This window comes from Idiomarina aminovorans, from assembly GCF_023155095.1.
Taxonomy (GTDB): domain Bacteria; phylum Pseudomonadota; class Gammaproteobacteria; order Enterobacterales; family Alteromonadaceae; genus Idiomarina; species Idiomarina aminovorans.
The window spans coordinates 1-56725 of record NZ_JAKNDA010000004.1 but is presented as its reverse complement, the minus strand read 5'-3'; the positions used below and the strand labels follow the sequence as shown (position 1 = coordinate 56725).

Here is a 56725-nt window from a genome sequence, read left to right as displayed (position 1 = left end):
TCGAATCTAAATCTGCCTTGTTAGCGCCCATTTTCAGAGCAACGGCAAAGCCTTGCAGTATTTCATCCATGCCTTCGCCAATACCATGAATGCCGACTACTTTTTCTTCCTGACCGTGGCACACCAGCTTAAAGTAGCTCAATGCGCGATGCGGAGTAACGGCGTTGTACATGGCGGCGAAAGACGACTTGTAAACGCTGATGTTGTCTTCACCATATTTCAGTTTGGCGTCTTCTTCACTCAAACCAACGGTACCAATAGTGGGGTGGCTGAACACCACGGTCGGAATGTTTTCAAAATCCATGTGTGCGTTTGGCATGTCATTAAACAGGCGCTCAGACAGCTGGCGACCGGCTTTTATAGCAACCGGAGTTAGTGCCGCAGCACCGGTGTTATCACCAACAGCATAAATGCCTTGCACGTTGGTATTCTGAAACTTATCTACGTTAATAAAACCGTCATTGTCCAGTTCAACGCCTGTGCATTCTAAATTAATATTGTCGGTTGATGGCTCACGGCCTATCGCCCAAACCAAACACTCGACACCTTCCATTGACTGGCCGTTTTCGAAGTGCAGCGTTAGCGTGCTGTCATCCTGTTTAACCACTTCGCGGATGTTAGTGTATGTATGAAGCTCGGGACCGTCTTGTTTCATGCGTTCAAGCAAGCCGTCGGTTAAATCTTTGTCAAAGTTGCGCAGCGGGCGGTCACGACGAACCAGCAGGTGGGTGTCGGTGCCCAAAGCATGGAAAACTCCGGCAAGTTCAACTGCAATGTAACCCGCTCCAACAACCGCTGCTTTTTTAGGTTGTTCAGTAAGGGCAAAGAAACCGTCGGAATCGATACCGTGCTCAGCTCCCGGAACATCAGGGATAGTAGGACGTCCGCCGGTGGCAATGGTAATATGATCAGCGGTAATGTGTTCACCGTTTACTTCAACGGTACGTTGGTCCACGAATTTGGCAAAACCTTCAATAAATTCAACGCCATTACCCTGAAAACCGCGGTGGTAACCACCGTGAATGCGTTCAATGTAGGCTTCACGGTTTTTCACCATAGTCGCCCAGTCAAAGCCTTTTTGCTCCACGTCAAAACCGTACGATGGGGAATATTTAATGGCTTCAGCAATATGAGCGCCGTACCACATGACCTTCTTAGGGACACAACCCACATTTACGCAAGTGCCGCCAACATGCTTTGCTTCAATAACAGCGGCTTTTGCGCCACGAACGGCCGCGCGGTTGGCTGAGGCGATACCGCCACTGCCGGCACCTATCGCAAGATAGTCATAATGTCTGCTCATACTGCTTAACTCCTGTTAATTCAAAAACTGCGCTTATCTTGAATAAAAACCCCGCATCTTGCAAATAAAGACACGGGGTTGTCATGCTTTTTATACCGATAGCGGCAATCGAAAGATCAGTTCATCAGCTTGGTAATTAACGACCACCAGCGGCTAAATTGTCTTTCACGAACTCGGTCATCATGGTGCGCAGGTGCAAGGTTGTTCCTTCGCCTTCGTAAATACCATGAGTCCGGTTAGGGTAGGCAAAAAACTCAAATTGCTTACCGTGCTTAATGAGTTCGTTGACCAGGCGTTCGCTGCCCTGAAAATGAACATTGTCATCTCCGGTTCCGTGAATGAGCAACAAGTCACCTTGAAGGTTTTGTGCATGAGTAATGGCTGAGGTTTCTTTATAACGCTCGGCAGACTCCGGCAATAAACCCGAGTAACGCTCCTGATAAATGGTGTCGTACAGCGTTAAGTCAGGAACCGGCGCTAAGGCCATGCCCATATCGTAGCTGTCCGGGTAGCGGAACAGGGCGTTCAGGGTTTGTGAACCGCCGCCGCTGTGGCCCCATATGCCAACACGGTCTTCATCAATAAAGTCCCAGCGTTCCAGCATCTCTTGCAACGCGTCGTATTGATCGCGAACCGTCACAACACCCAGGTTCTTATAAATAGAACGGCGCCAGTCAAAACCCCGGGGCGATTTGGTACCACGGTTATCAATAGACGCGACAATGTAGCCCTGCTGGGTCAGCATGGTGTGCCATAAGTACAAAGAGCCGCCCCATTTATTCGCGACAGTCTGTCCCCAGGGTTCGCCGTAAACGTAGAATAAAATAGGGTACTCTTTGTTTGGGTCAAAGTCGGTTGGTTTCATAATGTAGCCGTCCAGCTCCAGCCCGTCGCGCGCTTCCACTCGGAAGAATTCCAGTGGCTGTTTCTCGATGCTTTCAACCGCTTGCTGTACGTCGTTATTATCCACTACAGTGCGAATAATCTTGTGATCCGGTAATGAGATCATCTTGGTAACGGGTGCTTGATTCACCGAGTGAAAAGTATGCTCTGCGTACTCAGCGTCCTGAGAAATGCTGTAACTGTGGGTACCATCCATGTCGTGGGTCAGGCGCTCTAAACGACCGCTACCGTCTAAGCTGGCGCGGAACAAATAGCGCTCCAGCGGCGTTTCGGGTGAGGCAATAAAATAGACCCAGCCGCTTTTCTCATTAACGCGCAGTACTTCAACAACGTCCCAGTTACCGCGAGTAATGGCTGTGGTTCTGCCCGTGTCGCGTTGCACACGGTAAATATGACGGTAACCGCTGCGCTCGCTTAGCCAGGTAAATTCACGGCCATTGTTAAGAAAGTGAATGTCGTCGACATACTCAGCCCAGGAGTCGGTACTTTCCCGTAACAGCTCCTGACTACGACCACTTTCAATGTTACTGATAAAGGCACGATTAATATGCTGCTTGCGGGTCAGTTGCTGAATGAGTAGTTGCTCGCTGTTGCCTGCCCAGTTCATACGTACTAAGTAATGCTGACGCGGGTCGCCCGGAATATCCATCCACTGGGTTTTACCGCCATTGGCAGACATAACACCAATGCGCATAGCGGCGTTGGTTTCACCCACTTTCGGATATGGAAACTTTTTTAGTGTCGGATACAGCTCGTCGGTATTATTGATCATGGTAAATACCGGCGTCCCTTCGGTGTCCAGCTGCCAGTAAGCAATGTGCTGGCCGTCCGGGCTCCAGCGGAAACCGTCGCGCAGGAAAAACTCTTCTTCATTTACCCAGTCAAAGGTGCCGTTCACAATGGTATCGTTACCGTCGCCGGTCAGTGCATTAATAGTAAAGCTGCTAAGATTCTGCACATAAATATTGTTTTGCATAACGTAGGCGACTTTGGTGCCTTGTGGGTTAAACTTGGCAAACTGAAGAGTTGACTCTGGCGCATTGCCGCCAAGCTTTCGCAGTTCGTTGTTGCTGCGGTTCAGTATCCAGTAATCGCCAAGCGTATGAGTACGCCACGAGCGTCTGGTATTGGTGAAAATGAGAACTTTGTCGCCGTCATCAGACCAGACATAGTCTGCGATATCCAAGGCTGCTTTTTCACCTTTTGGTGTCAGCTGCTCTGCACTGACTAACACGGTACGCTCGTTAGTTTCCGGGTGGTAACGAACAATATCGCGTCCATCGGTTGAGTCAGACTGTTCCAGAGTTGTGTAACCGGAACCATCTTCCAGCCAGCGAGTAGGAGCCGGGCGGTCGAGACTAAAAGTGTCGCTGGCAAAGATTTTTTCAGGAGTTAGATGGCTACTGCCGGTCACTTCAGCCAGCTTAGATTCATCGGCTGACTGCGTACCACCCAGGTTACTACAGGCGCTCAGGGTGATAATGGCCGTAGCTCCGGCAATTAGGCGCATAGAGCGAAAAGAGGTGTCAGACATTTTTTTACCTTTATTCTGATTTATTAATAATTCGATAATACCGTAAAAAACGCAGGAAACCACACAAGCGTGGTTGAAGACTAGCGCAAAGTCCCAATATACGTATAAAGCGTTTAGAAAAAATTGAGGTAATAATGAGTCAGAACCCGCTACTTGAACAAGGTCAACTGCCCGACTTTGAGCAAATCAAACCCGAGCATATTCAACCCGCTGTTGAGCAGAGCATAAAACAGGCGCGGCAAACCATTGATGACGTGCTGGCACGGGGGGATTTCAGCTGGAATGGCTTGATTGAACCGCTAACCGATGCGGATGAAAAGATCGAGCATGTCTGGGCACCGGTGTCGCATTTAAACTCGGTGGTCAGCACTGCAGAGCTGCGCGAAGCCCATGATAGCTGCTTGCCGTTATTGTCCGATTACGCGACCTATGTGGGGCAGCATAAAGGGTTGTTCGACGCCTATGAAGCATTGCGTAACAGTGACGAATTTGCAGAACTGACCGAAGCGCAGCAAAAATTAATTGACGACACCTTACGTGACTTTCGTTTGTCGGGGGTCGATTTACCCGAAGACAAAAAGAAACGTTACGCGGAAATTTCATCGCGGTTATCTGACTTATCCTCAACCTTCAGTAACAACTTACTGGATGCCACGCACGCCTGGACATGTCTTATCACCGATGAGAGTCGTTTAGCCGGGTTGCCGGACAGTATTAAAGAAGCCGCGAAAGAAACGGCGGCGGATCAGGAAAATGACGGTTGGTTGTTTACCCTGGATATTCCGAGTTATCTGCCGGTAATGCTGTACGCTGAGGACAGAGAGCTGCGTAAGGAAATGTACCAGGCCTTTGTTACCCGCGCGTCAGAAACGGGCCCTAATGGCGCCGAGTTCGATAACTCCGATGTGATGGATGAGACCTTGGCTTTGCGTCACGAAATGGCTCAGTTGTTAGGTTTTAAGGACTTTGCGGAAATGTCGCTGGCAACGAAAATGGCTGAATCACCGGAGCAGGTGTTAGGTTTTGTGCAGGACTTAGCCGATAAGTCCAAGCCGCAGGCAAAAGAAGAGTACGCCGAAATTGAAACCTTTGCCAAAGAGCAGGGGGTTAAAGAAATGGAAGCTTGGGACGTGCCCTACTTTAGTGAGCAACTAAAGCAGCAGCGTTACTCTATTTCTGATGAGCTGTTGCGACCTTATTTCCCTGAGCAGCAAGTGTTGAACGGCTTGTTCGAGGTGGTAAAACGCTTATTTGGCATGACCGTCAGCGAGCAAAAAGAGGTGAAAACCTGGCACGAAAATGTACGCTTTTTCCGTATTCATGACGCAGATGGCCACCTGCGCGGCAGCTTCTATTTAGATTTATACGCCCGCCAGGGTAAACGCGGCGGCGCCTGGATGGCAGACTTTGTCGGCCGCAGAGTTTATGCCGATGGTGAGTTGCAAAACCCGGTCGCCTTTTTGACCTGTAACTTCAGTAAGCCGGTGGGTGGAAAGCCAGCACTATTTACGCATGACGAAGTACTGACATTGTTCCATGAATTCGGTCACGGTTTGCATCACATGCTGACTCAGGTTGATACCGCCGGGCTTTCAGGCATTAATGGTGTTGAGTGGGATGCAGTTGAACTGCCAAGCCAGTTTTTAGAAAACTGGTGTTGGGAGCCGGAAGCCTTGGCACTCATTTCCGGTCACCACGAAACCGGTGAACCACTGCCCGAAGAGTTATTGGAAAAAATGCTGGCCGCGCGCAATTATCAGTCCGCCATGCAAATGATGCGGCAGTTAGAGTTCTCCTTATTTGATATGCGCATTCACCATGAGTTTGACCAGAACAAAGGCGCCCGCATTAGCGACATACTCAGTGAGGTTCGCGCTCAGACTTCGGTGCGTATTCCGCCGGAATACAATAGATTTCAGCACAGCTTTGGCCACATTTTTGCCGGCGGTTATGCGGCCGGTTACTACAGCTATAAGTGGGCTGAGGTGCTGTCATCAGATGCGTTTGCACGCTTTGAAGAAGAAGGTATTTTCAGCGCCGCAACCGGACGTGATTTCTTGCAAGTTATTCTGGAGCGTGGTGGCAGTCGTAAAGCGGCTGATTTGTTCCGGGAATTCCGGGGTCGCGAAGCAAGCGTGGAACCCTTGTTACGACATAGTGGTATCGAGGTGGCCTGACATTCATGTCAGGTTACGGTGGGGTGTCAGGCCGCGTTAGCCATTACCAGATTAACAAGACCAATTAAACCCAGCACCAACAGAATGGTCAGTATAACGCCAATGATGATATAGACTTTAGGACTTCCGTGCTGAAAGTCTCGTTGGCGGTTTTCTTCGGTCTGCACACCTAAAAAAGCGGCCAGAACGCTGACCACCATATTGAAAATACCAGGTTTAGATGCGCTGTTGTCAGATGAATCAGACATTAATCAGTGTACTCGTTTTGATAACGTTTTTTGTTGGTGTCGCTTGAGCTTGAAATTAATTCAATCAAGTCGAAAAAGTGGAATTGTACCGAACGGCTGTCACCGGTTAACCAGCTAAGCCAGGTAACTTGCTCGTCCGCTAACCGGCACTGAGCTGAATTATTGCTTTGCTCCGCTTCAGTCATGAGCTGCTGACATCTTTGCGTCGCATTTTGCTGAGTCACAAAAGAAGACGGACTCATCAAGGCAGATGCGGTGAACGCAGTGAAAGCCAGTGAAGTAATTATTGTCAGTAGTCGCATGAAGTCTCTCCAAATCTGGATTGACCAATTTATCAGCGATTTTGTGAAAATTCTAGTCATCAATGTGAATTTTTTTGTCCGGGGTTAACTGCTACAATAGCCGAATTAACAGACAGGTCAGGAAAACAGACAATGAAACCATTAATTGCTCCATCGATACTTTCTGCCGACTTTGCCCGTTTGGGTGAAGAGGTTGATGCAGTATTAATTGCCGGTGCCGACGTTGTACATTTTGATGTCATGGATAACCATTATGTGCCCAACCTGACTATTGGGCCCATGGTTTGTAAGGCGTTACGAGATTACGGCATAACCGCGCCGATAGATGTGCATTTAATGGTGAAACCGGTTGACCGGCTTATTCCTGACTTTGCCAAAGCGGGCGCGTCTATCATTACCTTCCACCCCGAAGCATCTGAGCATGTCAATCGTACCTTACAAATGATTCACGAGCATGGCTGTCAGGCCGGTTTAGTCTTAAACCCTGCAACACCTTTGCATTGCCTGGATTATTTAATGGATAAAGTGGATGTTATTTTATTGATGTCGGTTAATCCCGGGTTTGGGGGGCAGTCATTTATTCCATCCACACTGGATAAGCTAAAAGCTGTGCGGAAACTTATTAAAGACAGCGGTCGCGATATCCGCCTTGAAGTGGATGGTGGCGTTAAAGTTTCAAATATTGGTGAAATTGCAGAAGCGGGTGCGGACATGTTCGTGGCTGGTTCTGCCATTTTTAACGCGGATGATTACACCAGTGTCATCCAGACAATGCGCGATGAAATCGCCTTAGTAACAGGTTCTTAGAGGAAACAGGAATGTCGAAACCCATTGTATTAAGTGGTTGTCAGCCGTCGGGGCAGTTATCCATTGGTAATTATATTGGCGCATTACGTCAGTGGGTCAATATGCAGGATACTCATGACTGCAAATTTATGCTGGTTGATCAGCACGCTATTACGGTGCGTCAGGAACCTGAAAAATTGCAACAGGCGACGCTGGATGGTCTGGCCTTGTATTTGGCGTGTGGGTTGGACCCGCAAAAGAGCACGGTTTTTATTCAGTCTCATGTACCGGAGCATGCGCAACTGGCCTGGGTGCTTAACTGCTATACTCAGATGGGTGAATTGAACCGTATGACACAGTTTAAAGACAAGTCGCAACGTCATACCAATAACATTAATGCCGGTTTGTTTACCTACCCGGCTTTGATGGCAGCAGATATCCTGTTGTACCAGGCAAACGAAGTACCGGTGGGTGATGACCAGAAACAACATCTGGAAATGACTCGTAATGTGGCAGAACGTTTTAACAACCTTTACGGCAATATTTTTACGATTCCAGAGCCGATGATTCCGAAAGTGGGAGCGCGGGTTATGTCTTTGCAGGAGCCGACTAAGAAAATGTCAAAGTCGGACGATAATCCGAATAACTTTGTTGGTTTGCTGGAAGAACCGAAGAAAATTCTGAAAAAAATCAAAAAAGCCGTGACCGACTCAGATGAGCAGGCCCGAGTTTACTTTAACCCGGAAGAAAAGCCGGGTGTCTCAAATTTACTCAGTGTTATGTCTGCTGCCACCGGCAAGTCTATAGATGAACTGGTGCCAGAGTATGAAGATAAAATGTACGGGCATTTAAAAAAGGATGTGGCGGAATCGGTGGTGACCATGCTTGAACCCATTCAGCAGCGGTATCACGAAATGCGTAACGACCATGCTTTTTTGCAGCAAGTGATGAAACAAGGTGCTGATAAGGCGCGTGAGGCATCCGCAAAAACATTAGCGGATGTTTATAAAGCGGTGGGTTTTGTGCCTTATCCCAATAAATGATCGCCCTGATAGATAACTTTGACTCATTTACGCATAACCTGGCTCGCTACTTTCGGGAGCTGGGGCGAGATGTTAAAGTTTTTCGTAACAATGAGATTGCTGTTGAGGATATCCAGGCGTTAGCCCCCGAAGCCCTGGTGATATCTCCGGGTCCCTGTACTCCGGACGAATCAGGTGTTTCTCTGGCTGCAATTGAAAATTATGGGAATAAACTACCGGTGTTAGGCGTCTGTCTTGGGCATCAGGCTATGGCGCAGGTTTTCGGTGCTGAAATTGTCAGAGCAGAGAAAGTGATGCACGGGAAAACGTCCGTTATCCGGCACACAGGAGAAGGGCTTTTTCAGCGCTTAGATAACCCTCTGCAAGTTACCCGCTACCATTCGTTGGTGGTGTCGCCGGCCAGTTTGCCAGCAGATTTTATAATTGATGCTGATATGGTAACAGAGAAGGGCTTACGCGAAATTATGGCGATAAGACATCAAACCCTACCTTTATTTGGTGTGCAGTTTCATCCCGAGTCTGTGATGACGGCTCAGGGCCATAATCTATTGGCAAATTTTTTACGTTATATACGATAATCAGTAGGCAGTATTCACGAGGCTTATTTAAGATAATACGCCGCAGTTCAGAGAGTGCAGAGGTAATATGTTTCATTTTTTCGAGGGTACGACGGAAGGCGGTAGTAATGATCCAGCTCTGCGTTTAGAAAAACGTTTTATCAATTACTTGATAAGCTTCCCGTTTGCGCGCAAAGCTCGTTCAAAGGCGGACGGCACAGACCAAGAAGATAAAGAGCAACTGCGTGAATTGCTGGAAGTTGAGCGTCTGAACTATGAAGAACGCGACCGAAAAGTTCAGGCACAGCAACGTTATGCCGATCGTATTTCAGATGAGTTGCATGAAGAAATTTACCACCGGGCGTTGAAAACTATCGAGGATGGCGAATACATTCGCGAACGTTTAATTCCTTTGCCTGAGAACCTGCCGGAACTGCTTGATACCCTGAGTTTAAAAGCCGCTTCTATGCGTCGTGTTGAATCTGTCGTGCAGGGAATGGACTGGTTTCACAAGGGGCTAATTCGTACGGTAAACCAGCCGCCATTTATCGACAGAAATAAACAGGTAAAAATTGATAACTTACGTGTAGCTATGAGCTTTGTGGGTACAGAAAACCTGCGTTTATTGGCTCCTGCCTACATTATGCAAAACTGGCTGCCACCTGAAACGCAGCCTTTTACTTTGTTCCGTCGCAAGGTGTGGGAGCACTCTTTAGGTACCGCTATTGTTGCGCACAATATCGCCATCGAGCGCAAGCTACGCGATCCCGTATTGGCCTATACCATCGGGATGTTTCATGAGCTGGGTAAAATTGCACTCACGAAGCTTTATTTGCGGCTTTTTGATGAAGTCCAGCGCGAGTTTGCAATGGAAAGCGTTAATGATAATTCTCCCGAGCGGCACAATACAATTATTAAACTGGCTCCGGATGAGCGCTTTTTACGTGACTTGATGCTGGAAAAAGATAAAGAAGTGAGTTATCTGGTGGTTGAAGGCTGGGAGCTGGAACGTGTTCCGGTCAGTAAGCACTTACTGGCTTTTACGCAGAGTAAAGGTAAGGAATATGAGTCCGAGTATGCTGAGGTTTTGGCTCAGGCAAACGCTTATTGCGAGTTCAGAATGCTGAGAGAAGTCGGCTTGGCGACTCTGGAAGACAGTAAGCATTTACTCAAAAAGTATTTCATAAATGCTGAAACCCTTGCCCGATTGAACAACCTGAGTTTGAAACGTCCGTCCATTGTGGTGCCTGATTAGCGTTAGCACTCAAACTCTGTGTCTATTAATAAATGATCGAAAATTGTATTAATGTGGGCTTCTTCGTCGGTAAAACGTACGCCCACACTGATCATTCCGCGATCTTTACGCTGGTTCATAATTTGGCCTGAAAGAGTCAAAGGATCTTTTTGTGCACCAGAGCCAATGTTGATCTTAATGTTCATGTGAGTCACATTACCGGCTTCATTCGGGCTGGCTTTAAAGAGTATTCGGCAACCGGCAGACGAAATATCGACAATAACGCCGCTGGCTAATTTTTTCTTACTGTCTGACTGATTGCTGTCTGCGGTAACATCGACCGGAATATGAGTGCGCACTCGCTTTTGCGCGCGCAACGCCCGGTTTTCAACCTCTTGAGGGTATTCGAGGTATATTAACCTGAACGGGAAGTTGCTTACTGCGCGAATCTTGGTTTTAAATGCGATGCATTCGCCTGTTTCTCCCTCTAAAACTAACCGGACTATGACCGGGTTCCCCTCGAACAAAACGTCAGTATAACTACCCTCGGTGCGAGGATTAGGCTGCTTTAATAACAGGTATTTACCGGTTTCAAAGCCAACCAGTTGAAGTTTAGTGCGCACCTTTGTTGCGGATGCGAACTCAACATCGATCATATCGCCGGGGCGTAAGTAAGTTAACTTTAATTGGGGTTTAGACGGGGACTCCAGATCCGGGGTCTCTTTTTCCATAGAGTTCTCTATAGCCGGGCAATTATTGAATTAAGTTCAGGCTATGGTAAGCAAGCATAAAAAGCAACGCAATTTCATTTAGGAATTTTTTGAATAAGATATTAACCTTTCTTTTTTGCAAAAGTAATGACTAAAGATTCATGCTTTTTGGGTGCATTAGCATAACTATTCGCATCATCTGCAAGAAAAGCGGAACCCCCCGTTTTAAAGCATTTAGAAATGAATTGTCGCAGACAAAGTGAACAAAATTTGGCATAATAATGGACCAGTTTAACAGACAAATTTGTTGACACCTTTGTTAATTCGCTAAGGCGATAAGGACGAGAGTAATGACAGACAATAAGACAGTAAGCCGTGAAATGTTTAATGATGTAATGGTTCCCAATTATAACCCTGCATCAATGCTCCCCGTTAAAGGCGAAGGTGCCCGGGTATGGGATCAGGACGGTCGTGAATATGTTGACTTTGCGGGCGGTATTGCTGTGAACTGTCTGGGTCATTGCCACCCGGCTATGGTGTCTGCACTACAGGAACAAAGTCAAAAATTATGGCACTTAAGCAATGTGTTTACTAATGAGCCGGCTATTCGCCTGGCTGAGAAATTAACCGCAGCCACTTTTGCTGATCGAGTTTACTACGCTAACTCAGGTGCCGAAGCCAACGAAGCCGCATTAAAGCTGGCGCGTCGCTGGGCGATGGAAAAGCACGGCGAGCATAAGCAAAACATTATTGCCTTCACGAAAGGCTTCCATGGTCGTACTTTCTTTACCGTAACCGTGGGTGGTCAACCGGCTTATTCCGACGGTTTTGGTCCAAAACCCGGTGGTATTGAGCATGTGGACTACAACAACATTGACGCGCTAAAGGCACTAATTTCTGACGATACTTGCGCGGTAATGATGGAACCCTTGCAAGGTGAAGGTGGTGTAGTAAGTCCTGACGTTGAGTTTGTTAAAGCGGTACGTGAACTCTGTGACCAGAACAACGCGTTACTGATTTTTGATGAAGTACAAACGGGCTTTGGGCGTACCGGTAGCCTCTACGCTTATCAGCAGCTGGGCGTTATGCCGGATATTCTGACTTCAGCAAAAGCGTTAGGTGGTGGTTTCCCAATTGGCGCTATGCTTACAACCACTGAAATTGCTGAGCACCTTAAGCCAGGTACTCATGGCAGTACTTATGGTGGCAATCCGCTGGGCTGTGCGGTATCAGAAGCGGTGTTTGACATTGTGAATACCAAAGAAACTCTGGACGGTGTAAAAGCACGTGAGCAGTGGTTTAAAGAACAACTGACAGCCATTAACGAGAAGTACAACGTGTTTAGTGAAATTCGTGGTCAGGGATTATTGCTGGGCGCTGTAATGAATAAAGAATATGAAGGGCGCGCGCGTGAGTTCTTACTAGCCGGTCAGGAGCATGGTGTGATGGTGTTAATAGCCGGCGCGAATGTGGTGCGCTTTACGCCTTCATTGATTATCTCTGAAGAAGACGTGAAAGAAGGCCTGCAACGCTTTGAAAAAGCGGTTGCTCAGGTCGCTGGTCAATAACTGAGGCTGTTTTATGTTGCTAATCAGACCCATTAAGCCGTCAGATTACGAAGCGCTGTACCAATGTGCGATTGAATCCGGTCACGGTTTTACCTCGTTACCGGTTGATCAGTCGTTGCTTGAGCGTCGCATTAGTGCGGCGCAAAAAGCGTTCGCTAAAGACACCGTTGAAACACCGGGCGATGAAAGTTACCTGTTTGTGATGGAAGATACCGAAACAGGCACTATTGCCGGTGTTTGTGGTATTGAAGCTGCGGTGGGTTTGAATGAGGCCTTCTGGCATTACCGGCTGGGTAAAGTTGTGCATCATTCAGAAAAGCTTAATATCTATAATTCGCTGGAAACTCTGACTTTGTGTAACGACTACACAGGCGTTTCCGAGTTATGCACATTGTTTTTGCGTGAACCTTACCGGCACAATATGAATGGCCGAACCTTGTCACGTTTCCGTATGCTGTTCCTGGCGCAATTTAAACAGCGTTTCAGTGACTGGGTTATTGCGGAAATGCGCGGTGTTTCAGACGAAAATGGCGATTCGCCATTCTGGAACTGGCTGGAAGAACACTTTTTCTCTATGGATTTCCCTAAAGCCGATTACTTAAGTGGTATTGGTGACAAAGCGTTTATTTCAGAATTGATGCCACGCTTCCCCATTTATACCAAGCTGTTAAGTAAAGAAGCTCAGGCAGTTGTCGGAAAGGTGCACGATAATACGCGCCCGGCACTTAAGTTGCTGGAGTCGGAAGGTTTCCGCTTCCGCGGTTTCGTAGATATTTTTGACGCGGGACCAACGGTTGAAGCCGAAGTCTGTAACCTTAACAGTGTGCGCAATAGTCGTTTAGTGACGGTTGCTGTGCGTGAATCTTCGGCAGAGGAAGACGGTGTTCCGCACATTGTTTGCAACACACAGTTGAAAAACTTCCGCGCAACCAAATTATTATTGCCCGCAGGCACAAACGAGCTCATATTGACGACAGAACAAGCGCAAACAATGCATTTGGAAAATGGCGATGAAGCCCGCGTTGTTGCACTCTAAGCAGGAGTATAGGTATGACGAACAGTATTCAATTTATTAATGGTTGTTGGGAAGCTGGCGAAGGCCAGTTATTTAAATCAGTCGATCCGGCACGTGATGATGTGATCTGGAGTGGCGAAGCGGCTAGCGAAGCACAAGTCGAAAAAGCCGTATTAGCAGCAAGAGCAGCCTTTCCTGATTGGGCTGAGCATACTCTGGAAGAGCGCTTAGCTATCTGTAAAAAGTTCTCTGAGCTGTTGACAGAAAATAAAGAGCATTTAGCTCAGGTAATGGCGAAAGAAACCGGTAAACCTGTTTGGGAAACACGTACGGAAGTGGGCGCTATGATAGGCAAAGTTGCCATTTCAGAGCGTGCTTACCATGAGCGCACCGGTACCGTGGAAAACGAAATGCCAGGCGCAAAAGCGTTTATCCGTCACAAACCACATGGAGTTGTTGCGGTTTATGGTCCTTATAACTTCCCGGGTCATTTACCTAACGGCCATATTGTGCCCGCGCTAATCGCCGGTAACACCGTGGTATTTAAGCCCAGCGAGCTGACTCCGATGGTGGCACAGGAAACTATTAAACTGTGGGAACAAGCCGGTATTCCAGCGGGTGTTTTAAACCTGGTTCAGGGCGAAGTCGATACGGGTAAAGCGCTGTCGGCGCATCCACAAATTGATGGCCTGTACTTTACCGGTTCGTCTAATACCGGTCATTTGTTGCATAAGCAATTTGGCGGTCGTCCGGATAAAATTCTGGCACTGGAAATGGGTGGTAATAATCCGCTGTTGGTGAAAAATGTAGCGGATATCGACGCGGCGGTTCATAATATCGTTCAGTCAGCTTTTATTACTTCCGGACAGCGTTGTACCTGCGCCCGTCGTTTATTCATTGAAGACTCTGAGCAAGGCCGCGCCGTGCTGGAACGCTTAGTGGAAGTGACCGAGAACATCCTGGTTGACGACTATGAAGCTGATCCGCAACCGTTTATGGGTGCAATGATTTCTGCTAAAGCTGCGGCGGAAATGGTCGATGCACAGAATGAACTGCTGCATAAAGGCGCTAAGTCATTAGTGCGTATGAAGCAGGCCGATTCGAAGAAAGGCTTTGTCACCCCGGGTGTTGTTGATGTTACGGAGGTTGACGGGTTATCGGATGAGGAAGATTTCGGACCACTGTTAAAAGTGTATCGTTTTAAAGATATCGACGCGGCAATTAAAGAAGCGAACAATACCCGTTATGGCCTTTCAGCCGGAGTGTTGAGTGATGACGAGCAAACGTATCGTTACTTCTTTAAACACATTCGTGCGGGCATTGTTAACTGGAATAAGCCGACGACCGGTGCCAGCAGTGCAGCACCTTTTGGTGGTATTGGTGCCAGTGGTAATCACCGTGCCAGCGCATACTATGCTGCTGATTACTGTGCGTACCCGGTTGCTTCAGTAGAAGCCGACAGCATGAGTTTGCCTGAGAGTTTAGCTCCGGGACTTAAATTTTAATCGCAATCTGTGCTAGTTTAACGGCTGAGCAACGCAAAGATTGCCCAGCCGTTAAATAAAGAGAGATAGATGATAGTTGAAACAAACGGATATATTGAGCTGATCCAATACCTGACGGGGCAGTTACCAGTGTTCACCGAGCAGGGTAATAGCGCGGGAACCGCCAATTACACCTTACGTGATTTATTGGAGGAACGCTTATCAGAAAGCATGATGGCGGTCTTTGAGCAAAATGAGCTTGATCAGGACATGCGCCTGGATATTGTTCGTGAAACGGACGCTATCGTTTATGATTTAGAAGAAGTGCTGTCCAAAGTTCTGGATACACACCCTACCCCACAGCAGGAAGAGTTCATTAACGAGTTTGTTGGCCTGGTGAAAAACCTTTTCGACGAGCGTTTGCGAAGTCACCGACAGTAACCCGTTACTGATGTCAGCAAGGATTTCCAAATGTCAGCAAATAACATGAGTGCCAAAATAGCATGGGTTGATGATATGACCTTTGTTGCTACCTCTGGTAGTGGTCACCAGGTGGTGATGGATGGCAATAGCCCGGGGAATGCACCAAGCCCTATGGAGATGGTGCTAATGTCTGCGGGAAGTTGTGCATCGGTTGATGTTGTCAGCATATTAAAAAAAGCTAAGCAAAACCTTCTTCGCTGTTACTGTGAGCTATCCGGTACACGTGCTGAGTCTGTACCTAAAGTATTCACTGATATTCACCTGGAGTTTGTGGTGGTGGGTAATGACATTAATGAAAAACATGTTGACCGTGCAGTGAAACTGTCGGCCGACAAGTATTGTTCGGTTGCTAAAATGCTGGAAGTGTCTGTAAAAATGACACACAGCTATCGTATCGAATCTCCTCAACAAGACGACTGACCTTTGAACTATCGACATATTTTTCATGCCGGCAATTTTTCTGATGTTTTTAAGCATCTGTTGTTGGCCAGGGCGCTTGAGTATTTTCAACAAAAAGATAAACCTTATTTTGTTCTGGATACGCACGGCGGCATTGGTTATTACGACCTTCAGGGTGATGAAGCCGTCAGAACAGCAGAAGCTGAGCAGGGAATAGCACGCTTTTCGGAACAGGCCGCTAATGAGGCTTTAGCCAGTCCGTATTTAAAGGTTGTCGAAACGCTTAATATCGATAGTGACAACTTACGCTATTACCCCGGCTCCCCGGTTATCGCTGCTGAGTTCTTGCGGGAAAATGATCGGCTGGTGGTGTGCGAACTGCATAGAGAAGATGCAGAAACACTTAAAAAGACCCCTTTAGGTAAAAATCGGCAGGTTCAGATACTGGCACCGATGGACGGCTATCAGGCTGTGCGCGCGCAATTACCACCGCGGGAGAAGCGAGGCCTGGTACTTATTGATCCGCCCTTTGAAAACACCACCGAGTTTGATGATGTGGTGAGTGCGCTTAAGCAGTGTTTAAAACGTTGGCAAAGCGGCAGTTTTGCCATCTGGTACCCTATTAAAGACGAGTTGAAGACAGCGGCTTTTCATCGTGATGTTGCGGCCTTAGCCGGTATTCCGAAAACCTTGATTATAGAACTGAATATACGTGCTAATGATGAACGCAAAGGGCTTCATGGTTGCGGTTTTCTCTGGGTTAATCCGCCTTATGGGGTGGTTAAGGACAGTGAGCAGTTACTGCCCTTTTTGTGCAAAGTGTTAGCGCAGGACAACGGTGCAAACTTCCATAGTCGCTGGCTTGTTGGTGAGTAGTTACTTACTGGATATCCAGTCAACCTGACGTCGCACCTGGTTTTTTCTTTCCATAATTTGTTCAATAAGTGGTGTCAGAATAAGCTCCATAGCTAATGCCATTTTTCCGCCGGGTACAACCAGGGTGTTAGTGCGTGACATAAATGAGCCGTCTATCATCTGCAGATAATACGGGAAATCGACATTTTTAATGCCGCGAAAACGTATAACCACAAAACTCTCATCCAGTGAAGGAATGTCTTTAGCGCTGAATGGGTTTGAGGTATCGACTGTCGGCACACGCTGAAAATTGATATGAGTACGAGAGAATTGCGGCACAATATGGTGAATATAGTCTTCCATACCACGAACAATACTGGTCGTTACGGCTTCACGTGAATGCCCGCGTTCTGAAGTATCGCGAATCAGTTTTTGGATCCATTCCAGGTTAACAATAGGCACCATGCCAATGAGCAGGTCGACATACTGCGTAACATCGTAACCGTTGCCACACACGCCGCCATGTAAGCCTTCGTAGAATAAGGTGTCAGTGTTTTCAGACAGTTCTTCCCAAGGGGTAAACGTGCCGGGCATCTGGTTGTATGGCACCGCATCGTCAAAGCTGTGTAAGTACCGTCGAACCTTTCCGTTCCCCGTTTGCGAATAAGAGCGAAACAAAGATTCCAGACGGTCAAAGTCGTTTGCTTCGGCACCAAAATAGCTTATATGGCGACCTTGCTCTTGTGCCTTCCGAATAGCTAAATCCATTTCAGGACGAGAATAGCGATGAAAACTGTCACCTTCCACAAAGGCGGCGCTGACATCTAACGAACGAAAGATGTGGCGTACGGCCTGACCTGTGGTGGTTGTTCCGGCGCCTGATGAACCGGTAACGGCAATTATCGGGTGCTTTGATGACATAACATTCTCGCAAACTTAGTAAGAACAGTTGTTATACTGACCTGCTCTGCCAAGGTCAAGGTAAACTCGACGACTTTAATAGTGAGGCGGCGGTGGCTCAGCGGTCGGATCGGAGTCAGGGGACTGATTATCCTGCAGTTGTTTCATGCGTTTTCCCAACCAGCGAATTTGCTTTTGCATGTCACTCATTTGCTGAGTTTGTGCCGTGACTAAGCTATTTAAAGAGTTGATAGTGTCTTCCTGAAAGCTCAACTGCGTTTCTAAATTGGCTAATTGTTCTTCAATATTTTTTGATGTCATTCTTTACTACCTGTTACGTCGATATTCCACCGCTCTGCAAGGCCGGCGGAGCTTTCACTAATGACCATTTGCTGCTGTTCATCGAAAACCACTGACAACACAGAGGCGTTACTTGGGCGCCTTCCTTCACGTAAATCCACCCGCCAATTTGAGAGTTGCTTTCCCGTTGATGTGTCCCAAATTGCAATTTTACGTGATGGTGACCCGGTAATGAGATAATCCGCAGACAGACTGAAACGAGCCGCGCTAAAAATTTTATGGCGCTCCATAAACTTTAAATTGGAAACAGTTTCTCCGTCGGGTAATGAGCGGATAATGGCGTTGTCGGTTGCATCTGCAGTGAAAGCGAAATGACCGTCAGGGTGCAGGGCAACTTGTGTGATTCGGCCTTCCAGCGGCCACCGATGGACTATTTGCCCGCTACGAGTATCCCATAAAATGGCTGAATGATCGTTTGAACCACTGAGTACATAAAAACCGTTGGGAGAGATATCCAGTGCATTAATATTTTCAGTATGACCGTAAAACTCAATGCGCCTGCCCGACGCGGGGTTAAAAGCAACCTGAGTACCATTTCGCTTAGCCAATACTACGGTTCCGCCTTTCTTGCTGACGACCAGCTTTTGTATACGGCCGGAACCTATTTTCCAGAACCCCAAATTTTCGCCGCTATTAATGTCCCACATAGAAAATTCTTTGCGCGATGCGGCAACTGCGACCGCGCCATCAGCACTGATATCAACGTCTATTATTTGCGAGACTTCGTTTTCGTTATGCTGCCATTGGTACTTAGGACTGTTGGCATAGCGAGGCCAAAGTAGCAGCCCGGCATCATCGGTAGAGACCAGACTCAAGCTGCCATCATCCGAAATATCGGCCGCGTATGTGCCGTTTTCAGCGTGTATTTTTTTATTCACTTTTTCCGGCGAAGGTTGGCAACCCGCAACGACAACCAGCAGCGAAAACGCAACGCATAGCTTGAGAAAAGGCATAGGCAAGTTCCTTGTGGTTGTGTAGTATGGGTCTGTTACATAACACTATTATGGCATAGTCCGAAAGGATGCAAGACGATAATTGGAGAAAACGATGACACAACTGATGAAGCCGTTAGCTATTTCAGCCATGGCGCTGGCGTTGACTGCTTGTTCACAAGAAAAATTTCCGGCTAATGAAACAGAATTAGCGACTGAGAAAGATAAACAGGCTTACGCTTTAGGTTCTTCTGTTGGTGGCTTTATTGCGCGCAACCTTGAGCGTCAGGAAGAAGCTGATTATATGCTCGAGCGCGACGTTGTTATTGCGGGTTTTGTTGATGCAATTAAAGGTGACCCACAACTGAGTGACGAAGAAGCCGAAGAAATTTTAAATACCATGCGTCAGGAAGTGATGGAACAGCGTCAGAACGTTTTAGGTAAAAAGTCTGAAGAAGAAGGCAAAGCCTACTTAGCAGAAAACGCCAAAAAAGAAGGTGTGCAAACAACCGACTCGGGTCTTCAGTACGAAGTACTGGAACAAGGTGACGGAATTCGCCCATCTGAAACCGATATGGTTGAAGTTCATTATGAAGGCACGCTCATTAACGGTGAAGTGTTTGACAGCTCCTATGAGCGTGAGGAACCAACGTCGTTCCCGTTAAACCGCGTTATTCCGGGCTGGACTGAAGGCTTGCAGTTGATGAAAGAAGGCGCTAAATACCGTTTCGTGATCCCGGCGGAACTGGCATACGGTGAACGTGAAGTGGGTGGTGGTCAGATCCCGCCAAATTCCACACTGATTTTTACGGTTGAGTTGCTTAATGTGCAAAAAGACGAGTTAGATGCAAAGCAGCAGTAATACGATTTTATTGGTGGAAGCGCCAGCTTTAAGCTGGCGCTTTTTCGCTGACAGAGAAAAGTTTAAGCGGTTATCAACTGATGTTCATCTAAATGGTTGAGCAGTTTATCTTCAAATTCCATTCTCAACTCGACGGCTTCACCCAGTGCGGATAAATCCCTGTCAAAGGTTTCGCAATGATCAGTAGAGTTTACATTCCCGTATCTATCGTTAAAGTCTAACGCAATCTCCGTCGTGTCAGAAATTAAAGGGAAAAGGTCATCTGCTAAGTCGTCTACAGAACTGCCCTGCGAGCTGGCCTCCCGCACTATTTGATCATAAATTTCAAAGTGGCCGCCTGAAACATAGTCGACCAATTGCCCGCAGAAATTACGGATATCGACAACATCTGGTAAGCCTTGGCGGATGCCTTCATAAGGCGGAAGCGCGGCAAGTTTAAAGTAATTGACTAATAAATCCTGGCGCTCAGACAACCAGAGGTCGATACTTTTATGAGCGCCACCCCAGCGCTTTTTTGCCTGCTCATTACGGCTTAACATGATACTCTCCGTTTATAATTTCTATACCCAATGTAAAGTCAGAAGCACTAGAACTCAACTAATTTTACAGAAAATCAAACGGATTCGATACGCGGAATTATTATGGCAACTTTGTATTCAAAACCAGCAGTTGATGAACCGGCCTGGTGGTTCATCGTCAGTTCCGACCATCTTTTTTTAGATGATAGCGGGGAAGTGCCTTTTGGTTGTTTGCAAGACTTAACGTATCCCGATTTAAATGAATATAGAGTGGTCGAAATAGGAGCGTTGCGAGAGCGCAGCTGCTACCTGGTAATGGCAGACTATATGGATGAGCAGTTTATCGGGGGCGAGTTTGCACCATTAAGACAGCTGCTGGTGGTTGAGGATATGGAAAAGTTTGAGATGGCGGGCCGGGCGCGTCAATTCAGTGACTTTCTCAATACCCATCGATTTTGTGGCCGCTGTGGTGCACGCATGCAGACCATTGAGTGGGAACTGGCCATGCACTGTAACCAGTGTCAGCATCGGTGCTATCCGCGAGTATCGCCCTGCATTATTGTGGCTATTCGTAAAGACGATAAAATTTTGTTGGCTCAGGGAAAGCGCCACAAAGCCGGTATGCACTCAATACTTGCCGGTTTTGTTGAGGCAGGTGAAAGCCTGGAGCAGGCATTAGAGCGGGAAGTTTATGAAGAAGCCGGCATTCGCGTTAAGAACATTCAGTACCACCTGAGTCAGCCCTGGTCTTTCCCTCATTCTCTAATGATGGGATTTACTGCCGATTGGGCCGAAGGTGAATTGCATATCGACCCTTATGAGCTGGTTACCGGCGACTGGTTTGCTTTTGACGACCTTCCCGCTATCCCACCGGAAGGAACCATAGCCAGAACCTTGATTGCTCTCTCTCAAAAGAGGTAGCACAAGTTTTCATGGAGCCATAGCTTGCGGACTGATAAAATAGCGCTTACTGATATCAATCAATTACTGGATTTGCTATGACCGCTTCGGCGCTTAAGAATGATCGTTACCTGCGCGCACTGGCCCAACAGCCGGTTGATCGCACACCTGTCTGGATGATGCGTCAGGCAGGGCGTTACTTGCCTGAATATAAGAAGGTGCGCGCGCAGGCCGGCGATTTTATGTCATTGTGCCGCAACACCGAGCTTGCTTGCGAAGTGACTATGCAACCGCTGCGTCGGTTTGACTTAGATGCAGCCATACTGTTTAGCGATATTTTGACCATTCCCGATGCCATGGGATTAGGCTTATATTTTGAAGCAGGCGAGGGCCCTAAGTTTAAAAACCCAGTGCGTAGTTTAGCGGCTATTAAAAACCTCGCCGTTCCGGATATGGAAGACGAATTAGGCTACGTGATGAATGCGGTGCGTACTATTCGTCGTGAACTTGACGGCAGTGTGCCGCTCATTGGTTTTTCTGGCAGTCCATGGACACTGGCAACCTATATGGTTGAAGGTGGAAGTACGAAAAACTTTTCTAAAGTAAAACAGCTGATGTTTGCCGAGCCTGAAGCCATGCATAGGTTGTTGAACGTACTGGCAGAATCTGTGACTCAGTACCTGAACGCACAAATAGCGGCGGGTGCACAATCAGTAATGATATTCGATACCTGGGGTGGGGTGTTATCGCCGCGAGACTACAAAGCCTTTTCTCTGGCATATATGGAGAAAATTGTAGCGGGTCTTACGCGAGAAGCCGATGGACGCAAAGTGCCTGTGACTTTATTCACCAAAAATGGCGGTCAATGGCTGGAAGCTATGGCGTCAAGCGGTGCGGATGCACTTGGCGTGGACTGGACAACCGACTTGTCCGATGCTCGCGCCCGTGTTGGCGGGCAAGTTGCGCTGCAGGGTAATATGGACCCCAGCATGCTTTATGCGAGCCCGGAGCGAATAGAGGAAGAAGTACAAATTATTTTAGAAAGCTATGGCTCCGGTCCGGGTCATGTGTTTAACCTTGGCCATGGAATTCACCCTGAAGTAGACCCTGAACACGCGGCTGCTTTTATTAACGCTATTCATAAATACAGTCCGGCATTTCATTCAAACGATTGAATTTGCGATTAAACCGCTATAATCCTCGTTAAGCGCACCGCCTTTGGGCGGTGTTTTGCGTACAATGGCCTATGTTAAAACCGTTGTATTATGAACTTAGAGGTAAGCATGGCGAAACGCTCCTGGATTAACCCTATAACCATTGTTGTCGTTATTTTGATTGCGGCGGCTGTGTATTTGTTTGTATTCCCGCCTGAAGAAAAAAGAGAAGAGGGCAAAGAACAAACGGTTCCGGTAAAAATTCAGACTGCAGAAATTAGTGAGTTTCGCGATACGATTGAAGCACTTGGCACCGCCATGGCCAATGAAACCGTTCGCATTACCACGCAAACCCAGGACGTCGTCAATAAAATTTATTTTGAAAGTGGTGACTTAGTTGAACAGGGCCAACTGTTGGCTGAGTTGAATGCCCGTAAAGAAGTTGCTCGTGTACAACAATTAAAATTTAGTTTAGACGAAGCAAAGCGCCAGCTGGAACGTATTACTGAATTACGACGTGGCAATGCAGCTTCGCAACAACAGTTTGATGAACAGCAAGTTCGTGTTAACGGTCTGCAGGCCGATTTAGAAGTCGCAGAGGCGACGTTACGCGAGATGAAAATTCATGCACCCTTTTCAGGCCGTGTCGGTATCCGGGAAATCAGCGCGGGCTCATTAGTCAGCCCGGGCGATGTTTTCACCACGCTGGATGATATCAAACCGATTAAAATTGACTTTAGTGTGCCCGAACGCTATTTCGCCAGTATCGCAGTTGATCAACAAGTGGTTGCACGCAGCCGGGCGTATCCGGGTGAACAATTTATCGGGCGTATTGCCAGCATTGACTCGCGTGTTGATCCTGTCACTCGCTCGGTTAAAGTGCGTGCTAAAATTGATAACGACGATGAGCGCCTGCGTCCGGGGATGCTGTTAAAAATCACTTTGTTACGAAGCATTGATGAAGCCTTGTTACTGCCCGAAAAAGCGCTTATTCCTATCCAGAACAGGCAGTACGTTTATGTTTTAACGCCGGATAACCGAGCGCGCCAGAAGGAAGTGACTATTGGTCGCCGTAAACCCGGTATCGTAGAAATTACAGGCGGCCTTAAGCCAGGAGAAAAAGTCATTATCGAAGGTATTGTTCGCCTTCGTGACGGCGTACCTGTTGCTGTGCAGGGAGGTTAAATTATGTTGTTGTCTGACCTTTCTGTAAAACGTCCGGTTTTTGCGACCGTACTGAATATTCTGTTGGTGGTTTTTGGCATCGTGGCTTTTACCATGTTGCCATTGCGTGAATATCCCGATATTGATCGCCCTATCGTTTCGATTGATACCGATTACCCCGGCGCTTCTGCTGAGGTGGTGGAAACCCAGGTAACTCAGTTGGTCGAAGATCGTATCAGCGGAATTGAAGGTATTAAAAATATCAGCTCGAGCAGTCGCAACGGGCGTTCCAGAATCAGTATAGAGTTTAATTTAAGCCGGGATATCGACGCGGCATCTAATGACGTTCGCGAGCGTGTGTCACGAGTGCTCGATAACCTGCCGGAAGAGGCCAACCCGCCTGAAGTATCAAAAGCGTCGAGCGATGAAAGCACCATTGTCTGGTATAACTTGCGCAGCGAGAGTATGTCGATTCTGGAGCTGACTGATTATGCCGACCGCTACATTGTCGATCGTGTGTCGGTTGCTGACGGGGTTGCGCGGGTGATTATCGGTGGTGATCGCCGCTATGCCATGCGCGTGTGGCTGGACCGTGATGCGATGGCTGCACGGCAGGTAACGGTAACTGACATTGTCAGTCGGCTACGGGAAGAAAACGTTGAGCTCCCGGCTGGCGAAGTTGAGTCAACAGACAGAGAGTTTTCTGTTCGGATGGCAAGGGCTTATTTGTCCCCGGAAGACTTTAAGAACTTGGTTATACGACAAGGTGATGACGGCTATTTAGTGCGTTTGGGTGAAGTGGCACGGGTTGAGTTGGGAGCCGAGGATGATAAAACTGACTTTCGGGGTAACGGCGTTAATATGGTCGGTGTCGGGGTCATCAAGCAATCCAAAGGCAATACTCTTGATGTCGTGAATAACGTTCATCGGGAAATGAAAAAAATTCAGGAAACCTTGCCGGAAACTATGTATCTGGCACCCAGCTATGACTCTTCAATATTTATTCAGGGCTCGGTTGATGAGGTCTATAACACTCTGGCTGTCGCCATGGCGTTGGTTATTGTGGTTATTTACCTGTTTTTGGGGAATATCAGAGCAACCATTATTCCTGCATTGACGGTGCCGGTTGCCATTATTGCCTCCTACATGGTGCTATTTGCACTGGGTTTTTCCATTAACTTGCTCACCTTACTCGCCCTGGTACTGGCAATTGGCCTGGTGGTTGATGATTCCATTGTGGTGCTGGAAAATATTTATCGTCGTATCGAAGAGGGGGAGCCGCCTATCCTGGCGGCTTACCGAGGTGCCAGAGAAGTGGGTTTTGCTGTTGTTGCCACCACGTTGGTATTGATCTCCGTGTTTGTACCTCTCGCTTTTCTGGATGGCAACATCGGAAAACTCTTTACCGAGTTTGCTATTGCAATGGCGGCGGCTGTGGCGTTTTCCAGCATAGCTGCACTTACGTTAACGCCGATGTTGAGCTCTAAAATACTGAGTAAAAAGGAAAGAACCAGCAAGTTTGGTAAAGGCTTCGACGCGACTTTTAACTGGCTTGAAAGCGGCTATAGCAGAGTACTTGAAAAGAGTGTGAAGCGCCCTTTTATGGCTGTTGTGCTGGTGGTTATGTCCGGAGTTGTTGCCTTTGGATTATTCAGCTTAATACCTCAGGAGTTCGCTCCACCGGAAGACCGTGGAACCTTTTATATTCAGGTTCGCAGTGCTGAGGGTGCCAGCTTTGAATCGAGCTCGCGACATATGGATGAAATAGAACAGATTTTGCTGCCCTATATTGATGAGGGTAAAATTGATCGCTTGATTGTCCGCGCTCCGGGTTGGGGCGGTAGTGCCGGTATTGCCATTGTCGGCGCCGTTCCTTTTGATGAGCGAGAGTGGTCGAGTTTTGACTTAATGGAAGAAATGCGCTCGCAGCTGAATTCGGTTGTTGGTGTTCAGGCTTTCGCTTTTATGCGAAGCGGTATTAGCGGCGGCGGTGGACGTCCGGTGGAGTTTGTTTTACAAGGCAACACTTATGAGCGTCTGGCGGAATTTAGGGATATTGTGATTGAGCAAGCCGCGACAAATTCGGGGCTACAAAATCTTGATAGCGATTACAAAGAAACTTTGCCGCAGCTATTAATTCAGGTCGATGAAGCCAGTGCGGCAGATCTCGGCGTTTCAGTGCAGGACATCGGTATTACGCTGCAGTCGGTATTAGGACAGCGGAGAGTGACCACTTATCTCGACCGGGGAGAAGAGTACGATGTGATGCTGGAAGGTGAAAAAGCGGATTATCGTAGCCCAGGCGCCATCGATAATATTTACGTTCGTTCGCGCAAAAGCGACGAGCTGATCCCGCTTTCCAATCTGGTGACCATTACTGAGCAGGCAACATCGGCGCGGCTTAATCGTTACAACCGGATGCGTAGCGTTACTATTGAGGCTAATTTAGCTGACGGTTATTCGCTGGGTGAGGCATTAAACTATCTGGAAGGGGTGGTTAAAGACAAGCTGCCGGAAGATGTCTCAATTGACTATAAAGGCGAATCGCAGCTGTATAAGGAAAGCGGAAACTCGATTGTTTTTGTGTTTGGCCTCGCCCTGGTTATCACCTTTCTGGTTCTGGCTGCACAGTTCGAAAGCTTTATTCATCCGCTGGTTATTATGCTGGCCGTGCCTATGGCTATTGTTGGTGCCTTATTGGCACTGTATTTAACGGGTATGAGTATCAATATTTACAGCCAAATTGGTATTGTTATGCTCATTGGTCTGGCGGCGAAAAACGGCATTCTTATTGTTGAATTCGCCAACCAGCTCCGTGACTCAGGTGTCGAGTTTAAAGAGGCAACACTTAAAGCCGCTCAGCAACGCTTACGGCCTATTGTGATGACAGCATTTACAACCTTGATGAGTGCCTTGCCGCTAATTTTAGGTTCAGGGCCTGGCGCGGAAAGCCGTATGGTTATTGGTACGGTAATTTTTGCCGGGGTTGCGGTATCCGCTTTCCTGACACTCTTTGTTATTCCGGCGCTGTATATTGCTCTGGCACGGAAAACCAGTTCGCCAATGGCGCTTACTCGCAAGCTGGAATCTTTACAAGAAGAATATCCCGACCATCATAGTTGATGGTCGGTTTTGCTAATAATGCAAAATAGGTTCGTTGCCGGTAGTGGTTAGTCCGGCAACGACATTTTGTGCGTAGCTTGGGTGGTTTGTGAAAATGCCGTCTACGCCCATGGCGTGCAGTTCTTCAATATCATGGTGCTCGTCGACAGTATAGACATAGACCTGTAAGCCTCTTTGGTGACCATCCTCAACCAGTTCCGGTGTCACAAAGTCTACGGCAAAGTGAGCTGAAAACGCTTGTAACTCTTCTGCAAAGTAGCAATAACTCAATGGGCAACTGGCACTCAAAGCGCCAATTTTAATCTCAGACCGGCGCTTTTCAAGCCGTTTTAACCAATGATGATTAAAAGACGAAACTAACAGTTGCCCGGGTTTGAAATTAGCGTGTTCCAATGCGTAATCAATATCAGTCAGTAACTCCTGAGTAGGGACATCACCTTTGAGTTCAATGTTCACATGACAATGACCATTAATATGAGCCAGTGCTTCGCGTAAGGTGGGTATGGATTGCTGACCAAAGACTTTCAACTGCTTGATCTGTTCAGCGGTTAAATCTTTTAATCTGCCCGGCGTAGCGGTCAGACGCGCCAGATATCGGTCGTGGAACACAAAGCGCTCACCGTCAATAGCATACACGTCGAGTTCAATACCGTGCACGCCGCTGTCCAATGCGCGGGAAAACGCGGCGAGTGTATTTTCCGGAGCCTCATAACTGGCTCCTCGATGAGCCCATAAAATCAATCGTCGTTCTCTTTGCTTTCTGCCATAACCTGGCCCATACGGGTGATGGAATGAGGTTTAAGGTCGTCATCAAATTCAATCGCATCTTCGGCAAAGGTTAATACCACCGTTGAGCCGAGTTTAAAGTGGCCCATTTCTTCACCTTTTTTGAGGTGTATGGCGGTGTGCCCCGAGGTGGGATAAGACCAGCTCTGAATGCGTCCACCAGTGGGTGGCGTTACGGTTCCTGACCATACCGTACCAATACTGGCAACGATAGTTGCACCAACCAGAACCATCGACATGGGGCCGAATTCAGTATCCAAAATAGCGACAACCCGCTCATTACGGGCGAACAAGTTCGGTACATTGGCTGCTGTTAACGGGTTAACGGAATATAAATCACCCGGCACGTAAATCATCTTTTTCAGAACGCCGTCACAAGGCATGTGAATGCGGTGGTAGTCTTTCGGCGCCAGATAAATAGTAGCAAACTTACCCTTAACAAAAGGCTTGGCGTCTTCTTCGTCGCCACCAAGCAATTCCTGTAGTGAATAATCGTGGCCTTTTGCCTGAAAAATACGGCCATCTTCAATATCACCTAACTGGCTGACTGCGCCATCGACAGGATGTGCAAGCTCGCTATCTTGGGTTTCTAAAGGTCTTAGTTCCGGTTTTAAGTGACGGGTAAAAAATTCATTAAAGGTTTTATAAGCCTTAGGTGACTCGTGAATGGCTTCACTCATGTCAATTTTGTACTGCCGGATAAACCAGCGGATAAACAGCTGAGTAAACCATCCGGCACGTGCCGCAGCGAACTTTCCCATCAAGCGGGAAATCAAATGCTTAGGCATGACATGCTGGAAGAAAATTTTGACTTTATCGGTCTTGGCCACAGTTATTTACCTCGAGTTGCCCGACTGGGCTTTTGTGTTTTCATCGTTTCTATAATGCGATGATAATTAGAAAGCCGCCATTCATGCAATTGATTGTTGCTGACAGCTTCTTGCAAGGCACAGCCGGGGTCATCAGCGTGCTTACAGTCGCGAAATTTGCAGCCGCCTAAATAATCGCGGAATTCCACATAGCAGCGGGCAATTCGTTCGGGTTCAAGGTGCCACAACGAGAACTCCCGAATGCCGGGAGAGTCAATCAGTGCTCCGCCTTGCTTTAAATCATACCAGGTGGCTACGGTGGTTGTATGCTGGCCTAACCCTGAATTGCCGGACACCAGATTCGTATTGGCGTTAACATTGGGTAAAAGCTGGTTGACCAAAGAGGATTTACCCACACCAGACTGACCGACAACAATGGAAATACTATCTTTTAGCAGGTCCTGTAAACTATCGAGCCCCCTTTGCGTTGTACTGCTGACCTGAAGAACCTTATAACCGATGCTTTCATAGTCTTTTAGGCGTTGCTCAATATGAAGGCGTTCATGCTCATCAATTTGCGGCAGTAAGTCGGCTTTGTTCAGTACAACAACCGGCTCTATACCCATATCTTCGCAAGCTATTAAATAACGATCAATAAGAGGGGAAGAGAAGCTGGGCAGCACACTCGATATAATAAAAATTTGGTCAATATTAGCGGCAACCGGTTTTAAACCATCGTAGTAATCGGGGCGGGAAAGCAAACTCTCACGTTCCTGCACGGCCACAACCACTCCCTGCATTCCCTGTTGCTCGGCGGTAGCCCGCGACCAAAGTACGCTGTCGCCGCAGACCAGGCTGCCGATAACCCTTCGAATATGGCAACGATAAGTATTTCCCTGCTCGTCCCGAATGTCGGCATGTTGCCCAAACCGACTGATAACCCGACCGGCCTCCGGCGGATTAAGCTGGCTGTCAGTCCATTCTATATCGGAGTTTTTCAGTCGCTTCTTCTGATTGACTGAAACTTGCCGTTGTTGGCCCTTGTTCAGGCGTCTGCGTTTTACCAAGCCTGTTAACCTGTTGTCGTGCTGGAAATGACGCTATCATACAACAAATTGTATTGAGAGAGCAGGGTAATGACTGAAGACGATAAGAAACAACGTTTAATTTGGATTGACCTTGAAATGACTGGCCTGGAGCCTGAAGATAATCACATTATTGAGGTGGCCACCATAGTGACCGATGCTCAGCTAAATACTCTGGCCGAAGGTCCTGTTATTGCCGTTCATCAGCCACAAGAGTACCTGGCCAGAATGGACGACTGGAATGTGAAAACTCATACCGGCTCGGGTTTAGTTGAGCGGGTAAAAAAGAGCCAGTACAACGAGCGCAAAGCGGCCGCAGAAACTATTGAGTTTTTAAAGCAACATATTGATGCTGGTGTATCACCAATGTGCGGTAACAGCATTTGTCAGGATCGTCGTTTTTTAGCAAAACATATGCCTGAGCTGGAAGCTTTTTTCCATTACCGGAACCTCGATGTCAGTACATTAAAAGAGCTGGCTAAACGCTGGAATCCGGAAGTCGCGAATAGCTTTAAAAAGTCCGGTGCGCATGAGGCTTTAGCCGATATTCGTGAATCTGTTGCGGAATTACGGCACTACCGGGAAAACTTTTTAAGGCTGTAATGGGTACTATGGCTTAAGACTGAACGAAGCGGGAATAACATGGAACCGACGAAAGTATCGAAAGAAAAAAGCGTAGGCGATATTATCGTACTTGCTTTAACGATGGGGTTTATTGTCTTATTCCTCGGTTTATCACTTTGGGACATAACGCTAACAGCAACCGCAATAAAAAAAGGGTTTGCCTGGACCGCCAGGTATTTTGGTTCCTTCTTTCAACTGCTGTTAATACTCACGTTTTTTATCGCTATAGGTACCGCTCTCAGTCGTTACGGAAAAGCCAGAATTGGTGCAAGGTCGATACCTGAAATAAGCACGTTCCGTTGGCTTTCCATGATCCTGTGTACCTTGCTTGCAGGCGGCGGTGTGTTCTTTGCTGCAGGAGAGCCGGTTTATCATTTTCTGGTAACACCGCCGGTGACTTCAGCTGATGCAGCCAGTCAAAGTGCTATTGCGCCCGCGTTAGCGCAAAGCTTTATGCACTGGGGGTTTTTAGCCTGGGCTGTTTTGGGGTCGTTATCTGCCATTGTGCTGTCCTACTCGCATTACGTTAAAGGTAAACCTCTTCAACCACGCACGTTGTTATACCCGGTATTCGGTGAACGGGCACTAAAAGGCGTATTGGGTAGTATTGTTGACGCCTGTTGCGTTATCGCCGTGGTGGCCGGAACCGTTGGTCCCATTGGTTTTCTGGCAACGCAAGTCAGTTTCGGACTGAGTGAGTTGTTTGGTGCAACCGACGGCTTTGCGTTACAGCTTATTATTCTGTTGTGCCTTGCCGCCATTTACATGATTTCAGCGTTAACCGGCCTTCACAAAGGTATTCAGTTTCTTAGCAGAATGAATGTCTTTTTAGCCATAGCAATTGCTGCTGTTATCGTTATTTTTGGACCAACATTATTTTTAGCGAATAGCTACTTGCAGGGAATGGGACAGTATATTGGTTCATTCTTTGAAATGGCGACAATGACAACGAACACAGCACCAGACTGGTGGATGAAGTGGTGGACAGTGTTCTTTTTTGCCTGGTTTATTGGTTACACGCCCTTGATGGCGGTATTTGTAGCACGTATCTCGCAGGGGCGGACAATTCGACAAATGGTTATCTCTGTGGCTGTTATCGCTCCTATTGCGACAACCATCTGGTTTACGTTACTCGGTGGCTCCGGCATTTTTTATCAGATGCAGGGAGTGTTTGACCTGACTGAGCCACTGGCAAACTTCCGGTTTGATGTTGCGACCTTAACTGTGGCGCAAGCCTTACCTGGCGGAAAAATAATGGCTGCGGCTATTTTATTGTTAACAACGATATTCGTAGCCACTACTGGTGACTCGATGAGTTATTCTATTGCAATGGTTGGCGCCGGGCATGATGAGCCGCAGCCATGGGTGCGTGTTTTCTGGGGCGGTGCTATGGCGATTATGGCGGCGGTACTGCTTTATATGGGCGCGGGGCAAATTAGCGTGCTGCAGCAGTTTATCGTTATTACTGCATTACCGGTATCGCTGGTTATATTACCCACTCTTTGGACCGGTCCTCAAACGGCAAAGGCGATGTACGAAGAGCAATCGTGATATAAAACTGACGAAATGTTAGACAAATAAAGAGGTTTTTCCGAAAATTCATTGACGAATGCGGCGTAATGGGTAGAATACACGCCGCACTGACGAAGCGGGAATAGCTCAGCTGGTAGAGCACAACCTTGCCAAGGTTGGGGTCGCGAGTTCGAATCTCGTTTCCCGCTCCAACGTCAGACTTTCCAGAAATACTGCAAAAATTACTAATACGCGGGAATAGCTCAGCTGGTAGAGCACAACCTTGCCAAGGTTGGGGTCGCGAGTTCGAATCTCGTTTCCCGCTCCAATTCTTAATCGCTAGCACGCTTAAACTGAGTTTAATACGTACCAGCGACCAAATGCCTTAATTCGTCGTTTGTTCACTCTCTTTCGAGCTATCTACAAACATGGCTATTGCACCATCACCGGTAATATTACAGGCGGTTCCGAAGCTGTCTTGTGCCATGTAAAGCGCAATCATTAAAGCGACCGCCGTTTCGCCAAAGCCCAACATAGATCCCAACAGACCCACCGCCGACATTACGGCGCCGCTAACTATAGTAATGGTCGAGCCGGCCAGATGAACGGTGGCACACAAAGGAACGGTAAAGTTAGCAACGAGCTTTAAAACTAATCCCATAGTGACTCACCACTTATAATTTTAGAGAATACCTTTTAGGTGTGCGACCACACTTCGGCCGAGCGCGCTGAGATTATACCCACCTTCCAGGCAAGATACGATACGGCCGTCGCAATGTTTGTCGGCCAGTTCTTTCAGTTTGAGGCTTATCCAGTGATAGTCTTCTTCTTTCAGCAGGAACTGTGACATGTCGTCTTCTGCGTGCCCGTCAAAGCCTGCGGAAACTAGTATCAGCTGAGGGGCAAATTCATCTAACGCATTAAACCAGTGTTCGTTGACAGCTTCCTGCCATTGGGGGCCTTTGCACCCGGCGGGAAGCGGCACGTTGTGGATATTGCCGGCGCTGGTGTCTTCACCGGTAAAAGGGTAAAAAGCCTGCTGAAAAGAAGAGCAAAATAAAATGCGATCGTCGCCCTGCACAATGTCTTCCGTGCCGTTGCCGTGGTGTACGTCAAAGTCGACAATGGCAACGCGTTCAAGTCCGTATGTTTCCAGAGCGTGGTAAGCGGCAATGGCAATGTTATTGAACAAGCAAAACCCCATGGCTTTGTCCCGGGTCGCGTGATGTCCGGGCGGGCGGACGGCGCAGAAAGCCTGTTTATTGAGTGTTGTCATGACATCATCAACAGCATTGATAGCGGCTCCGGCTGCTTTAAGTGCTGCGGCTTTACTGCCGGGCGTGACTAAGGTATCCGGGTCAATCCATTCGTGGTCGTACTCCGGAATTTCTGAAAAGATAAAGTCCACGTGTGCTTTTGTGTGAGCTTTGTAAAGAGCGGTTAATGGGGCTTCAGTGGCTTCCTTTTTGACCAGAACGAAGTCCAGACCCGAGCGAATGAGCTGATCGTTAATTGCTGTAATACGAGCCGGACACTCCGGGTGTTGTTCGTCGGGAATATGATTGAGGCAGTCAGAGTGACCAAAAACAACGATAGACATAAATTATTGAGCGCCTTCTTTAAGTTCAAGCTTGAGTAATACGTCGCTGGGGTCTTCGCCGGGAAGGCGTTTGAAACCGCCGCGTTCGAACACGTTGAGCATGGGCTTATTGGCGGCTAACACATAAGCCTGCATACTATTTAATCCTCTTTCTTCGGCAATGCGGATCATTTCATCTAACAGCACTCCCGCCATACCGCGGCCTTGATATTTCTCACGGGTAACAAAAGCGACTTCGCAGCTGTTTTCAGATTCAATAAAGTAATAACGCCCGACAGCCTGAATCTGAACCGCCGAGCCCTTTTGATGGACAATGCACAAGGCTAAATCTTTAGACTGATCAATACTGACCAGGTTACAGGACTTTTCCCGGGTCATGGTTGTGGGCACGGCGTTATAACGTAACTGCAGGGTCTCTTTGGTATGAGAATAGAAAAATTCCTGCAGTCGTCTTTCGTCTGACGGGTAAAGCGGCCTTAAATCAAAAGATTCATTATTGATGGTCAGCTTTTTAAAGCCTATTTCGCCAAGCTCTGGCACATCAACCGGTGTTTGCTGCTGATAGTGCGGAACCCAATAATGTTTACGAACTTCCTGTAATAAATGACTACGAAACTTAGGGTGTGCAACCCGAATTAATTCCAGAGCTCTTTCTCGGATACTTTTGCCACGCAGCGAAGCCACTCCAAATTCAGTGACAACGTAATGTACGTGTCCGCGAGAGATTACCACGCCGGCTCCTTCGCGAATAAAAGGAACAATACGTGAAACTTTGCCGTCCTCGGTGGTTGATGGCAAGGCAATAACCGGTTTTCCGCCTTTACTTAAAGAAGCTCCACGGCTGAAATCCACTTGCCCGCCAATGCCACTGTAAAATTGATGACCAATGGAATCTGAAACAACCTGTCCGGTTAAGTCGACTTCAATAGCACTGTTAATGGCTACCAGCTTGTCGTTGCGAGCAACATTGGCGGGAGAGTTGACATATTCACTCGGATAAAAACCAACATGAGGGTTGTGGTCGACAAAGTCATAGAGAGCTTTTGACCCCATACAGAAGCTGGTGACAATTTTATTGGGATGGAAGGTTTTTTTTCGGTTATTAATAACGCCTTTTAGCATTAAGTGCATCACGTCATCTGTAATAAGTTCGCTGTGAATGCCGAGATCTTTATGGTTACTCAAATAACGCAGTGCTGCTGCACAAATCGTACCAATACCAATTTGAAGCGTGGAGCCATTTTCAACTAATAACGCAATATATTGGCCAATACGCTCAATAATTTTACTGTTTTCCAGACTTGGCGGCGGTAATTCCGGCAGTGGAGCAGCATGTTCCCAAAAGTGATTAATTTGATTGGTATGCAAAAAGGATTGCCCGTAAGTAACCGGCATATTGGGGTTTACCTGCGCAATAACGGTATTAGCCGACTTAGCCGCTGCCGCCACCACATCCACTGAAACCCCCATAGAGTGGTAGCCATATTTATCGGCGGGGCCGACCATGATTAAAGCCGCGTCCAGCGGCAAAATGCCATTGTTAAAAAGGTTAGGAATATCGGATATAAAGCTGGGGGTGTAATCGGCCCGCCCTTCATTAACCGCTGTTCTTACCGTATCGCCACCAATAAAAAAGGTATTTACTTTAAATAGCTGCTGATATTGCGGACCCGCCCATTTGTTATCGGACAGCGTCATTAGCTGCACAATTTCAATATCGTGCAGGTCGTGAGAGTTTGCTATCAGGTCATCGATTAGAGCCGTTGGCACGGCTGCGTGGGAGCCAATAAAAATTCTTTGTCCCGACTTTAGTATTTTTGACCAGTCTAACTTTGCCGTTGTCATACGTTTGTTTTACCTCAGAGCTTGGTTTTGTGCAATCATTGTAATTGAGATAGACTCGGTCGTTAATTCATCACTGAATGGGCTAATAAGTCGAGGTAATCGTGTCTAAGTTATCGCAGTTTGGTCCGGGAGCCTTAGTTGCCGCAGCTTTTATTGGTCCTGGCACGGTAGTTACAGCGTCGCTGGCGGGTGCTGATTTTGGCTATGCGCTGCTGTGGGCGTTATTATTTTCTATTATTGCCTGTGTCATTCTCCAGGAAATGTCCGCCCGTATTGGCTTAGTAACACAGGCCGGGCTTGGCGAGAATATTCGTAATAATTTAACCTCAGGGTGGCTTAGGTGGCTGGCGCTCATACTTATTTTTAGCGCTATTGCTATTGGTAATAGCGTCTACCAGGGAGGAAACCTGTCTGGTGCAAGTTTAGGCGCAAGCGAACTCGTTGGCTCAATACCAATACTTGATGACGTGTTGAGTAATGCCTGGGCTCTTGTCATTGGTATTATTGCGTTACTGATTCTCTGGTCAGGTAATGCGCGGGTTATAGAAAAGGCTCTCATTGGAATGGTTTTGCTAATGAGTGTGGCTTTTATCGGGACGTTCCTGTTAACAGACCCTGACTGGAGTGCCCTATTTAAAGGTACTTTCGGGTTTTCAATGCCTACCGGGGCGACATTAACGGTAGTTGCTCTAATTGGTACTACGGTCGTTCCTTACAATATTTTCCTGCATGCTTCCAGTGTTTCTAAAAAGTGGCAGTCGCCGGAAGAACTTCCCGCAGCTCGTCGCGACCTTTTTCTGTCGATACCTTTTGGTGGCTTAATTTCCATGGCGATTGTTGCCACTGCAGCATCGGCGTTTTTTGGTCAGCAAGTAGCGATCGAAAGCGCTGGAGATCTGGCCGAATCTCTTCGTCCTTTGTTCGGCGATGGAGCCACTTATTTAATGGCAATAGGGCTGTTTGCGGCGGGGATTTCGTCTGCAACCACAGCGCCTTTAGCGAGTGCTTATGCGTTATGCGGTATTATGGGCTGGTCGGTTAGTTTACGCAGCAAGGCTTTCAGAATGGTCTGGCTGTCGATTTTGGTGATAGGTATCACTATCTCCAGTGTTGGCATAAAGCCGGTAACCGTTATTTGGTTTGCTCAGGTTGCTAATGGTATTTTGCTGCCTGTGATTGTCGGTTTTCTCTGGTGGCTTTGTCAGAGTTCTATGTTGGGCAAGTATCGTAACTCGCTGTTGCAAAATGTGCTTGCTGCAATCATTTTCTTAATTTCTGTGGTGCTCAGTGGCAGAAGCCTGGGGTCTGCATTTGGCTTCTGGTAGGTGACAGGCTACGTCCCTTTAGCCACAACTGGCTTTTCACGCTCCGGCGGTTTCTCCATTCATGAAAGTGATGCATTAACTTATTATGGTTGTTTAATTACCGCAATGTTGTGTGGAAAATTTGCGGATGATTCGTTTAGCATGACGTCTGATGTTGAAGATGGTCTTCTTGTTGAGGACTGATCTGCTTTAAACGTGTGGGTTTTTGGCGGTGGCACATGTAGCAATGGCTGCCGTCAAACGCTTTGGCTTCTTTTTTTGCTTCACTGGCCAGCAATGCGACATCGTGATGAGATAAACATTCCGACGGATCCGGTTGAACGACACCTATAGCAAGGCTCAGTAACGGGTAGAAAGCAGGCGAGCCGTTTCTGGAAAGTGCTTTTATGCCCCCCGCATCGATGTGTTCCTGATGATAAAACCGCTTAATCTCGCGTTCGAATTTTTTTATGATTTTATTGCACTGCTGTTCGGTTAGCTCTTTGCTGGTGTCTTTGAAAATGGCAACAAAGTCATCGCCGCCAATGTGGCCAATGAAATGACCGTGTTTGAATAAATGTTTTTGCAGTATTTGTGCTAACCATTTAATAATCTGGTCACCCTGCTCGTAGCCATAAATATCATTGTATGGCTTGAAATGGTTTAGATCAAAGTAAGCCACATGGAAGCGGCGCGAGTGAGAAAGCTGATCTTCTATAATTTGGTTAATAGCGACGTTACCGGGCAGTTGAGTTAAAGGGTTAGCATGGCGTGCATTGTTAACTTTTAATTCGGTTATCCGGCGTAATAGATTTTTAATGGAGGCCACACCGTAGTAAGCATCTCTTTTAACAACAATAATGTGCTGATAAATATCGACTTCGTCATTATCGGTAATAAGCTTACTCACTTCTTCCAGCGACATTTGCCAGTCAACGGAAAGAGGGTGTTCGTCCATTATGTAAGAAACCGGTTTATTGGCATAAAGTGCATGACCGTAGGAGCCGGAGAAGAGCTCCATAATCCTCTCTCGTCGGATAATTCCTGCTACTTTCTTCTCATGAGTAACGGGTAAGGAAGATAGCGTTTTGTCTTGCGTAAATGTATCAAGTACCACAGATGAGCGAGTATGAGCTGATACGCAATGAATGGTATCGACCACACTGGCGATAGTACTTTGGTAGTTTAATGCAACGTGATGATCTGGCAGTAGTCTTGAAGAGGGCACCTCAAATACCGGATAAATTTCGGGTCTGCCAAGCAGAAATCCCTGACAATAATTAACTCCCATAGTCTGCAGTTGCTCAAGTTCATCAGAGGTTTCGATACCTTCCACAATCACTTTTGTACGTAGACTGGTGGCTAACGATAAAATACTTTGTACGAACTCTCTTTTTACTGAGGAGGTTTCAATAGAATGAATAAAGTATCGATCAATTTTCACATAGTCAGGGTGCAATTCTGACCAGAGTTTAAGTCCTGAATAGCCCGCTCCTAAGTCATCAATCGCTATCATAAACCCCAATTGCCGATAGTGAATAATGGCGTGTTTTAAGTTTTCGGTATCTTCAATTGGATAACGCTCAGAAATCTCGATAACGACTTGTTCCGGCGGTATGCCAAATTTCTGAGACAACCGCAACGTGGAACCATGGGGATGATTGTCGTCTTGCAGGACATTGGGGTTTACATTGAGAAAAAGCTTTCCCTGCATCGCGTTTTTTTGAAACGCTTCCATTGCCGCGGAACGGCAGGCAAGTTCCAGTTCGGATAATAAATCGACTTCGCTGGCAAGAGGAAACAGACGATCCGGAAATTCCAGGGGATGCCCTTTGGGTCCGCGAATAAGCGCTTCGTGACCAATAACAATTCCGCGGGAAGTATCCATAACGGGCTGGAATAAAGGATAAAGCTGCTTTTCGTGAATAAGGCGTAACAGCTCTTTAGTTAAATCAGACCCTGACATGGAACCTCCTGTCACAACAGAAATAAAAGCTTAATAAGTTTTTATGACAGCTTAATGACAGGAGTTGAGTATTATTCTTCGCGCTTTATCGCACGGTGTGCAATATCGGTACGGTAGTAGGCGTTATTCCAGTCGATTTTATCGACCAGCTGATAGGCGAGTTGCTGCGCCTTGGTAACGGTTTTACCCAACGCAGTACAACATAAAACCCGGCCGCCGCTGGTAACCACGTTGGCATTATCCATTTTAGTACCGGCGTGAAAGACTTTCTGGTTCTCAGAGGCTTGTTCAGGCAGGCCGTGAATGACATCACTTTTTTCATAGCTTTCAGGGTATCCACCCGCTGCCATTACAACACCAACGGCCGCGCGCTCGTCAAAATCGATAGGAGCCTGGTCGAGCTTGCCTGCAATTGCCTGTTGGCAAAGCTCTACCAAGTCAGACTTTAACCGCATCATAATGGGCTGGGTTTCCGGGTCGCCAAAGCGGCAGTTATACTCCAGAACTTTTGCGGTTCCGTCTTCTGCAATCATTAACCCAGCGTACAGGAAACCTTTGTAAGGTGCGCCTTCGGCTGCCATACCGTCGACAGTGGGGTTGATAACGTGACGCATGACCCAGTCATGAATGGCCGGTGATACCACAGGTGCGGGTGAATACGCGCCCATACCGCCGGTGTTAGGGCCTTTGTCGCCATTATCACGGGCTTTATGATCCTGACTGGAGGCGAAAGGAATCGCATGTTTGCCATCAACCATAACGATAAAGGAAGCTTCTTCACCGCGTAAAAACTCTTCAATAACAACTCGGTGTCCGGCATCGCCAAAACGGTTGCCGGCCAGCATGTCATTAATGGCCGCATCAGCCTGCTGTTGGCTTTCGGCAATGATAACGCCTTTACCAGCAGCCAGACCGTCCGCTTTAATGACAATAGGAACACCTTTTTCAGCGACATAGGCTTTAGCCGCTTCCACATCAGTGAAGTTTTGGTAGTCGGCGGTGGGTATGTTGTGACGTTGCAGAAAGTCTTTGCTGAAAGCTTTAGAGCCTTCTAACTGAGCTGCTTTAGCGGTTGGGCCAAACGCAGCAAGACCGGCTTCGTTAAAGCGATCAACAATACCCGCAACCAATGGGGCTTCCGGGCCGACAATTGTCAGTTCAACATTTTCGCTTTTAGCAAAGTTGAGCAGACCTTCGATGTCTTCGGCACCAATGGCAACATTTGTCAGGTTTGGCTCACGCTCGGTACCGGCATTACCGGGAGCAACATACACACAATCTACTTGCTTTGATTGTGCTGCTTTCCACGCCAGAGCGTGTTCACGGCCTCCGCCGCCAACGACCAATACTTTCATAAGTTTAGTTCTGTCCTTTAATTTGTAACGGTTTTGCGAAACTTCAGGGTGAAGCGATCGCTTTCACCAATGGCTTCATATTTTTCTTTATCTTCATCACCCAGAGTCAATGTCGGCGGTAACGTCCAGACGCCTTTCGGGTGATCGGCAGTATCCTCGGGGTTTGCATTCACTTCATTACTTGCGACAAACTCAAAGCCAGCCTGCTCAGCTAAATCTATAACCCAGCTTTCTTTAACATAGCCAGAATCTTTGAAGGCTTCAGCATCTTCTGATTCAGGCAGGCGATGGTCGACAATACCCAGCATGCCATTTGGCTTCAGTGTTTGGTAAAACTGGCGAAATGCCTGAATAACGCCTTCTTCACCTTCTTGCATATACCAGTTATGAAGGTTGCGGAATGTGAGTATGCGGTCGGCACTTCGGGCGGGGGCTATTTCAGCATCTTTACCTGGAGCAAACTCGGTTAAACTGACATTGCCATAAATCGGGTTGGTGGTGAGCTTGTCTTTGAAATTATCCAGTGAACGCTGGTAATAATCGCTGCCGGAATCTTCCGGGAAGTGGGCTGCGTAAAGTTGACCTTCATCAGCCAGATAGGGCGCTAATATCTCAGTATACCAACCGCCGCCTGGCCAAATTTCCACCACTGTCATGCCGGGTTCCAGCTCGAAAAACTCTAACGTTTCTTTAGGGTTACGGAATTCATCACGGGCGACATATTTGTCAGTACGAGACTCGTGGTCAACCGCAGCTTGTAATGATTCGGCTTCAGGGGCCGGAGAGCAGGCGCTAAGGGCACTTGCTAATGCAACGGCGGAAACAGAGGTTATTATTTTTTTCATGCTATCACCTGTAGAGTTGAGAACTAGCCTACAAGACTAGCTCCCAAACGTTACGGACGCAATGCTGTGCTACCGAGTTAATCCGCTTAGTGACGGAAATGCCTCATGCCGGTAAATACCATAGCGATGTCATGTTCGTTAGCGGCTGCGATGATCGCTTCGTCACGAATAGAACCGCCGGGCTGAATAATAGCAGTAATGCCAGCTTCGGCGGCTGCGTCAATACCATCCCGGAACGGGAAGAATGCATCGGATGCCATCACCGAACCCGGCACACTGAGGTTTTCGTCAGCGGCTTTAATACCGGCAATTTTCGCGCTGTAAACCCGGCTCATCTGGCCTGCACCGACACCCACGGTCATACCGTCCTTGGCATAGACAATGGCATTAGATTTAACGAATTTAGCGACTTTCCAGCAGAACAATAAGTCGGTCATTTGTGCGTCTGTTGGCTGCTTTTTAGTGACCACTTTCAGGTCATCAGCGTTGAAGTTTTGGTTGTCCGTGTCTTGTACTAACAAACCACCATTAACCCGTTTATAGTCAAGTCGAGCGACCGATTCGGACCATTCTCTACACTCCAGTAAACGCACGTTCTTTTTACCGGCTACCGCAGCTTTGGCACTTTCGCTAACGACCGGAGCAATAATGACTTCAACAAACTGGCGTTCAACAATAGCGGCTGCTGTTGCCTCGTCAAGTTCGCGGTTAAAGGCAATAATGCCACCAAAAGCCGAGGTTGGGTCGGTTTTAAAGGCGCGGTCGTAAGCGTCATGAATGTTGTCGCCAATGGCAACGCCACAGGGGTTAGCATGCTTAACGATAACGCAGGCGGGTTCCTTAAAGCTCTTAACGCACTCCAGTGCCGCATCGGTATCGGCGATATTATTAAAGGATAAAGCTTTGCCCTGAATTTGGACGGCACTGGAGACTGTACCAGCGGTAGTGTTACGCTCCGTATAAAAAGCCGCTGACTGGTGTGCGTTTTCACCGTAGCGTAAGTCCTGCTTTTTCGATACCTGCAGGTTTAATGTACGCGCAAAATCGTTGTCGCTCAGTTGCTTGCCTAAGTAGTTGGCAATCATGCCGTCGTACTGGGCGGTATGTTCAAATGCTGCGACTGCCAGATCAAATCGTGTGCTGTGGCTAACGCTGTTGTGCTCATTGATTTCAGTAAGCACGCGCTGGTAGTCGCTGGCATTAACAACAATGGTCACGTCTTTGTGATTCTTTGCTGCTGCACGGACCATAGTTGGCCCACCAATATCAATATTTTCAATGGCATCTTCCAGCGAGCAATCTTCTTTGGCGACGGTTTCAGCAAAGGGGTAAAGATTAACCACCACCATATCGATAGGGGCTATGTTCTGCTCCTGCATGACGGGTTGGTCGACATCGCGACGACCTAAAATACCACCATGAACCTTCGGGTGCAGAGTTTTGACCCGCCCGCCCATAATCTCTTTCTGGCCGGTATGCTCAGAAACATCAATAACAGTGACACCGGCATCACGAAGCAGCTTGGCGGTACCACCTGTCGATAAAATTTCAATGTTTTTGCGGGACAGAGCCTGGGCGAATTCGACAATACCGGTTTTGTCAGAAACACTGATTAAAGCGCGTTGGATTGGACGGGTTTCCATTGTTTTGCCTTTCTATACTGAGTTAACTTACGGAGAGGTTAATAAAAAAAGGGCGCCAAAAGGCGCCCGAAAATTGCTTAGTTCATGCCGTATTTTTTCAGCTTTTTGCGTAAGGTGCCGCGGTTAATACCTAACATGGTTGCGGCGCGGGTTTGATTGCCTCGGGTGTAAGTCATGACTTCTTCAAGTAGAGGCGCCTCTACTTCAGATAATACTAACTCGTACAGCTCTTCAGGATCCTGACCATCCAGCTGGCGCAGAAAGCTGTTCAGCGCTTGCTTTACGGAATCACGCAGTGGCTTTGGCTGTGCGTTATTACCGATAGTGGTCAGGGGAGATACGTTCTCACGACTAGGGTTTTGATCAAACATAATGCGCTTATCTCTTCTCTACAGTGACAAAATAATCTTCAAGTGCCTTAAGTTGCTTGCTGGCATCCTCAAGACGATTAAATATTTGCCTGAATTCATCATTGTTGGCTTTTTCTTTCAAATACCAACCAACGTGTTTTCTGGCGATTCTGACACCCTGGTAACTGCCGTAAAATTCGTGCAGATTGCCAACGTGATGAATGACGGTTTCGGCCACTTCATTTAATGACGGTGCCCGGAGCTCCTCGCCTGTTTCAAGAAAATGAGCCATTTCCCTAAACAGCCAGGGGTTACCCTGTGCGCCGCGGCCGATCATAATGGCGTCCGCTCCGGTGTACTCAAGAACCTGTTGTGCCTGCAATGGTGTACGAATATCACCGTTAGCAACAACCGGGATCGAAACGGCGTTCTTAATTGCCTTTATCGTGTCGTATTCTGCGTTACCCTTATACATGCAGGCACGAGTACGACCGTGAATAGCAAGCGACTGAATACCACAGTGTTCTGCCAGCTGTGCTATATCAGTACCGTTTTTATGTTCAGGATCCCAGCCGGTTCGGGTTTTTAGCGTTACCGGAACATCCACAGCTGCAACCACAGCTGTTAATATTTCCTCTATTAGCCCGGGGTGCTGCATTAGCGCCGAGCCAGCCATCTTCTTATTCACCTTTTTCGCCGGGCAGCCCATATTAATATCAATAATCTGCGCGCCCATACTGACATTAATGCGCGCGGCTTCAGCCATTAGCTCAGGTTCTGAGCCAGCTATTTGCACAGCACGAATGCCCAGCTCTCCCGAATGATCCATGCGTTGCCTGGATTTATCGGTCTGCCATACCTTAGGGTTACTGGACAGCATCTCTGATACTGTCAAACCAGCTCCCGTGCTGTAACACAGCTGACGGAACGGCTGATCAGTAACTCCAGCCATGGGAGCTAATATGATCTGATTATCGAGTTGATATGGACCAATCCGCATCGGTTAAAAACTACGCAGCGAAAGGGAGAAGAATTTTAGGGAATTTGCGCAATAAAGAAAAGGCTATTTATTACGCAATTGGAGTCTTTTTTTCATTTTTTACTATTGACAAAGCGTACGCTTGTTAACCAACACGAGTGCCGCTGAGCATTGCCCAGTCGCCGTCTATAGTCGGACTGTCGAATTGAATATAAGGTTGATACGCCTCAATAACTCCTTCAACTTGTCGTTCCAGTATGCCGGACAGCACTAATTGCCCTCCGGGTGCAACAAAGTCCAGTATTGTATCGGCAAGTTCACGTAACGGACCGGCAAGCACATTAGCTAAGACTAAATCTACCTGGGTTTGAGGTTGTTCACTGGGTAAGTAAAGGCTGAAGTTATCGCCAACCTTATTACGCTCAGCATTGTCTTTTGTCGCAATCAACGCCTGTTGGTCAATATCAATGCCAATGACATGTTCAGCGTCAAAGAGTAATGCGGCAATGCCGAGAATGCCTGAGCCACAACCAAAGTCGACAACGGTTTTGCCGGTTGGTGGGTGGGCGTCTATCCAGCGCAGGCACATGGCTGTTGTGGGGTGGGTACCCGTACCAAAAGCCATGCCGGGGTCGAGTAAAATATTAACCGCATTAGGCTCTGGTATCTCTCGCCAGCTGGGGCAAATCCATAATTTGTCGCCAAACCGAATGGGGTGGAAGTTATCCATCCACTCGCGTTCCCAGTCTTTATCTTCCAGCGCATCGACTTTATGTTGCAAGTTCTGGCTGAAGACATTGGACTTTTTTAGGTTGGCAATAACCGACTTGATATCAGTTTCGGCATCAAACAAGCCGGTCGCTAAGGTATGTTCCCATAAAATGATATCGCCGGGGCGGGGCTCAAAAATGGGCGTGTCGGCGCCGTCGCGGTAGGTTACCGCTTGCGCGCCATTCGCCATGAGCATGTCACCCACTTGGGCTGCATGCTCTTCACGACAGGATAGAGTCAGTTGAATCCAGGGCATTATTTAATGTCCGCCTATACCGAGTTTCTTCTCAAGATAGTGGATATTGGTACCACCGTGCTGGAAGTTTTCATCGGCCATAATGGTCTTTTGCAGAGGGATATTGGTTTTAATGTCTTCAATAATCAATTCACTCAGGGCATTACGCATACGGGCAATAGCTATATCGCGGTTTTCTCCGTAAGTAATGAGCTTGCCTATCATGGAGTCATAGTTTGGCGGCACTTTGTAATCGGCATAAACATGTGAATCCCAGCGAACACCAAAACCACCCGGAGAATGGAAACGGGTGATAGTACCCGGTGAAGGGGTAAAGTTTTCTGGGTCTTCGGCATTAATGCGGCATTCGATGGCGTGACCACGAATAACGACATCTTCCTGACTCATAGAAAGTTGGCGACCGGCAGCAATACGTAACTGTTCTTTAATTAAGTCGATACCAGTGACCATTTCAGTAACCGGGTGCTCAACCTGAATACGAGTATTCATTTCAATGAAATAGAACTCGCCGTTTTCGTATAAAAATTCAAATGTACCGGCACCGCGGTAACCAAGCTCGACGCAGGCCTTGGCACAGCGCTCACCAATAAATTTGCGCATTTCAGGAGTAATTCCCGGAGCCGGCGCTTCTTCTACGACTTTCTGGTGACGACGTTGCATAGAACAGTCACGTTCACCTAAATGAATGGCGTTACCTTGCCCGTCAGCCAGAACCTGAATTTCTACATGGCGCGGGTTTTCAAGGAACTTTTCCATATAAACCACCGGGTTACCGAAGACGGCGCGGGCTTCATTCTGAGTCATAGTAATGGCACTCAGTAACTCACCTTCCTCACGCACAACTCGCATACCACGGCCACCGCCGCCGCCTGCTGCCTTAATGATAATTGGATAGCCAATGCGCTTGGCAAGCTTTTTGTTGCGTTCATCGTCGTTATCCAGAGGGCCGTCAGACCCGGGCACACAAGGAACGCCGGTTTTTTTCATCGCCTTAATGGCTGACACTTTGTCGCCCATTAAGCGGATAAGATCAGGGGTTGGTCCTACAAAAATAAATCCGGACTGCTCAACTTGCTCAGCGAAGTCAGCATTTTCCGCCAGGAAGCCATAACCCGGATGAATCGCTGCGGCATCGGTGATTTCGGCCGCGCTAATAATGCGGGGAATATTCAGGTAGCTTTCATTTGCCGGTGCCTTACCAATACAAATGGCTTCGTCAGCAAGCAAAACGTGCTTAAGGTTTCTATCAACCGTTGAATGAACTGCCACTGTTTTAATGCCGAGCTCTTTACAGGCTCGCAGTATGCGCAGTGCAATTTCGCCACGGTTGGCAATGACCACTTTATCTAACATGACAAATTCCTGCGGTTACTTTATTCGATGATGAACAGTGGCTGGTCAAATTCAACCGGCTCTTCGTTGTCGACTAAAATTTGTTTAACGACACCGGACTTATCAGCTTCAATCTGGTTCATCATTTTCATGGCTTCAATAATGCACAGTGTTTCGCCTGCATTAACGCGAGAGCCAACAGTAACGAAAGGCTTTGCATCAGGTGATGGCGACTCATAAAAGGTGCCCACCATAGGCGAGCGGACAATATGACCGCTGACCTCTTCGCTGGCAGGTTCAGCAGACGCTTCGGGCTGGCTCGTTGGTGCGGCCTGAGGTGCTTGCTGAGGAGCCTGTTGAGGCTGTGGTGCGTATTGCATTGGTGCAGGTTGCGCACTGTAACGATTTATCCGGACTGACTCCTCGCCTTCGGTAATTTCCAGTTCAGCTACGCCAGACTCTTCGACGAGTTCGATCAGTTTCTTAATTTTTCGGATATCCATGCTAACGTCTACCTTTAGTTATCTGTATTGTTCAATGTTGTTAAAGCTGCTTGCAATGCGTATTCATAACCACGGGCTCCAAGCCCGCAGATAACACCGTCTGCAACGTCCGCAAGATACGAATGGTGGCGGAAGTTCTCACGGCGATAAATATTGGAGAGATGTACTTCAATAAAAGGGATTTTCACGGCTAACAGCGCATCTCTTAGTGCCACACTGGTATGTGCGTATGCCGCCGGGTTAATCACAATGTAATCTACGGAATCTTTGGCAGCCTGCTGGATCCAGTCAATTAACTGGTGCTCGGCATTGGACTGACGAAAATCAAGTGAAACGGAGTGTTGTTGGGCGAGAGAACTTAATGAACGGGCAATATCGTCCAGACTCTGGCTGCCATAAACGTCGGGTTCACGCTGACCCAGTAAATTTAGGTTCGGGCCATTAAGCACTAATATTTTAAAACGTTCTGTCATTGTGCCGCCATTTGCTGCGAAGTTGCGCTAACTATTAAAAGTGACCACAACATTCGGTTTCGGTTCCTATAACAACAGTATTATAGGGAAAAAAAGCAAGATTGCAGCACTTTACTGGTCTTATCAGCGCATTTAGGCACAAGTTTACTCGGAAACTATCTTTTCCAGATGATTTTTGAAGTCTTCAGCATTCATAAAACCGGTTACTCGGTATTCTGTGCGTTCCTTACCATCAGGGCCAAAGAATAAAATAGTCGGTAACCCTAACACTTTGTAGCGACTGAGAATCTCAACATCTTGGGTATTGTTGCGGGTAACATCAGCCTGAATTAAGTGCAGCTGCTGAAACTGCATCTGCACTTCGACATCTGAAAAAGTATATTGCTCAAATTCTTTACAAGCAACGCACCAGTCGGCGTAGAGGTCCAGCATCACCCAGCCATTGGCTTCTGCTACTTGTTGTTCAATGTCGTTAATGCTGCTGACTGCTGTAAAAAGGCCGTGACTTTTCTGTTCCAGTTGCGCCTTATTGACTTGCAAATAGCTTCCGGCAGTGGCCATAGCCGCTAATAAAATGATGGCAACGACTTTTGGGGTTGTCCGCACTGAGTGACTTATAGACGTTGCCAGAGATATTGCTGCAAGAATGAAATAGAAAATCCATAGCCACATGCTGATATTGGTCGGGAGTAACCGTTCGACTAAGAATAAGGTGACGGCTAAGAGTAACCAGCCGAAAAACTGTTTTACCACATTCATCCAGGCACCGGCTTTGGGCAGAAGTTTGCCGCCACTTAAGCCGAACAGTATTAATGGAACTCCCATTCCCAAACTTAATGCGTAAAGGATTGCGGCACCGTTAATGATATCACCGGATTGTGCAATAAATAATAACGCGCCGGACAACGGTGCTGTTGTGCAGGGGGATGCAACAAGACCTGAAATGGCTCCGATAATAAAAACGCCAGTGATATTGCCGCCGCTTTGCTGGCCGCTAAAGCTTTGCAGTTTTGATTGCCAGCTTATCGGAAGTTGTAAGGTATAAGCACCGAACATACTTAAAGCAAAAAGCCCAAAGACAACGGCTAGAACAACTAACACGGCCGGATGTTGAAAATACGCCTGATACTGCATACCCGCGGAAGCGACCAGCAGACCTAATAACGAATAGGTGATGGCCATGCCCTGTACATAAATGAAGGACAGCCAAAGCGCGTTTTGCCAGGTGCGTTCGCGGTTGCCCAGTACAACGCCGGATAAAATGGGGTACATCGGAAATACGCAGGGGGTGAAAGCTAAACCGATACCCAGAGCAAAAAATAACAACAAAGTGATAATTAAGTGCTGGTCCTCTATCCCGAAAAGGCTGTTACCGGTATTCTCAGCGGGTGCTGAAGAATCGACACTGACATTATTTGTGGGGAGTTTTATTGGCTTTTCTGTCGGGGGGTAACAAAGTCCTGCATCGGCACACCCCTGGTAAAGAATGGTAATGCTGTCGCCGGAAAACGACGGGTCCAGAGTAAATGACCATTCGACATAGTCACGGTAAACCATCGATTCCCCAAAAAATTCGTCGGTATGAGATTCGCCTTCAGGCAGCTCGGGAGTTTCTAAAGCAGCATTAGCCGGAACCACTTTAAACCGGTGTTGGTACAAATAGTAGTCGGGAGTGATAACCCAGCTTACAGTGACCTTGTCGCCGTCAACGTCACTGTTAAAATCAAAGGCCTGATTAACCGAAAGAAATTCGTTTTGTTGCTGAAATGGATTGGACTGCACGCTATAGGCTGGTGCTGAAAGTACAGCTATTAAGGTAACGACTGCCAGGTACGAGATAAGCCTTTCTATCATTTAACTGAGTCCTGTATCCACTTCAGGTAATCGGGTAGTCCATCTTCAATATTGATGCTGATAAGTTCCGGGGAGTCGTAAGAGTGATTCGCGCTGATAGAACGTTTTATGTCGTCGAAGCGACCCTCGGTTGATTTTATCAACAGCAGCCATTCTTCATCTTCGTGTAATTCGTCCTGCCACGAATAGACAGAGGTCATATTAGGCACTATATTGACGCAGGCGACGAGCTTTTTTTCGACTAAATTGCGAGCCAGGTGCCTGGCTGCATCAAAACTGTCTGTGGTGCATAAAATCAAGTTGGGTTGTTGAGTCATAGAATCCCCCTATAGAACCTGTCAATTTTGCAAATTACCATAAAATTTTTTGCGCTGCCCCCTTGATAACAAAAATTCCTCCCCCATTTAATAAGCACGAACATTTTACTCGCCCCCTAGGGGTACTAACCACTAACAACAATAGGTTGAGGAGTTATCAACAATGAAACTTCGTCCTTTACACGATCGAGTTATTATTAAACGCACTGAAGTCGAAGCAAAATCGGCTGGCGGAATTGTTTTGACAGGTTCCGCGGCAGAAAAATCGACACGCGGTGAAATTGTAGCAGTAGGCAAAGGCCGAATCCTGGATAACGGTGAAGTGCGCGCACTTGATGTCAAAGCTGGTGACAAAGTGCTGTTCAGTGAAGGTTACGGTGTGAAAACCGAGGAAATTGACGGTGAAGAGTACTTAATTATGAGCGAAAGCGACATTCTGGCCGTTGAAGAATAAACCGTCAGAATCGCCTACTAGCAAAACCGAATAAACGAATTTAAGAGGAACACAAAAATGGCAGCTAAAGAAGTCAAGTTTGGTAACACAGCACGTCAAGAAATGCTGAAAGGCGTTAACGTTCTTGCCGATGCAGTCAAAGTTACTTTGGGCCCAAAAGGCCGTAACGTTGTATTAGAAAAATCATTTGGCGCACCGGTTATCACTAAAGATGGTGTTTCTGTCGCCAAAGAAATTGAACTGGAAGACAAGTTCGAAAACATGGGCGCACAGATGGTTAAAGAAGTTGCGTCTAAGGCGAATGACGAAGCGGGTGACGGTACAACTACGGCAACCGTTTTGGCGCAATCTATCGTTAATGAAGGTCTGAAATCGGTTGCAGCGGGTATGAACCCAATGGATCTTAAACGCGGTATTGATAAAGCCGTTATCGCAGCGGTTGAAGAGATGAAGAAAATTTCTCAGCCTTGCGCCGACAGTAAAGCAATTGCTCAGGTAGCGACAATTTCTGCCAACGCAGACCATACTATTGGCGAAATCATCGCCCAGGCAATGGATAAAGTCGGTCAGGAAGGTGTCATTACCGTTGAAGAAGGTCAGGCATTAACTGATGAGCTCGATGTGGTTGAAGGTATGCAGTTTGACCGAGGTTATCTGTCTCCTTATTTCATCAACAATCAGGAAAGCGGTTCAGTTGAGTTAGACAGCCCGTTCATTCTTCTTGTTGATAAGAAAATCTCTAATATCCGCGAATTGCTGCCGGTATTAGAAGGTGTTTCTAAAGCAGGAAAACCACTGCTTATTATTGCTGAAGATGTTGAAGGCGAAGCGCTGGCAACTCTGGTTGTCAATAACATGCGTGGCATTGTAAAAGTTGCTGCGGTTAAAGCGCCAGGTTTCGGTGACCGTCGTAAAGCTATGTTGCAGGACATTGCAGTTCTGACCGGCGGTACTGTGGTTTCTGAAGAAATTGGCATGGAGCTGGAAAAAACTCAGCTGGAAGATTTAGGTACAGCGAAGCGCGTTGTAATTACTAAAGACAACACCACGGTTGTAGACGGTAATGGCGACGACCAGACGATTGATGGTCGCGTTAACCAAATTAAGCAGCAAATGGAAGATACAACCTCTGACTACGATCGTGAAAAACTGCAGGAACGTCTGGCTAAATTAGCCGGTGGTGTTGCAGTCATTAAAGTTGGCGCTGCCACTGAAATGGAAATGAAAGAGAAGAAAGCTCGCGTTGAAGATGCCTTGCATGCAACTCGTGCAGCCGTTGAAGAAGGCGTAGTGCCTGGCGGTGGTGTTGCTCTGGTTCGTGCGGCTAGTCAATTAGCGGAACTGCGTGGTGATAACGAAGATCAGAACGTAGGTATTCGTTTAGCGTTACGTGCGATGGAAGCGCCTCTGCGTCAAATCGCGATGAACGCTGGCGCTGAAGGCTCTGTTGTTGCCAACAGTGTACGTGGTGGCGAAGGTAACTATGGTTACAACGCCGGTAACGATACCTACGGTGATATGCTGGAAATGGGTATTTTGGATCCAACTAAAGTCACTCGTTCAGCACTTCAGTTCGCCGCTTCTATTGGTGCATTGATGATCACCACCGAAGCTATGATTGCTGACATTCCACAAGATGACAATGCTGGCGGAATGCCAGGCGGCGACATGGGTGGAATGGGCGGTATGGGCGGCATGATGTGATGCGCCCTCGCACCGTTTAATGAGGGGAGCCACTGCGGCTCCCTTTTTTTATGGAATTATTTTACAAAACGATGCTCTAACAGTATGAACGGTGTCCTTGGCGATTGTATGGGAGGAAAATTGGCATGCGTATTCAACAAGGTATATTGGCAAGCGTTTTACTGGCATTTAGTTTTACGGCATTAGCCGGAACGGCAGAAGTATCCTGGAAAGGTGTTGATAAATATACAGATATTCGTCCTTCAAGTGGTCTGAGAGACCGCTATCAGCAGAAGGTGATGGATCAGTTAACTGAACACTTTCAAAGCTTAATGGCAAAGCTTCCTGTAGATCAAAAGTTAGCAGTGACCGTAACCGATGTTGATTTAACCGGTCGCCTGGAGCCAACATTTGGACGTTCAAGTTCAAACTATGTCCGTATTGTTCGTGAAATAGATTTTCCGCGAATGGAATTTGATTACCGTCTGGTGAATAAATCAGGAGAGGTGTTAGAAGAAGGCCAGGCTAATTTGAAAAACATGAGGTTTAACTATGACAGCCTGGCGTCACGTGTACGTCGCAATAACTTGTATTTTGAGCAAGAAATGCTGACTCGGTGGTTCGAAGATACCTTGTTTAACCAGCCTGTCGAATAGCCTTAAGCCGGGCGAGCGTTTCAGTCATTAATTGTAATTGCTGCACCAGTAATTGTAACTGTTGCTCGTTGTCTTTGTCCTGCTGCCACTTTTCAAAGTTGGCTGCAATTTCATTAAGATACGGCTGAAAGCGGTTACCGGTGCTTTCAAATACGGTCTGTTCTGCGAAAACACCCTGGAATTTAGCCTTGCCTTGTTGGCGTAAGTCATCAAGATACTGGTCTGCATCAATGACTTGACGATAAAGCTGCTGAAGGTGTTCTTGCAGCTTATTTTCTACGCTTTCCAGGTTATCGCTCATAATTTTTCCTTTGTTAATGTATTAGTGCCATCCGGCATGATCGCGGTTTTACTCAGTTCTCCGGCTTGCTCTCTGACCAGTTTGGGAACTAAAAAACCGGGTAATTCATGAGTCATTTGTTGCCATAAGCTCTGTGCCTTCTCGTCGCTGACGGCGAAATGACTTGAGCCTTCTACTTTGTCCAGCTGGTGTAAATAATAAGGCATAACTTTCGCCGAAAATAGCGTTTCGCTAAGTTCTGAAAGAGTCTTTAAATTATCGTTCACACCTTTTAATAAAACGCTTTGGTTTAGCAAATGAATACCCGAACAATGCCAGTCAGCTAAAGTTGCGGTCAGTTCCGGTGAAACTTCATTAGCGTGGTTTGCATGCAAAACCAAAACGCTTTGTAAACGACTGTTGTTAAGCACTTGTTTGAGCTCATTTGTCAGGCGAGAGGGTATCACGACTGGTAACCGGCTATGAATACGTAAACGAGTGAGTTGCGGCAATAATTCAAACTCTTTAATCAAATCTTCAAGGCGTTTATCGTTTTCCATTAAAGGGTCACCGCCACTCAGAATCACTTCATTAATTTCCGGGTTCTGCTTAATGTAGTTAAGGGTATGAGTCAGTTGTCGCTTGCTGAAGGTTAATTCGTCGTAAGGGAAATGGCGGCGAAAGCAGTAGCGACAGTTGACTGCGCAACCGCCTTTTAGAATCAATAAAACGCGACTTTTATATTTATGCAGTAGTCCGCTAACCGGTGCTTGCTGCTCTTGTAAGGGGTCGGTGCTATAACCGGGAGCCGAGTCAAATTCGTTGCGTAAAGGAAGTACTTGTCGTAACAAGGGGTCGTTACTGTCTCCGGGCTGCATCTGTTTGACAAAAGGTCTGGGAACCCTCATTGAAAAAAGCTTTCGCGCCGCAATATCAGCAGTAAATAATGAAGGGTCAAGATCGAGAGCGCGGAGCATATCCTCTGGCCGGGTATAGGCGTGTTTTAGTTCGAACTGCCAGTGCGGACGATCATTTATAGAAATAGAATACGCTGATTCAGACACCACGCCTCCGTGACCGCTGTAAATACTCTATATTTTACCTGAAAAAAGTCGCTATTTGTTTTATTATTGCGCGCAAATGATCAGGCATTTACAAAGGACAGTCTCTTTATGGCGAATTACAGTACGAGTGAATTTAAAGGTGGTTTAAAAATCATGCAAGACGGCGAGCCATGCTCGATCGTTGAAAATGAAATGGTTAAACCGGGAAAAGGCCAGGCTTTTAACCGCGTTAAAATACGAAAGTTGATTAGTGGCAAGGTGGTCGAAAAGACGTTTAAATCTGGAGAATCTGTTGAAGGTGCTGACGTTATTGAGCTTGAACTGTCTTACTTATATAACGACGGTGAGTTTTGGCATTTCATGAATGACGAAACCTTTGAACAGGTACCGGCAGACGCAAAAGCTGTTGGCGAAGCTGAAAAGTGGCTGGTTGAACAGGACCTTTGCACACTGACCTTATGGGAAGGGAAGCCGATCAACGTTCAGCCGCCAAATTTTGTTGAGCTGGAAATTACCGAGACTGATCCAGGCCTTAAAGGTGACACAGCTGGTACTGGCGGTAAGCCGGCGACACTAATTACAGGTGCCGTTGTTCGTGTGCCCCTGTTCGTGCAAATTGGCGAGGTTATCAAAGTGGATACTCGCTCAGGCGAATATGTTTCACGCGTACAAAAGTAACCTAATATGACAACGAACTGGCGGCCGACAGCAGATTGGTCAGTGCTTGTAAAACGCGCTGAATTGATGCGACAGGTACGCCAGTTTTTTTATAAAAGAAATGTAACGGAAGTCGATACGCATCTGTTATCTCAATTTGGTGTAACGGATTGTCATTTGGACAACCTGACCACTGAATTTAAATACCCATTACCTTTCGGAAATAAAAAACTCTATCTTCAGACCTCGCCTGAATATGCGATGAAACGCATTCTGGCCGCTTATAAACAAGATATTTATCAGTTAAGTCATGTGGTTCGTGATGATGAAGTTGGCCGCTTTCATAACCCTGAATTCACTTTGCTTGAATGGTACCGGGTGAGTTATGACGATACTCAGCTTATTACTGAGGTGGCTGAACTATTGACTGAACTCTGCGATGCACCCGAAACTCGCGTCATCACTTACCAGCAAGCTTTTATTAACTACCTCAATATTGACCCTTTGGCCGAGGGTGCTGTGGCGGAAATAAAGCAAAACCTTATAAAGCGCCCCGCTTTGAGCGAATGGATGTCAGAGGAAACAGACAAGGACACGATTTTACAAGTGGCCTTTTCCGAGCTCATTGAAAGTCAGTTCCCGAATGATGTACCGATGTGTATTACTGAGTTCCCGCAATCACAGGCAGCTTTAGCCAAAATTGATAAGCATGATGCACGTGTTGCCCGTCGATTCGAGTTTTATTATCGCGGTGTGGAGCTGGCTAATGGTTACAACGAGCTGACGGATCCCGCTGAGCAGCGCGTTCGCTTCAAAAAAGATAACCGATGGCGGGAGAAACATGGGCGGGAGGCTCAACCAGAAGATACTCATTTACTTGCAGCTATGGAATTTGGTTTGCCTGCCTGTTCTGGTGTTGCTCTGGGTTTTGACCGGCTGCTGATGATTGTCTGTAGGGCAAAAACAATAGCGCAAGTATTGCCTTTTTCTATTGATAGCGCTTAAGTTTTCGTTTGTTAAAAACAATTTTTCGTGATTTCCCTTGGTTATCTCTTCCGTATGTTATAATATAACACGGAAGCATTTGAGAAGAAGGTATCGCCAAGTATGTCAGCAGAAAAATCCGAAAATTTGGATAAAACAGGAATCTGGATCACTACCTTGTGTGCGATTCACTGCTTACTGCTGCCTTTAATTCTGCCGCTACTGGCAATGGCTGGCCTGGCTTTTATCGGTGAAGATGTTTTAGAGAATACGATTTTAGGACTGAGTGTTATTGTTGGACTTTGGTCTTTGATTGGCGGTGCACGTAAGCATGGCAAATGGCACCTTTTGTCATTATTGTTGTTAGGTGCCGTTATTTATTCTCAACGCGATATTCTCGGTCACTGGGGCGAACCCGTTATTATTCTTTTCGGTGCCGGGTTGATTATCTACGCTCATGTGTCGAATCTGCGTTTAAATCGTAAGCTCAATTTTTCACCGGTTGCTGAAAAGCCGGTGCAAGGCTAGCTCCTTTTCTCCAGAACAACACCGGTTTCAATGTGGTCTGTATAGGGAAATTGATCAAACATTGCAGCGCTAGTCACTTTGTGGGTATCCGCTAACGCCTCGATGTTGTCCAACAGGGTCGTCGGATTACAAGAAATATAAATCATCCTTTGATACTGAGACACCAGCTTTAATGTGTCTACATCTAATCCCGCCCTGGGGGGATCAACCAGTACGGTTTTACAGTCAAAACTATGAATGTCGGCGTCAGCTGCTCGCTTAGATTCCAACTCACCACTTAAAGCCGCAGTAAATTCTTCTGCCGACATACGCACAACAGTCACATTGTTAATATCATTCAGTTCCGCGTTCTCGCGCGCCGCAGCCACAGAGCTTTTGCTAATCTCAGTGGCTAATACACGATTGAAGTTTTCCGCCAGAGGTAAGGTAAAGTTGCCGTTGCCGCAGTAAAGTTCTAATAGATCATGCGAATTATTGCCCGCGAGGCGCTTAGCCCAACCGATCATTTTTTGATTTATGACAGCATTTGGCTGTGTGAAGCTGTTTTCAGTTTGTAATGATAAATAGATTTTATCATCAACCTTAACCTCTTCAGTGACACTCTCTTTATGTAAAACTCGTTTTTGCTTACGGGCCCTGCCTATTACCTCAACTTTAGCTATAGAGGTCAGGGTTTCGCGAAGCTTAGTGGCCTCTGCTTCCCATTCTTCGTCTAAAGGCCGATGGTAAAGTAAAGAAATAATAGCTTCGTTGGTGGTGGTTGTCAGAAAATCTACCTGGAACAGTTTGCGGCGTAGAATATCATTAGGCTTTAATAAACCCATGAGCTCTTTCATTAACCGGTTAATTAACAAACTCCCGGGGATGAACTCATCTATGCGGATCTTTTCCCGTGTTTCAGGGTTAAACATAATGTAATAGAGATCATCGCCTTCGTGCCAAACCCGAAATTCTGCACGCATTCGATAGTGGCTGGCAGGCGATTCAAACACTTCGACATCATCAATATGAAAAGGACGAAACATCTCTTTTACTTTGTCAGCTTTCTGGGCGAGTTGTTTGGGATATTCAGATGTGTCGATTCGTTTGTAAGTCATTATAAGGTTATGCCATATTTGCCGGTAATTAGTCAGTATTCTATTTTACGCATCAACGGGTTTATGTGCCAATACCCTTTATTTATGTTGAGTTTGATCACATTTGCTGAAACTTTCCGCAGTCAGTGAGAAAACAGTTAAAAAGGCATGAAAAGCGCTTGACGGGGCGAGTTAAATCCCTAAAATACGCCCCACGTTCGAGGCAGGCAACGAAGCCGCCAAAAACAGACGTTTTCTAAAAATCTTTTTTCAAAAAAAGTATTGACGGAAAACACACGGTGTGTAGAATACGCACCTCTCGCAGCCAAGGTTGCTGAGAAACGTTCTTTAACAATACTATCAAGCCAAGCAAACTGTGTGGGCACTTGCGAAAGTAAGCAAACAAGAAATATTGTATTGCAACTTTTGAATGAGTGTTCAGCAAGCTTCAGAAATGGAGTGAGCAAAAACGCGTAATTCATTGAGTTGATTAAACTACTTTTAATTGAAGAGTTTGATCATGGCTCAGATTGAACGCTGGCGGCAGGCCTAACACATGCAAGTCGAGCGGTAACAGAGAGAAGCTTGCTTCTCTGCTGACGAGCGGCGGACGGGTGAGT

General features: G+C 47.1%; 55 protein-coding genes, 2 tRNA genes, 1 rRNA gene and 1 pseudogene (1 of these 59 cut by a window edge). 29 read left to right on the top strand and 30 right to left on the bottom strand.

Translation table 11 applies throughout. The features are described 5' to 3' along the window. A protein-coding gene (gene gorA, locus L8G48_RS08850; RefSeq protein ID WP_248264247.1) for a glutathione-disulfide reductase crosses the window boundary here: on the bottom strand, window positions 1-1303 show its 5' portion. It extends 50 nt beyond the left edge of the window; only the first 1303 of its 1353 coding nucleotides appear in the window; it begins with the start codon at window positions 1301-1303; its stop codon lies off the left edge, out of view. Between the two features lie 136 nt (window positions 1304-1439). After that, window positions 1440-3740, bottom strand: a complete 2301-nt coding sequence (locus L8G48_RS08845; protein WP_248264246.1) for a S9 family peptidase — start codon at window positions 3738-3740, stop codon at window positions 1440-1442. Window positions 3741-3874: 134 nt separating this feature from the next. Here L8G48_RS08845 and prlC point away from each other — a divergent pair, with 134 nt between their 5' ends. Then, entirely contained in the window at window positions 3875-5917 is a 2043-nt protein-coding gene (gene prlC, locus L8G48_RS08840; RefSeq protein ID WP_248264245.1) for an oligopeptidase A, read from the top strand. A 26-nt stretch (window positions 5918-5943) separates the two neighbouring features. Here prlC and L8G48_RS08835 read toward each other — a convergent pair whose 3' ends face one another. After that, window positions 5944-6165, bottom strand: coding sequence for a DUF2970 domain-containing protein (locus tag L8G48_RS08835; RefSeq protein WP_248264244.1), 222 nt, complete (start codon window positions 6163-6165; stop codon window positions 5944-5946). Continuing rightward, window positions 6165-6467, bottom strand: a complete 303-nt coding sequence (locus L8G48_RS08830) for a hypothetical protein (RefSeq protein ID WP_248264243.1) — start codon at window positions 6465-6467, stop codon at window positions 6165-6167. The genes L8G48_RS08835 and L8G48_RS08830 overlap by 1 nt, the downstream gene beginning before the upstream one ends. Window positions 6468-6599: 132 nt before the next feature. Between L8G48_RS08830 and rpe the strand changes: the two genes are divergently transcribed. From rpe to L8G48_RS08810, 4 genes are all read left to right on the top strand, one after another. Next, a complete protein-coding gene (gene rpe / locus L8G48_RS08825; protein ID WP_248264242.1) occupies window positions 6600-7274 on the top strand; it encodes a ribulose-phosphate 3-epimerase in 675 nt (224 codons plus the stop codon). A gap of 11 nt (window positions 7275-7285) precedes the next feature. Then, window positions 7286-8296, top strand: a complete 1011-nt coding sequence (gene trpS / locus L8G48_RS08820) for a tryptophan--tRNA ligase (RefSeq protein WP_248264241.1) — start codon at window positions 7286-7288, stop codon at window positions 8294-8296. Then, window positions 8293-8874 carry an anthranilate synthase component II gene (locus tag L8G48_RS08815; protein ID WP_248264240.1) on the top strand — a complete coding sequence of 194 codons (582 nt, stop codon included), beginning with the start codon at window positions 8293-8295 and terminating at the stop codon, window positions 8872-8874. Before trpS ends, L8G48_RS08815 begins: the two co-directional genes overlap by 4 nt. 67 nt (window positions 8875-8941) lie before the next feature. Continuing rightward, window positions 8942-10108 carry an HDOD domain-containing protein gene (locus L8G48_RS08810; protein WP_248264239.1) on the top strand — a complete coding sequence of 389 codons (1167 nt, stop codon included), beginning with the start codon at window positions 8942-8944 and terminating at the stop codon, window positions 10106-10108. A gap of 2 nt (window positions 10109-10110) precedes the next feature. On the opposite strand, the gene L8G48_RS08805 is transcribed toward L8G48_RS08810, so the two are convergent. Next, entirely contained in the window at window positions 10111-10818 is a 708-nt protein-coding gene (locus L8G48_RS08805) for a flagellar brake domain-containing protein (RefSeq protein ID WP_248264238.1), read from the bottom strand. Window positions 10819-11147: 329 nt separating this feature from the next. Here L8G48_RS08805 and L8G48_RS08800 point away from each other — a divergent pair, with 329 nt between their 5' ends. The 6 genes from L8G48_RS08800 to L8G48_RS08775 all read left to right on the top strand — a co-directional run bounded on the left by L8G48_RS08800 (window position 11148) and on the right by L8G48_RS08775 (window position 16622). Continuing rightward, complete coding sequence (locus L8G48_RS08800; protein ID WP_248264237.1) at window positions 11148-12365, top strand: aspartate aminotransferase family protein; 1218 nt, start codon at window positions 11148-11150, stop codon at window positions 12363-12365. A 13-nt stretch (window positions 12366-12378) separates the two neighbouring features. After that, entirely contained in the window at window positions 12379-13401 is a 1023-nt protein-coding gene (gene astA / locus L8G48_RS08795) for an arginine N-succinyltransferase (protein ID WP_248264236.1), read from the top strand. A gap of 14 nt (window positions 13402-13415) precedes the next feature. Continuing rightward, on the top strand, window positions 13416-14885 hold the full coding sequence (astD, locus tag L8G48_RS08790; RefSeq protein WP_248264235.1) for a succinylglutamate-semialdehyde dehydrogenase: 1470 nt from the start codon (window positions 13416-13418) through the stop codon (window positions 14883-14885). A gap of 69 nt (window positions 14886-14954) precedes the next feature. Continuing rightward, window positions 14955-15305, top strand: coding sequence for a DUF3802 family protein (locus tag L8G48_RS08785; protein WP_248264234.1), 351 nt, complete (start codon window positions 14955-14957; stop codon window positions 15303-15305). A gap of 30 nt (window positions 15306-15335) precedes the next feature. After that, a complete protein-coding gene (locus L8G48_RS08780) occupies window positions 15336-15767 on the top strand; it encodes an OsmC family protein (protein WP_443986718.1) in 432 nt (143 codons plus the stop codon). A gap of 3 nt (window positions 15768-15770) precedes the next feature. Continuing rightward, the gene (locus L8G48_RS08775; RefSeq protein ID WP_248264233.1) at window positions 15771-16622 is read left to right on the top strand and encodes a 23S rRNA (adenine(2030)-N(6))-methyltransferase RlmJ; all 852 of its coding nucleotides are present in this window, start codon (window positions 15771-15773) and stop codon (window positions 16620-16622) included. Here the strand turns inward: L8G48_RS08775 and L8G48_RS08770 are convergent, their stop codons facing one another. The 3 genes from L8G48_RS08770 to L8G48_RS08760 all read right to left on the bottom strand — a co-directional run bounded on the left by L8G48_RS08770 (window position 16623) and on the right by L8G48_RS08760 (window position 18814). Further along, window positions 16623-17522, bottom strand: coding sequence for a phosphoribulokinase (locus tag L8G48_RS08770; RefSeq protein ID WP_248264232.1), 900 nt, complete (start codon window positions 17520-17522; stop codon window positions 16623-16625). 75 nt (window positions 17523-17597) lie between these two features. Further along, window positions 17598-17822, bottom strand: a complete 225-nt coding sequence (locus tag L8G48_RS08765; RefSeq protein WP_248264231.1) for a SlyX family protein — start codon at window positions 17820-17822, stop codon at window positions 17598-17600. Continuing rightward, a complete protein-coding gene (locus tag L8G48_RS08760) occupies window positions 17819-18814 on the bottom strand; it encodes a WD40 repeat domain-containing protein (protein WP_248264230.1) in 996 nt (331 codons plus the stop codon). The genes L8G48_RS08765 and L8G48_RS08760 overlap by 4 nt, the downstream gene beginning before the upstream one ends. 94 nt (window positions 18815-18908) lie before the next feature. On the opposite strand from L8G48_RS08760, the gene fkpA reads away from it, so the two are divergent. Next, window positions 18909-19655 (top strand): FKBP-type peptidyl-prolyl cis-trans isomerase, encoded by a 747-nt coding sequence (fkpA, locus tag L8G48_RS08755; RefSeq protein ID WP_248264229.1) that lies wholly within the window; start codon window positions 18909-18911, stop codon window positions 19653-19655. A gap of 62 nt (window positions 19656-19717) precedes the next feature. On the opposite strand, the gene rsd is transcribed toward fkpA, so the two are convergent. After that, on the bottom strand, window positions 19718-20194 hold the full coding sequence (rsd, locus tag L8G48_RS08750) for a sigma D regulator (protein WP_248264228.1): 477 nt from the start codon (window positions 20192-20194) through the stop codon (window positions 19718-19720). A gap of 102 nt (window positions 20195-20296) precedes the next feature. Between rsd and nudC the strand changes: the two genes are divergently transcribed. The 4 genes from nudC to L8G48_RS08730 all read left to right on the top strand — a co-directional run bounded on the left by nudC (window position 20297) and on the right by L8G48_RS08730 (window position 26514). Beyond that, a complete protein-coding gene (nudC, locus tag L8G48_RS08745; RefSeq protein WP_248264227.1) occupies window positions 20297-21094 on the top strand; it encodes an NAD(+) diphosphatase in 798 nt (265 codons plus the stop codon). A 77-nt stretch (window positions 21095-21171) separates the two neighbouring features. Beyond that, on the top strand, window positions 21172-22248 hold the full coding sequence (hemE, locus tag L8G48_RS08740) for a uroporphyrinogen decarboxylase (RefSeq protein WP_248264226.1): 1077 nt from the start codon (window positions 21172-21174) through the stop codon (window positions 22246-22248). A gap of 108 nt (window positions 22249-22356) precedes the next feature. Then, a complete protein-coding gene (locus L8G48_RS08735) occupies window positions 22357-23412 on the top strand; it encodes an efflux RND transporter periplasmic adaptor subunit (RefSeq protein WP_248264225.1) in 1056 nt (351 codons plus the stop codon). Between the two features lie 3 nt (window positions 23413-23415). Next, window positions 23416-26514 (top strand): efflux RND transporter permease subunit, encoded by a 3099-nt coding sequence (locus L8G48_RS08730; RefSeq protein WP_248264224.1) that lies wholly within the window; start codon window positions 23416-23418, stop codon window positions 26512-26514. Between the two features lie 12 nt (window positions 26515-26526). On the opposite strand, the gene L8G48_RS08725 is transcribed toward L8G48_RS08730, so the two are convergent. From L8G48_RS08725 to rsgA, 3 genes are read right to left on the bottom strand one after another with little or no spacing between them, the layout of a single operon-like run. Continuing rightward, complete coding sequence (locus L8G48_RS08725; RefSeq protein ID WP_248264223.1) at window positions 26527-27255, bottom strand: glycerophosphodiester phosphodiesterase; 729 nt, start codon at window positions 27253-27255, stop codon at window positions 26527-26529. After that, a complete protein-coding gene (gene asd / locus L8G48_RS08720; protein ID WP_248264222.1) occupies window positions 27252-28130 on the bottom strand; it encodes an archaetidylserine decarboxylase in 879 nt (292 codons plus the stop codon). Before asd ends, L8G48_RS08725 begins: the two co-directional genes overlap by 4 nt. 2 nt (window positions 28131-28132) lie before the next feature. Further along, a complete protein-coding gene (gene rsgA, locus L8G48_RS08715) occupies window positions 28133-29176 on the bottom strand; it encodes a small ribosomal subunit biogenesis GTPase RsgA (RefSeq protein ID WP_248264221.1) in 1044 nt (347 codons plus the stop codon). A 69-nt stretch (window positions 29177-29245) separates the two neighbouring features. On the opposite strand from rsgA, the gene orn reads away from it, so the two are divergent. From orn to L8G48_RS08695, 4 genes are all read left to right on the top strand, one after another. Then, window positions 29246-29797, top strand: a complete 552-nt coding sequence (orn, locus tag L8G48_RS08710; RefSeq protein WP_248264220.1) for an oligoribonuclease — start codon at window positions 29246-29248, stop codon at window positions 29795-29797. 39 nt (window positions 29798-29836) lie between these two features. Then, window positions 29837-31369, top strand: coding sequence for a BCCT family transporter (locus L8G48_RS08705; RefSeq protein WP_248264219.1), 1533 nt, complete (start codon window positions 29837-29839; stop codon window positions 31367-31369). A 97-nt stretch (window positions 31370-31466) separates the two neighbouring features. Then, window positions 31467-31542 (top strand) — tRNA-Gly (locus tag L8G48_RS08700). Between the two features lie 40 nt (window positions 31543-31582). Next, window positions 31583-31658: transfer RNA gene (locus tag L8G48_RS08695), tRNA-Gly, on the top strand. Window positions 31659-31715: 57 nt separating this feature from the next. On the opposite strand, the pseudogene L8G48_RS08690 reads toward L8G48_RS08695, so the two are convergent. From L8G48_RS08690 to L8G48_RS08680, 3 genes and pseudogenes are all read right to left on the bottom strand, one after another. Continuing rightward, window positions 31716-31970: pseudogene (locus tag L8G48_RS08690) on the bottom strand (cation:dicarboxylate symporter family transporter); the annotation flags it as partial. A gap of 42 nt (window positions 31971-32012) precedes the next feature. Next, a complete protein-coding gene (locus L8G48_RS08685) occupies window positions 32013-32930 on the bottom strand; it encodes a histone deacetylase family protein (protein ID WP_248264218.1) in 918 nt (305 codons plus the stop codon). A gap of 3 nt (window positions 32931-32933) precedes the next feature. Then, window positions 32934-34775, bottom strand: coding sequence for a GNAT family N-acetyltransferase (locus L8G48_RS08680; protein WP_248264217.1), 1842 nt, complete (start codon window positions 34773-34775; stop codon window positions 32934-32936). A 101-nt stretch (window positions 34776-34876) separates the two neighbouring features. On the opposite strand from L8G48_RS08680, the gene L8G48_RS08675 reads away from it, so the two are divergent. Continuing rightward, entirely contained in the window at window positions 34877-36100 is a 1224-nt protein-coding gene (locus tag L8G48_RS08675) for an Nramp family divalent metal transporter (protein WP_248264216.1), read from the top strand. After that, on the top strand, window positions 36101-36283 hold the full coding sequence (maoP, locus tag L8G48_RS08670; RefSeq protein ID WP_443986717.1) for a DUF413 domain-containing protein: 183 nt from the start codon (window positions 36101-36103) through the stop codon (window positions 36281-36283). Here the strand turns inward: maoP and L8G48_RS08665 are convergent. The 12 genes from L8G48_RS08665 to cutA all read right to left on the bottom strand — a co-directional run bounded on the left by L8G48_RS08665 (window position 36237) and on the right by cutA (window position 48723). Beyond that, the gene (locus L8G48_RS08665) at window positions 36237-38045 is read right to left on the bottom strand and encodes a bifunctional diguanylate cyclase/phosphodiesterase (RefSeq protein WP_248264215.1); all 1809 of its coding nucleotides are present in this window, start codon (window positions 38043-38045) and stop codon (window positions 36237-36239) included. The genes maoP and L8G48_RS08665 overlap by 47 nt on opposite strands. A 71-nt stretch (window positions 38046-38116) precedes the next feature. After that, window positions 38117-39400, bottom strand: a complete 1284-nt coding sequence (gene purD / locus L8G48_RS08660) for a phosphoribosylamine--glycine ligase (RefSeq protein WP_248264214.1) — start codon at window positions 39398-39400, stop codon at window positions 38117-38119. A 17-nt stretch (window positions 39401-39417) separates the two neighbouring features. Continuing rightward, entirely contained in the window at window positions 39418-40245 is an 828-nt protein-coding gene (locus L8G48_RS08655) for a class I SAM-dependent methyltransferase (protein ID WP_248264213.1), read from the bottom strand. A gap of 86 nt (window positions 40246-40331) precedes the next feature. Continuing rightward, window positions 40332-41888, bottom strand: coding sequence for a bifunctional phosphoribosylaminoimidazolecarboxamide formyltransferase/IMP cyclohydrolase (purH, locus tag L8G48_RS08650; RefSeq protein WP_248264212.1), 1557 nt, complete (start codon window positions 41886-41888; stop codon window positions 40332-40334). 77 nt (window positions 41889-41965) lie between these two features. Beyond that, window positions 41966-42259, bottom strand: coding sequence for a DNA-binding transcriptional regulator Fis (gene fis / locus L8G48_RS08645; protein WP_011235515.1), 294 nt, complete (start codon window positions 42257-42259; stop codon window positions 41966-41968). A gap of 7 nt (window positions 42260-42266) precedes the next feature. Next, entirely contained in the window at window positions 42267-43238 is a 972-nt protein-coding gene (gene dusB, locus L8G48_RS08640; protein ID WP_248264211.1) for a tRNA dihydrouridine synthase DusB, read from the bottom strand. A 124-nt stretch (window positions 43239-43362) separates the two neighbouring features. Continuing rightward, window positions 43363-44244 carry a 50S ribosomal protein L11 methyltransferase gene (gene prmA, locus L8G48_RS08635; protein WP_248264210.1) on the bottom strand — a complete coding sequence of 294 codons (882 nt, stop codon included), beginning with the start codon at window positions 44242-44244 and terminating at the stop codon, window positions 43363-43365. A 3-nt stretch (window positions 44245-44247) separates the two neighbouring features. Beyond that, window positions 44248-45597: an acetyl-CoA carboxylase biotin carboxylase subunit gene (accC, locus tag L8G48_RS08630; protein ID WP_248264209.1), complete on the bottom strand. Its 1350-nt coding sequence runs from the start codon at window positions 45595-45597 to the stop codon at window positions 44248-44250. Window positions 45598-45617: 20 nt separating this feature from the next. After that, the gene (accB, locus tag L8G48_RS08625; RefSeq protein WP_248264208.1) at window positions 45618-46079 is read right to left on the bottom strand and encodes an acetyl-CoA carboxylase biotin carboxyl carrier protein; all 462 of its coding nucleotides are present in this window, start codon (window positions 46077-46079) and stop codon (window positions 45618-45620) included. 14 nt (window positions 46080-46093) lie between these two features. Then, entirely contained in the window at window positions 46094-46552 is a 459-nt protein-coding gene (aroQ, locus tag L8G48_RS08620) for a type II 3-dehydroquinate dehydratase (protein ID WP_248264207.1), read from the bottom strand. 144 nt (window positions 46553-46696) lie between these two features. Then, a complete protein-coding gene (locus L8G48_RS08615) occupies window positions 46697-48406 on the bottom strand; it encodes a protein-disulfide reductase DsbD (RefSeq protein WP_248264206.1) in 1710 nt (569 codons plus the stop codon). Next, window positions 48403-48723: a divalent-cation tolerance protein CutA gene (cutA, locus tag L8G48_RS08610; protein WP_248264205.1), complete on the bottom strand. Its 321-nt coding sequence runs from the start codon at window positions 48721-48723 to the stop codon at window positions 48403-48405. The genes L8G48_RS08615 and cutA overlap by 4 nt, the downstream gene beginning before the upstream one ends. A 163-nt stretch (window positions 48724-48886) precedes the next feature. On the opposite strand from cutA, the gene L8G48_RS08605 reads away from it, so the two are divergent. The 3 genes from L8G48_RS08605 (at window position 48887) to L8G48_RS08595 (ending at window position 51516) form a co-directional block, all read left to right on the top strand. Continuing rightward, complete coding sequence (locus L8G48_RS08605) at window positions 48887-49177, top strand: co-chaperone GroES (RefSeq protein ID WP_248264204.1); 291 nt, start codon at window positions 48887-48889, stop codon at window positions 49175-49177. A gap of 57 nt (window positions 49178-49234) precedes the next feature. Next, window positions 49235-50881 (top strand): chaperonin GroEL, encoded by a 1647-nt coding sequence (gene groL / locus L8G48_RS08600; protein ID WP_248264203.1) that lies wholly within the window; start codon window positions 49235-49237, stop codon window positions 50879-50881. 125 nt (window positions 50882-51006) lie between these two features. Next, window positions 51007-51516, top strand: a complete 510-nt coding sequence (locus L8G48_RS08595; RefSeq protein WP_248264202.1) for a DUF3016 domain-containing protein — start codon at window positions 51007-51009, stop codon at window positions 51514-51516. Here the strand turns inward: L8G48_RS08595 and priC are convergent. Together priC and epmB are read right to left on the bottom strand one after the other, a co-directional pair. Beyond that, the gene (gene priC / locus L8G48_RS08590) at window positions 51497-51817 is read right to left on the bottom strand and encodes a primosomal replication protein PriC (RefSeq protein WP_248264201.1); all 321 of its coding nucleotides are present in this window, start codon (window positions 51815-51817) and stop codon (window positions 51497-51499) included. The genes L8G48_RS08595 and priC overlap by 20 nt on opposite strands. Next, on the bottom strand, window positions 51814-52860 hold the full coding sequence (epmB, locus tag L8G48_RS08585; protein ID WP_248264200.1) for an EF-P beta-lysylation protein EpmB: 1047 nt from the start codon (window positions 52858-52860) through the stop codon (window positions 51814-51816). The genes priC and epmB overlap by 4 nt, the downstream gene beginning before the upstream one ends. A 108-nt stretch (window positions 52861-52968) precedes the next feature. On the opposite strand from epmB, the gene efp reads away from it, so the two are divergent. From efp to L8G48_RS08570, 3 genes are all read left to right on the top strand, one after another. Beyond that, on the top strand, window positions 52969-53538 hold the full coding sequence (gene efp / locus L8G48_RS08580) for an elongation factor P (RefSeq protein WP_248264199.1): 570 nt from the start codon (window positions 52969-52971) through the stop codon (window positions 53536-53538). Between the two features lie 6 nt (window positions 53539-53544). After that, window positions 53545-54522: an elongation factor P--(R)-beta-lysine ligase gene (epmA, locus tag L8G48_RS08575; RefSeq protein WP_248264198.1), complete on the top strand. Its 978-nt coding sequence runs from the start codon at window positions 53545-53547 to the stop codon at window positions 54520-54522. 102 nt (window positions 54523-54624) lie between these two features. After that, window positions 54625-55029: a MerC domain-containing protein gene (locus tag L8G48_RS08570; protein WP_248264197.1), complete on the top strand. Its 405-nt coding sequence runs from the start codon at window positions 54625-54627 to the stop codon at window positions 55027-55029. Here L8G48_RS08570 and trmA read toward each other — a convergent pair. Further along, window positions 55026-56126 carry a tRNA (uridine(54)-C5)-methyltransferase TrmA gene (trmA, locus tag L8G48_RS08565; protein ID WP_248264196.1) on the bottom strand — a complete coding sequence of 367 codons (1101 nt, stop codon included), beginning with the start codon at window positions 56124-56126 and terminating at the stop codon, window positions 55026-55028. The two genes, L8G48_RS08570 and trmA, sit on opposite strands and share 4 nt — an antisense overlap. A gap of 481 nt (window positions 56127-56607) precedes the next feature. On the opposite strand from trmA, the gene L8G48_RS08560 reads away from it, so the two are divergent. Then, window positions 56608-56725 (top strand): 16S ribosomal RNA (locus tag L8G48_RS08560); the annotation flags it as partial.

What these genes read in the sequence shown, in the direction of transcription:
- L8G48_RS08845 (WP_248264246.1), bottom strand. Translation starts at nt 3,740, where the DNA reads ATGTCTGACACCTCTTTTCGCTCTATGCGCCTAATTGCCGGAGCTACG.
- prlC (WP_248264245.1), top strand. Translation starts at nt 3,875, where the DNA reads ATGAGTCAGAACCCGCTACTTGAACAAGGTCAACTGCCCGACTTTGAG.
- L8G48_RS08835 (WP_248264244.1), bottom strand. Translation starts at nt 6,165, where the DNA reads ATGTCTGATTCATCTGACAACAGCGCATCTAAACCTGGTATTTTCAAT.
- L8G48_RS08830 (WP_248264243.1), bottom strand. Translation starts at nt 6,467, where the DNA reads ATGCGACTACTGACAATAATTACTTCACTGGCTTTCACTGCGTTCACC.
- rpe (WP_248264242.1), top strand. Translation starts at nt 6,600, where the DNA reads ATGAAACCATTAATTGCTCCATCGATACTTTCTGCCGACTTTGCCCGT.
- trpS (WP_248264241.1), top strand. Translation starts at nt 7,286, where the DNA reads ATGTCGAAACCCATTGTATTAAGTGGTTGTCAGCCGTCGGGGCAGTTA.
- L8G48_RS08815 (WP_248264240.1), top strand. Translation starts at nt 8,293, where the DNA reads ATGATCGCCCTGATAGATAACTTTGACTCATTTACGCATAACCTGGCT.
- L8G48_RS08810 (WP_248264239.1), top strand. Translation starts at nt 8,942, where the DNA reads ATGTTTCATTTTTTCGAGGGTACGACGGAAGGCGGTAGTAATGATCCA.
- L8G48_RS08805 (WP_248264238.1), bottom strand. Translation starts at nt 10,818, where the DNA reads ATGGAAAAAGAGACCCCGGATCTGGAGTCCCCGTCTAAACCCCAATTA.
- L8G48_RS08800 (WP_248264237.1), top strand. Translation starts at nt 11,148, where the DNA reads ATGACAGACAATAAGACAGTAAGCCGTGAAATGTTTAATGATGTAATG.
- astA (WP_248264236.1), top strand. Translation starts at nt 12,379, where the DNA reads ATGTTGCTAATCAGACCCATTAAGCCGTCAGATTACGAAGCGCTGTAC.
- astD (WP_248264235.1), top strand. Translation starts at nt 13,416, where the DNA reads ATGACGAACAGTATTCAATTTATTAATGGTTGTTGGGAAGCTGGCGAA.
- L8G48_RS08785 (WP_248264234.1), top strand. Translation starts at nt 14,955, where the DNA reads ATGATAGTTGAAACAAACGGATATATTGAGCTGATCCAATACCTGACG.
- L8G48_RS08780 (WP_443986718.1), top strand. Translation starts at nt 15,336, where the DNA reads ATGTCAGCAAATAACATGAGTGCCAAAATAGCATGGGTTGATGATATG.
- L8G48_RS08770 (WP_248264232.1), bottom strand. Translation starts at nt 17,522, where the DNA reads ATGTCATCAAAGCACCCGATAATTGCCGTTACCGGTTCATCAGGCGCC.
- L8G48_RS08765 (WP_248264231.1), bottom strand. Translation starts at nt 17,822, where the DNA reads ATGACATCAAAAAATATTGAAGAACAATTAGCCAATTTAGAAACGCAG.
- L8G48_RS08760 (WP_248264230.1), bottom strand. Translation starts at nt 18,814, where the DNA reads ATGCCTTTTCTCAAGCTATGCGTTGCGTTTTCGCTGCTGGTTGTCGTT.
- fkpA (WP_248264229.1), top strand. Translation starts at nt 18,909, where the DNA reads ATGACACAACTGATGAAGCCGTTAGCTATTTCAGCCATGGCGCTGGCG.
- rsd (WP_248264228.1), bottom strand. Translation starts at nt 20,194, where the DNA reads ATGTTAAGCCGTAATGAGCAGGCAAAAAAGCGCTGGGGTGGCGCTCAT.
- nudC (WP_248264227.1), top strand. Translation starts at nt 20,297, where the DNA reads ATGGCAACTTTGTATTCAAAACCAGCAGTTGATGAACCGGCCTGGTGG.
- hemE (WP_248264226.1), top strand. Translation starts at nt 21,172, where the DNA reads ATGACCGCTTCGGCGCTTAAGAATGATCGTTACCTGCGCGCACTGGCC.
- L8G48_RS08735 (WP_248264225.1), top strand. Translation starts at nt 22,357, where the DNA reads ATGGCGAAACGCTCCTGGATTAACCCTATAACCATTGTTGTCGTTATT.
- L8G48_RS08730 (WP_248264224.1), top strand. Translation starts at nt 23,416, where the DNA reads ATGTTGTTGTCTGACCTTTCTGTAAAACGTCCGGTTTTTGCGACCGTA.
- orn (WP_248264220.1), top strand. Translation starts at nt 29,246, where the DNA reads ATGACTGAAGACGATAAGAAACAACGTTTAATTTGGATTGACCTTGAA.
- L8G48_RS08705 (WP_248264219.1), top strand. Translation starts at nt 29,837, where the DNA reads ATGGAACCGACGAAAGTATCGAAAGAAAAAAGCGTAGGCGATATTATC.
- L8G48_RS08685 (WP_248264218.1), bottom strand. Translation starts at nt 32,930, where the DNA reads ATGTCTATCGTTGTTTTTGGTCACTCTGACTGCCTCAATCATATTCCC.
- L8G48_RS08680 (WP_248264217.1), bottom strand. Translation starts at nt 34,775, where the DNA reads ATGACAACGGCAAAGTTAGACTGGTCAAAAATACTAAAGTCGGGACAA.
- L8G48_RS08665 (WP_248264215.1), bottom strand. Translation starts at nt 38,045, where the DNA reads ATGTCAGGGTCTGATTTAACTAAAGAGCTGTTACGCCTTATTCACGAA.
- purD (WP_248264214.1), bottom strand. Translation starts at nt 39,400, where the DNA reads ATGAAAGTATTGGTCGTTGGCGGCGGAGGCCGTGAACACGCTCTGGCG.
- L8G48_RS08655 (WP_248264213.1), bottom strand. Translation starts at nt 40,245, where the DNA reads ATGAAAAAAATAATAACCTCTGTTTCCGCCGTTGCATTAGCAAGTGCC.
- purH (WP_248264212.1), bottom strand. Translation starts at nt 41,888, where the DNA reads ATGGAAACCCGTCCAATCCAACGCGCTTTAATCAGTGTTTCTGACAAA.
- fis (WP_011235515.1), bottom strand. Translation starts at nt 42,259, where the DNA reads ATGTTTGATCAAAACCCTAGTCGTGAGAACGTATCTCCCCTGACCACT.
- dusB (WP_248264211.1), bottom strand. Translation starts at nt 43,238, where the DNA reads ATGCGGATTGGTCCATATCAACTCGATAATCAGATCATATTAGCTCCC.
- prmA (WP_248264210.1), bottom strand. Translation starts at nt 44,244, where the DNA reads ATGCCCTGGATTCAACTGACTCTATCCTGTCGTGAAGAGCATGCAGCC.
- accC (WP_248264209.1), bottom strand. Translation starts at nt 45,597, where the DNA reads ATGTTAGATAAAGTGGTCATTGCCAACCGTGGCGAAATTGCACTGCGC.
- accB (WP_248264208.1), bottom strand. Translation starts at nt 46,079, where the DNA reads ATGGATATCCGAAAAATTAAGAAACTGATCGAACTCGTCGAAGAGTCT.
- aroQ (WP_248264207.1), bottom strand. Translation starts at nt 46,552, where the DNA reads ATGACAGAACGTTTTAAAATATTAGTGCTTAATGGCCCGAACCTAAAT.
- L8G48_RS08615 (WP_248264206.1), bottom strand. Translation starts at nt 48,406, where the DNA reads ATGATAGAAAGGCTTATCTCGTACCTGGCAGTCGTTACCTTAATAGCT.
- cutA (WP_248264205.1), bottom strand. Translation starts at nt 48,723, where the DNA reads ATGACTCAACAACCCAACTTGATTTTATGCACCACAGACAGTTTTGAT.
- L8G48_RS08605 (WP_248264204.1), top strand. Translation starts at nt 48,887, where the DNA reads ATGAAACTTCGTCCTTTACACGATCGAGTTATTATTAAACGCACTGAA.
- groL (WP_248264203.1), top strand. Translation starts at nt 49,235, where the DNA reads ATGGCAGCTAAAGAAGTCAAGTTTGGTAACACAGCACGTCAAGAAATG.
- L8G48_RS08595 (WP_248264202.1), top strand. Translation starts at nt 51,007, where the DNA reads ATGCGTATTCAACAAGGTATATTGGCAAGCGTTTTACTGGCATTTAGT.
- priC (WP_248264201.1), bottom strand. Translation starts at nt 51,817, where the DNA reads ATGAGCGATAACCTGGAAAGCGTAGAAAATAAGCTGCAAGAACACCTT.
- efp (WP_248264199.1), top strand. Translation starts at nt 52,969, where the DNA reads ATGGCGAATTACAGTACGAGTGAATTTAAAGGTGGTTTAAAAATCATG.
- epmA (WP_248264198.1), top strand. Translation starts at nt 53,545, where the DNA reads ATGACAACGAACTGGCGGCCGACAGCAGATTGGTCAGTGCTTGTAAAA.
- L8G48_RS08570 (WP_248264197.1), top strand. Translation starts at nt 54,625, where the DNA reads ATGTCAGCAGAAAAATCCGAAAATTTGGATAAAACAGGAATCTGGATC.
- trmA (WP_248264196.1), bottom strand. Translation starts at nt 56,126, where the DNA reads ATGACTTACAAACGAATCGACACATCTGAATATCCCAAACAACTCGCC.